A 56033-nucleotide genomic window follows, 5' to 3' on the forward strand; every position below is an offset into this window, starting at 1 on the left:
CCGTTGAAGAAGACGAGGGAAGGATCGCTGGAGGTCTTTCTGTTTTTCGTCAAAACCACGTTCAGTCTTCCTGGAAGGGGCTTTCCTATCTCCTCGAAAGTGATCCTTCCCATCACCACGTTTCCAATCTCTGTGGTGACCTCTCTGAAGTGCTTTCTGTCCTCAGGGGAGTTCCATCCGCTGAACGAAGATGCGATCTTTCCGGAAAGATCCATGGCAAAGATGAAGATCACTTTTGCCACGGATCCCATTCTCCCGACAGATAAGAATGGATGAACTGTGCTGCCCTTTTTCCGGCTCCCATGGCCTCTATCACCGTTGCGGCACCGGTCACTATGTCTCCACCTGCAAAGACACCCCTCACACTGGTGGCCCCCGTGTCTCTGTCTGTTTTTATATAACCACGCTCGTTCAGTTCAAGACCTGGAAACTCAGAAAGGAGCACCCTGTTTGGTCCCTGACCTATCGCTTCTATCACCATATCGATTTCGAGAACGAAGTTACTCCCTTCCACAGGAACAGGTTTTGGCCTTCCGGATCTGTCCACTCCCTTGAGTTCCATTCTCACGCATTCCATTGCCTCCACGTTTCCGTTGGCATCTCCAAGGTAGCGAACAGGAAGGGTCAGCCAGAGAAACTCTATTCCCTCCTCAAGGGCATGGTGGTACTCTTCCCTTCTTGCGGGCATTTCGTTTTCTGTTCTTCTGTAGACGATGTACACCTTTTCGGCTCCCAGTCTCAAAGCGCTTCTTGCTGCATCCATGGCGGTGTTTCCGGCACCGATAACGGCCACTCTCTTTCCGACACGAACCGGTGTGTCGTAATCTGGGAAGAGATAGGCTTTCATGAGGTTGACCCGGGTGAGAAACTCGTTCGCGGAGTAGACACCGTTCAGATTCGTTCCGGGAATTCCCATGAACTTTGGTGTTCCCGCACCGGTTCCTATGAAGATGGCATCGTACTCTTCCAGGAGATCTTTGACCTTTATGGTTTTTCCAACGACGGTGTTCAGAAAGATTCTCACACCGAGTTTTTCTATGTAGTTGACTTCCCTTTCAACGATCCTCTTTGGAAGACGAAACTCCGGTATCCCATAGACGAGAACGCCTCCTGGTTTGTGGAGTGCCTCGAAGACATCGACGTTGTATCCAATTTTTGCAAGGTCTGCCGCCGCTGTGAGTCCGGCGGGTCCAGAACCCACGATGGCAACCTTTTCCTTTCTCTGGCCAGCACTTTCTTCCACTTTCTCTTCGAGGTTTTCGGCTGCCCAGTCTGCCACGAACCTTTCCAGTCTTCCTATCGCAACAGGTTCGCTGTCCTTCATCTTTCCCACAACACAGCGGAACTCACACTGAACCTCCTGCGGACAGACCCTTCCACAGACAGCGGGGAGGTTGTTGTAACTCTTCAATATCCTGTAGGATTCTTCGAGCCTTCCTTCGCGAAGTTCTCTTATGAATCCTGGAATATCGATTCCCACCGGACAACCAGACACGCACGGATGTGTGGGACACTGAAGACACCTCTGCGCCTCCGCTACAGCCTCTTCAAGCGTGTAGCCGAGTGCGACTTCGTTGAAATTCCTCTTTCTCACATCGGGTGATTGTTCTCTCATTGGTGTTTTTTTGTTCATTTTGTTTCACCTGCCGTTTTCAGAAATCTTTCGTAGGATATCCTTTCCTGTTCTCTGTACTGGGCAAGCCTCTTCAAAAGTTCATCCCAATCCACTTCTTCTCCCCTGAACTCCGGTCCGTCCACGCAGGCAAACTTCATCTGCCCCGAAACTGTTACCCTGCAGGCACCACACATACCGGTGCCATCGACCATTATCGGGTTGAGAGAGACCCATATCGGAACGCCGTACTCCATCGCCTTCAGAGTGCAGAACTTCATCATGATGGTGGGGCCTATCGCCCAGCAGACGTCGAAGGATTTTTCTCTGAGCAGTCTGTCCATTGCATCGGTAACGACACCTTTCATGCCCACACTTCCGTCGTCCGTTACAAGGAAGACCTCGGAGATTTCTTTGAACTCATCCACCATGATCAGATAATCCTTCGTGCGGGCTCCAAGCACGGCCACTACCTCGTTTCCAGAGTTCTTCAAAGCCTTCGCTATCGGATAGAGTGTGGCTATTCCCACTCCACCGCCAACAAGAAGGACTCTGCCATAATTTCTGATCTCACTCGGGTTTCCAAGAGGGCCTACCACATCCAGGATGGTGTCCCCCTCTTTTCTCAAAGAGAGTTCGTGGGTGGTCTTTCCCACAACCTTCACGACCATTCTGAAGAGTCCTTCTTCAGGCTTTGTGTCGGCCACAGTCAGGGGAATCCTCTCTCCCTTCTCATGGAGTCTGATGATGACGAACTGTCCTGGTTTTGCCTCTTTCGATATCGAAGGAGAGTGAACCCAGAAGTCGAAAACATCGAACGCAAGACGCTTTTTTACCACGATCTCGTTCACAGTTTTCTCCCTCCATTGTTGATGAAGAATATCCTGTCACACACACTTTTTATGTCTTCCTCTATGTGTGAAGAAACGATTATCGTGATGCCTTCTTCTTTCAACCTTTTCAGCATCTCTCTCACAACGGTTGCAGATTCCACATCCAGTCCACTGGTGGGTTCATCGAGAATCACAAGTTCAGGTTCACCAAGAAGCGCCACCGCTATTGCCAGTCTCTGTTTTATCCCCTTCGAAGCGTTCTGGACAATCGTGTTCAAAAAGGGTTCCAGCATGAGATCTGATATCAACGAATCCTTCACTTTGGCACCCTTGAGTTGAGAAAAGAACATAAGGTTCTCATAAACGGAGAGTTCCTCCAGGAGGGAGGGAAACTCCGGAACGAAGGCTATCTTCTTGCGGACACTCTTGAGATCCTTGAGGGCATCTTTTCCAAAGAGGATCAGTCTTCCCTCGTCCGGTTTCAGGATGGTCGCCAGGATCTTTAAAAGAGTTGTCTTACCGGCCGAATTTTTCCCAACAACACCGAGGGACTCTCCTTTTTTCACGTGAAGGGAAACACCTTCCAGTATCTGTTTTTTACCGTAGGATTTTTTGATGTTCTCCGCAACGACAGGTTCGACTATAATCCCAGCTCCTTTCTTTCGTTTTCGTCTATGAGTGAGGCAAGTTCTGGCTTTTTGTACAGTATCATCTCCACTGCCTTTCTAAAGAACTCTTTTTGATCTTCAGAAAACTCGTTGCTTTTCAGGGACCTCAGGAGTATCTTCAAAGACCTCTCGTTCGGTATGTGTGCCAGGACCATGGCCACCTGTTCGCAGAGTTCTTTTCTGTAGGAATCTTCGAACATGAGGTACTCCAGTTCCGGCAGGAACACCTCTCCCTCACCTATCTTTGCCAGCGCTTCGTATATCACAAGCAGGGCCTCTTCTGAGTCGTATTTTTCCATGAGTTCGTAGAGGATGTTTTTCATTCTCTTTTCTCCTAGATCTCCAAGGATATCCACTATGTAGAGGTTCGTGATGTCGTTCTTCTCAAAGCCCTTTTCTCTTCTTTTCTGTATCTCGTTGAAGAGAAATTCCCTCGCTCTGTCTCCGAATCTGTAGAACACCTCCGCGACGATCTCTTTCACCTCTGGATCCTCGTCCTCCAGTAGTTCTATCAGTTTTGGAAAAGCCTCTTCACCCTTTTCTTTGATGATCCTCTCTATCAGTTCTTCTTTTTTTCTCCTTTCCTCATTCATTCGACACAACAACTCCTTCCTCTATTCTCAGTTTTCTTTCGAAGGCATTCGAAAATTCCCTGTCGTGCGTTATCAGAACGATCACCTTGTTTAGTTTCTTCAATTCTTTCAAAACGGAGGCAACTTTTGCTTTGTTTTCTGTGTCGAGGCTTGAAAAGCCTTCATCTATGAAAAATGCATCGAGTCTTCCGGAAGCAACTTCTGCCAGCGACATCGCAAGAGAGATCGCTATAAGGGAACTTTCCCCTCCAGAGAGTCCACTTGCCATTCTCTCTGTCCCTCTATCGTATATAACAAATCCTTTGCCAGAAACAAAATCTATTTCGAATCGACCGTTTGTCAGCACTTCCAGATAGGAATTTGTTCGCTTCAGAACAGCTTCGAGCACCTTTTCTGTGAAATACGAATAGAATTCATCTTTCCGGAAAAGAAGCCGCTTCAAAAGTCCGAAGTCTTCGAGCCTTTTTTTCAACTCGAGCAGTTTGCTTTCCAGTTCTTTTCTCTTTTCCTCTTTTGCTTTCACCTCTTCCAGTATGTGTCGTATGCTGCCCTCTTCTCTGTTCAACTCGGAGAGTTTTTCTTTTATTTTCTCAAGATGATCCAGAATCTTTTTGTGTTCTTCCAGTATTTCCGGGCTCAGATCCTTTTCTTTTTCGATGTCTTCTTCGAGAAGACGGATCTCCGTTTCAACGGCTTTCAGCCTGTCTTCTGCGTTCTTTGGTTCTTCGTTCACCAGTGTCCTGAACTCTTCAAAGTTTAGGCCTGCGTCTTCTAATCTTTTCATGAAATCTTCCTTCAGATGGGACAGTTCTGCCTTTGAATCTTCAAGTTCTCTTCTTTTTGCTTTCATCTCATCCATTATATTTCTGATCTGATCGTCAAACTGCTCGATCTTTGTTCTCTCTGAGATTATTTTCTCTGAAAGAATCCTGCACTCTTTTTCGAGTTCTTCGACAGCTCTTCTTCTTTCTTTGAGGGTTCTTTCCATTCCTTCTCTGTAACCAAGCCGGTTGAGATTTTCTTCCATCCTTTCTTTTTCTTTTTTCAGTGCACTCAGATCTTTTTCTCTGCTCATCAGAGATTCTTTTGTTTCCTCGATGGCCGATGAAAGACTTTTCTTTCTTTCTTCAAGGATCACAAGTTCGCTTTCCAGAGAAGACTTTCTCTTTTCCATCTCTTCAAACTGTTCACGATCGAAGTCAACTGCCTTTGCCTTACCGTGGTACTCTCCACCACATACCGGGCATGTGTCTCCATCATTCAGTTGTGAGGCTATTTGATACACCAGCCATGCAAGATGGTTCTTCTTCAACTCAGCAAGGCTCTTCTTTGTTTCTTCAAGAACAGTTTTTTTCTCTTCAACTATACCTTCAATGCGGAGAAGTTCTCTTTTCTTTTCTTCCAGATCTTTGTGAAGTTTTTCCACCTCTTCTTCTGCTTGCCTTATGGATTCAAGCGTTCTGATCATCTTTTCCAGAATCGGTCGTGATCTCTCCAATATTTCCTCAGCCTCTTCCAACCCACGGCGAAGTTTCTCGGCCTGTTCTTTCTTGCGCGAAAGATCCTCTTCGTACAGCAAAAGCCTTTTTGATGCGTTTTCTCTTTCTGTTTGAAGTTTTCTGAGGCGCTCTACATATCTGTTTATCTCATCGGAAATGCGTTTTAGATTGCTTTCTCTGATGCGCAACTCTTCAAAGATGGGCTTGAGTTCCTTTGCCTTCTTTATTTTCCTTTCCTGTTTCACTTCTTCTTCCAGCCGCGTCTTCTCCTGAAGAAGTTTTTTCAGCCTTTCTTTCTTTTCCACTATCTCCCGGTATCGTTCAACAAGATAAGACAGCCTTTTTTCTTCACCTCGAAGTTTTTCTTCTTCATCCAGAAGTCTTTTCTTTTCACTCAACAGATCTGAGAGTTTTTTCTTCAAATCTTCCAGTCTGTACCTGTCGAGGTAACTGATGATCTCTGAAAGAAGTCTTTCGTAACCTGAGGTTTCCTGGTTCAGTTCGTTCATCTTTTTGTTGAGGGTGTCTTCCAGCCTTTTCAGGATGTCCTCGTCCAGAAAGACATCCGATATGATTCTTGATATCTCACCGGGGGTTGATTTTAGAAGTTCGTCGATCTTTCCCTGTGGGAGAAAGATCGTTTTTGTAAAGGTTCTGGAGTCCACCCCCAGTATCTCTTCGATTTTTTTTCTTACATCATCCACCTTCACCGCCTGTCTTGCTTTCTTTCCTTCTTCGAGCACTTCAACGAGGACAGCAGAATGTTTCTTTCTCACACCAGATTCTATTTCTCTCAGGACTTCATATCTTTTGCCTCCACGTTCAAAACGGAAGATCAACTGTGCTCTTCTTTCTGGAGATTCTGTGTTCACATAATCATAAACGTTTCTTCCGTACCTTATACCCTCTCCAAACAGCGCAAAGGAAATGGCTTCGAATATCGAAGACTTTCCGGCTCCGTTTGGTCCCTCTATGATCGTGATACCCTTTTCGAAGTTTATATCCACGCTTTTCAAACCGAGAAAATTTTTGGCCACAAGCCTTTCAGGTCTCATTCCCTTTCACCTCTTCGAGTAATTCCTCAAAGAGCTTTATGAGATTCTCATGATCTTTCACGCGGGTCTTCACGTATTCTTTGAAGAGTTCAAAAAAGTCCAGTTTTGATATCTCCTCCCTCACGTCATCCACACCGCTTTGAAACACCTTTTCGATTCTTTTTTCCACCTTTACCACGTTGTCGATCTCACCCAGAAGTTCGTGGGCCATGTTGAGGAGATCTTCTTCGTAGGTGATCCTCACATAACCGGGAAAGGTCCGACAGAAATCCTTTATTTCTCTTCTGGCCGATGTGTCCAGTGTTCTGTAAAAGAGGGTTTTCAGAGGAAGCGGGTTGGTGTCAATTTTTCTGAAAACAGGCTCGCTGCCTTTTTTCACGACCACAAGCACGGCACCCTTTTCATCCTTTTCCTCACCGAAATCCAGTCTTATGGGAGACCCAGAGTAGATCATCAACGGTTGTTCCTGAACCACATGAAAGCCATGTAAATGCCCAAGAGCCACATAGTCAGCAAAGAACGGTATGAGGTTTCGATTTATCACGATTTCTCTTCCCTGTTCAGCGCCCGCGTAAGGCTCCAGTCCTTCCACCGTGAAATGACCCACAAACACGGCAAAATCCTCTTTGCCCGCCTCTTTGAGTTTTGCCAGTTTCTTCTCAAGCCACTGCCTGAAATCCCTTCCTCTGGAGATTTTCGCTTCGAGATCCTCCGATTCTTCTGGATATGGGAAGGGAAGGATCCTCACTTTCTGACCTCTTCCTGCAACAACATCCACGGGTTCTGGATATCTCAAAAAGACAAGGTCATCCGATAGAACCTGAAGCAGGTCTCCAAACGCCGTCAGGCCGCGCCAGTCGTGGTTGCCCAGAAGTACCACAACCGGTGCGATCTGCAGCATCTTCTTTAGGTACTCCATAACATCTTTCATCGCGGTGACACCGGGATTCGATCTGTTGTGAAGCAGATCCCCTGCCACCAGGAAAAGATCCACACCTTCTTTCCTTGCCTCTTCGATCACCCTATCCAGCGCTTCATTTATTTCGGCTCTACGGTCCCTGGGTTTTGAACTGCTCCAGGAAGTGAGACCAAAATGCCAGTCTGCGGTGTGGAGGATCTTCAGTTCTTCCAATTCAATCACCCGCCAGTTTTTTCTTGCACTCTTCTACGTAGAAATCTACTATTTTCTTGATCTCTTCGTTTTCTGTCAGATTCGATACCTTTTCGAACAGAACAAGGGCCTCTCCGTAATTGGCAAGTTTGTACAGATCCTTTGCCTCTGCAAGAAGAGATCGTGCTTTTTTCTCTTTTAGAAGGTCCATTCCCTCTATTTTAAGTCCTTCTTTTTCGACGTAATCAGCGAATTTTTCGTAATCGGAAAATATGTAGAGTTCGTAAGCCTTCACCAGTTTTTCGGTGTACTCAACCCTTTCGTTGAGTGTCCTGTAAGAAAAGTACGTGATGGTGAAAAGAAGTGCAAATACCGTCAAAACGACCACGTAGAACACGTCTTTTTTCACCCGAGCACTGCCTCCTTCAGAACATCCGTTATTTCCCTACAGAACACGATTTCCAGTCCGTTCAAATACTCCTTTGGTATTTTTTCAACGTCTGGTCTGTTGCGCTCTGGAAGGATCACCTTTTTTATCCCTGCTCTCTTTGCTGCGAGGAGTTTTTCTCTGATTCCTCCAACCGGAAGTATCTTTCCTCTTAAGGTGATCTCTCCCGTCATCGCCACGTCTTTTTTCACTTTTTTCCCTGTGACGGCAGAGTATAGAGCCACGGTGATGGTAATACCTGCTGAAGGTCCATCCTTTGGCACGGCACCTTCGGGAACATGTATGTGTATGTCGTTTTTTTCGAAAACATCCCTGCATTCTTCTCCGCACATTTTTCTCACCACACTGAGAGCGATTTTAGCGGATTCTTTCATGACGTCTCCCATGTAACCTGTCAGTATGAGGTTTCCTTTGCCCGGAACAAGAAGACTTTCCACGATCAAAACACTTCCACCTGCTGGTGTCCAGGCAAGCCCGGTGACAGCCCCAACCGTATCTTCTTCCAGCACGTCTTCCGCTCTGTAGACAGCCGGACCAAGTAGTTCCTCCACGTCCTTTGTTCCTATTTTCAGATGTTTCCTCTCTTTTTTTACAAGACTTTTTCTTACAACCTTTTCTATGATCCTTTCCAGATTTCTCACACCCGCTTCTTTTGTGTATTCCCTTATGATCTTCTTGATCGCACCGGGGGTGAATTCTATCCGTGACAGACCATACTGGTTTGCGATTCGTGGAACGATGTAATCCTTTGCGATGTGGTACTTTTCCGGATCAGAGTATCCCGGTATCTCTATGATCTCCATCCTGTCTCTGAGGGCCGGTGGGATCGTGTGGAGTACGTTCGCTGTTGTGATGAAGAGGACCTGAGAAAGGTCAAACGGTATCTCAAGGTAGTGATCCACAAAATCTTTGTTCTGCTCTGGATCGAGAACTTCGAGAAGTGCCGAGGCAGGATCTCCCTGGAAACTGATACCCATCTTGTCCACTTCGTCCAGCAGGATGACCGGGTTTTTCGTTCCAACTCTTCTGATTATCTGGATGATTCTTCCGGGCATGGCACCAACGTAGGTTCGGCGATGCCCCTTTATCTCGGCTTCATCCCTCAGCCCTCCAAGGGACATTCTTCCGAATCTTCTTCCCATGGCCTCGGCTATGGTTCTTCCAAGGGAAGTCTTTCCAACACCTGGAGGCCCGACAAGACACAGAATCGGTGCCTTGAGATTCTTTGAAAATTTCCTTGCAACGAGGTACTCCAGGATCCTCTCTTTCACCTCTTCCAGGCCGTAGTGATTCCTGTCCAGAATCTTTCTTGCCTCTTTCACGTCTATTCTGTCTTCCGTTGTAACGTTCCAGGGAAGGTTCAGCAACCAGTCCAGATAGGTCCTCACAACGGTGGCCTCAGCACTGTAGGGGGACATCTTCTCCAGTCTCTGGATTTCTTTCACTGCTTTCTCTTTCACGTACTCTGGATAGTCGCCCTTTTCAACTTTTTCGTAGAGTTCCCTGATCTCTACCTCTTCTTCCGCCCCCAGTTCCTCTTTTATGGCCCTGAGTTTTTCGCGCAGGACGTACTCTCTCTGTGTCTTTTCTATCCTGTCTTTTACCTTCTTTTCTATCTCCTCTTCTATTTCCAGTATCTCTATTTCCTTCACCAGAATGGAGAGGACCTTTTCGAGGCGATGCAAGGGATGGACCGTTTCAAGGAGTTCTTGCTTTGTCTCAAGGGGAACGGGTAGAATGGAGGCCACAAAATCAGCCAGCCTGTCTGGATCCTGCATTTCCTTCAACGTGACGAGGGTTTCCTGTGGAAACTTCCTGGTTAGGTTGAAGTACCTGATCGCCTTGTCCTTCACACTACGCATCAGTGCTTCCAATTTTTTCGTCTTCCGGTATTTCACCTTCAAAACCTCAAGTCTCACCAAAAAGAAAGGTTCTGTGGAGATGAAATCCTCCACGCGGGCTCGTTCCAGTCCCTCAACCAACACTTTGAAGGTGTCGTCGGGAAGTTTCATTATCTGAAGAACCTTGACGATCGTTCCAACTCTGTAGAGGTCTTCAGGGCCTGGATTTTCAACGGACGGATCGATCTGGTTGACAACAAAGAGAAGTCTATTGTATTTTTCCATCGCCTCTTCGAGTGCAATGAGAGATTTTTCCCTTCCAACGTAAAAGGGAACGACGGTGTTCGGAAAGACTCCCAGACCGTTTCTCAGAGGAATACAGGGAAGGCTGTCTGGAATCTCTATATCTCGCTCCTGCTGTCTGGCGTATTTTTCAAGAACCTTGAAGCTCTTTTCCACCTCTTTTGACTGCTTCGACAAGATAGTTCACCTCCTCAGGTATTGAGATTTCAACGTTCCTGGAAAGTTCATCCGCCACCTCGATCTTCACCTTTATCGCATCTTCTGGCCAGAAGTTTTCAAACAGGTCTCCCCATTCCACAACCAGCACTCCTTCTTCACTCTCCAGCACGTCTTCAACATCGAGAAGGAGAAACTCGGGATCCTTCACCCTGTAAAGATCAAGGTGGTATATCGTCTTCGCTCCGGGATAAACGTTCATGAGCGTGAAGGTAGGACTCCTCACGATGGATTCATCCAGTCCAATCGCCCTGACCATTCCCCTCACAAACGTCGTCTTTCCTGCGCCGAGTTCACCTGACAGTACAACTACCTCTCCTCCCTTCAATGCCCCTGTCATCACCTCAGCCAGTCTTTTGAGTTTTTCTTCATCGAGATGTTCAAACACGAGTTTTTTCATCTTTCATTCCTCCATGTGTGTTGTACAATACATATTGAAGTATTCTTCCAGAAGGGGAAAGAACGGATGGTTTATGTGGGAACGAGTGGTTTTTCCTTTGAAGATTGGAAAGGAGTAGTGTATCCTGAGCATCTGAAACCCTCTCAGTTTTTAAAATATTACTGGGCAGTACTCGGGTTTAGAATAGTCGAGTTGAACTTCACATATTATACACGACCATCGTGGCGCTCTTTTGTGCAAATGTTGAGAAAGACCCCTTCCGATTTCTATTTTACCGTAAAGCTTCCGGGAAACGTGACGCATGTGCTCTGGAAAGAGGGAAAAGATCCGAAAGACGAGATTGAAAGCTTCGCGGAGGAGTTGAAACCACTCATCGAAGAGGGAAGGTTGAAGATGACCCTTGCCCAGTTTCCGTTTTCGTTCAAATATTCTTCCGGCAATCTGGAGTATCTGAAGCGGTTGAATGAGAGATTTCCATATCATCTTGCGTGCGAATTTCGCCACAGTTCCTGGGACAGAGACGATGTGTATCACTTCTTGAAGGAACAGAAGATAACCTTTGTGATAGTGGACGCACCGAAGATTCCGGGTCTGTTTCCTTACAGACCCATCGTGACAACGGATTATGCTTACTTCAGATTCCATGGGAGGAACGAGCGCTGGTTTGAAGCGGAAGGTGAAGAACGGTACAATTATCTGTACAGCCGTGAAGAGTTGAGTTCTTTCTTGAACGATGTACTGAGTGTATCTCAGAAGGTGAAGGAAACGTATGTTTTTTTCAACAACTGCTATAGGGGGCAGGCGGCGATGAACGCGCTTGAGTTCAAAAAGATGCTGGAGGAGAGAGTGTGAGTGCTCTGGATGATATACTGAACGTCCTTGAGGAATCTCAGGAAGACATCTTCGATCTCATGGAAAAACACATTCACTATCTCAGAAAGAAATACTCAGATGAGGAAATTCACGAGGCGCTTCAGATGATACTGTTTGCCATGGAGATCTCACAAAAGCCGATTGTTCATCACGTTTTCGAGACTTTCCCCAGGGAAAAGAGGGTGTTCGTGGAGGACGAGATAACAAAAGAAGAGATCGAAGGATTCTTGAAGGGAGAACTGAACGAACTGGATATTGAAAAGAAAAACTGGTTTTGAGAGGTGAAACCATGAAGGCGCTCATCCTGGCTGCCGGAAAGGGAACAAGGATGAAGTCCAGAATACCGAAAGTTCTACACAGACTCTCCGGCAAATCCATGATAGAATGGGTGGTCGATACGGCGGGGAAGGTGGCCCAGGAAGTTGGTGTTGTTCTCGGTTTTGAAGCAGAAAAGGTCAGAAAACACCTTCCAGAATGGGTTAGGATTTTCATCCAGGAAGAGCAACTGGGAACAGCACACGCTGTGATGTGTGCAAGAAGTTTTTTAGAACCAGACGATGATGTTATCATCCTATACGGGGATGTCCCACTGATAAGTGAAAACACCCTCAAGAGGATGATCGAAGAACACAGAAAAGGAGCGGATGTCACGATCCTTGTGGCAGACGTGGAGGATCCTTCTGGATACGGTCGGGTTGTGGGGGACGGGGGAAGATACAGGATAATAGAGGAAGTGGATCTTCCGGAGAATCTGAAAGGAATCAAAACGATCAACACGGGTTTTTACGTCTTTTCTGGTGAGTTTCTCTTGGAAGTGCTTCCAAAGATCAAGAACGACAATGCGAAAGGAGAGTACTACCTCACAGATGCGGTGAACCTCGCTGAGAATGTTCGGGTTGTCAGAACAGCAGATCCTCTGGAGATCACAGGAGTGAACACAAGGAAAACCCTGGTCTGGCTTGAAGATCAGCTGAGAAGAAGAAAAATAGAAGAACTTCTCGAAAACGGTGTTACGATACTGGATCCGAACACCACATACATACATTATTCGGTGGAGATTGGGATGGACACGATTGTATATCCCATGACCTTCATAGAAGGGAAAACGAGAATAGGTGAAGGCTGCGAAATAGGCCCCTTGAGCCGCATCGTGGACTGCGAAGTGGGGAACAACGTAAAAATAATGCGCTCAGAGTGCTTCAAAAGCGTGATAGAGGACGATGTTTCCGTTGGACCTTTCGCAAGGCTGAGAGAGGGAACCGTTTTGAAGAAATCGTCAAAAATCGGAAATTTTGTTGAAATCAAAAAAAGTACAATTGGAGAGGGAACGAAGGCCCAGCATCTCAGTTACATAGGGGATGCTTATGTTGGAATGAACGTGAACATAGGAGCCGGCACCATCACGTGCAACTACGATGGAAAGAGGAAAAACCCCACTTTCATCGAAGACGAAACCTTCATAGGAAGCAACACATCACTGGTGGCACCTGTTCGTATAGGAAAGGGAGCCCTCATAGGAGCCGGATCTGTGATCACAGAAGACGTTCCTCCATACTCTCTGGGTCTGGGAAGAGCCCGCCAGATCGTGAAAGAAGGGTGGGTACTGAAGAGAAAGGAGGAATGATATGTCTTTTTCAAACGAGATGAAGGTTTTTGCTGGAAATTCTAACAAGCCTCTTGCAGAGAAGATAGCAAGGTACCTGAATCTTCAGCTCGGTGACTGCGAGGTTGGCAGGTTCGCTGATGGGGAGATAAACGTCCGAATAAACGAGACAGTGAGAGGCCATGACATATTCCTCATTCAATCCACATCTCCCCCGGTCAACGAAAACTTGATGGAACTTCTCATCATGATCGATGCGTTCAAGAGGGCTTCAGCCAACACGATAGCCGTCGTTATTCCTTACTATGGATACGCAAGGCAAGACAGAAAAGCAAAGGGAAGAGACCCGATAAGTGCCAAACTGGTGGCAAATTTGATCACGGTGGCTGGAGCAACGCGAGTTCTCACGGTCGATCTTCACGCAGAACAGATTCAGGGATTCTTCGACATACCGGTTGACAATCTGTGGAGTTATCCTGTGTTTGCAGAAGAACTGCAAAAAAGAGAGGAGATAGTCCCCGAAGAGACGGTGGTTGTGTCTCCAGATGTGGGTGGAGTGAGAAGGGCAAGAAGAATGGCAGAACGACTGAAAACATCCCTTGCCATACTTGACAAAAGAAGACCGAGTGACAACGTGGCGGAGGTTGTAAACATAATAGGAGAAGTGAAGGACAAGGTAGTTATCCTTTTTGATGATATAATAGATACTGCCCATTCGATAGTGAAGGGTGCTGAGGCTTTGAAGAAAGCCGGTGCGAAAAAGATCATCGCCTGTGCAACACACGGGGTGTTCTCGGAGAACGCCCTCGAGAGAATAGAGAATTCCCCGATAGACACCGTCTACATAACGGATACCATTTACCATGAAAGGCTGCCTGAAAAGGTTAAGGTTATCTCAGTGGCAAACCTGATAGGAGAAGCTATCATGAGGATCAGAAAGCATCTGTCGGTGAGCATACTCTTCAGATGAAGACCTACAGGAGGGAGAAAAGATGGTAAGTCTAGAGGTCAGATTGAGAACACCGAAGGGCAAAAGAGAAGCAAAGCGCCTCAGAAGAAGAGGAGAAGTACCAGCCGTTGTGTACGGACCCGCAACGGATCCTATTCCCGTGAAGATAAAAAGATCGCTGCTTGAAAAGGTCTTCCACACGATAACCGAAACCACTCCCATTCGTCTGGTTATCAAGGATGATGAGGAAAGGACCGTGTCTGAGAAGACCGTGTTCTTGAAGATGATCCAGAGAGACAAGGTCTCCGAAGCGATCGTCCACGTGGATTTTTATGAACCCGTCAAGGGTCACAGGATGAGGATCAACGTTCCTCTCAAAGTGGTAGGAAAACCCGTCGGTGTGGAAAAAGGTGGCTTCCTTGAAGTCTACCATGAAGAGATCCCCGTTGAAACAGACCCCGACAGGGTACCACAGGAGATAGAAGTGGATGTTTCTTCACTGGATCTTGGAGATGTGATCCACGCAAGGGATCTGAAGCTCCCAGAGGGTGTGAAATGTCTTCTGGAAGATGAAGAAGCAGTGGTATCCATCCTTGTTCCTAAAGAAGTATCCATCGAGGAAGAAGAAGTAGAAGAAGAAGTAGCAGAACCGGAAGTAATAAAGAGGAAGGAAGAAGAGGAAGAAGAGTAAATGGTCGTTGTGGGGCTGGGAAACCCAGGCCCACGTTATGCCTTCACGAGGCATAACGTGGGTTTCCTTTTTCTGGATTACTTGAAAAGCAAAGGCTGGAAGTCGGAAAAATTTTTCGAGTGGAACAAGACAGAACTGGATGGCCACGAAATTGTACTTGTGAAACCGCTGACTTACATGAATCTCAGCGGTGTTGCTATGCCTTATATAATGCGTTTCTTTCGAGTGAACGTGGATGATATAATAGTAGTGTACGACGATGTGAGTCTGAAGCTTGGAAAGATCAGGATCAGAAAGAAAGGTTCAGATGGTGGACACAACGGAATGAAGTCGATAATTCAGGCACTCGGAACACAGGAGATAAAGCGCATAAGAATCGGAATAGGAGAGAAACCAGAGGGAATGAATTTGGTGGACTTCGTTCTGGGAGAATTTTCAGAAGAGGAATTCAAAGTACTTCAGAAAGTCTTTGAGCTTTCCAGAAATGCACTGGTGACAATTCTTAACGAAGGAATAGACAAGGCAATGTCCGTTTACAACTCTTTAGAGGTGAGAGTATGAGATGCATGAAATGTGGTCAAAAAGCTTCCTATTTCTATCAAATAGATTTCGATGGTGTAGAGAAAAAGATCTCTTACTGCAAAAAATGTGTAGTCGAAGTTCTGAGAAACAGCGTGCCTCTCAGAAAGATTGCTGGTGTTCCGGACGAGACCCTCAAAAAAGGAAGACATGTTTTTGAAGATGAAATGGCTGTTTTCGTAGAGATTCCTGTCTATGTGATGGAGCAGATGTTTGGAAAATGGCATCCACAGGAAAGGGAAGTCCTTCTGAACGAAAGGAAGATAGCGTTTCTTGAGCGAAAATTGAAGGAAGCCATAAAGAACGAAGACTACAGGAAAGCGAGTCGATTGAAACAGCTGATCACTCAGATAAAGAGAAAGATGGATGTGAAATGAAAGCCCCTCAAGGGGGCTTTCATCTTTCTAGATAATCAAAAAGGGATTTCACATCGAAAAACCCACCTGGCTTTTTGAGAATGATCTTTTCTCCGGGCTCAAGGAACAGGAAGTCGTCTTCTGGCAGTTCCTCTGAGAGGATCTTGATACCGAAAGCAGGCCTTTCTGCTGTTATTTCGATTTCATTCTCTTTTTCAATCACCGAGATCCCCGGATCTGGAACGTCCATCTCTCTCCATTTCTTCAGGATCCTGTAGTTCTTGAAAGATCTGCCTTCTACCCTCACTTCTACAAAGAACACCAGATCATCCGAAGTGGAAACGGTATCCACCAGGGTTACTGAATCTGCTGGTAACGTGACATCGTAGAACTTTTCAAACACCAGATCTCCTGACACTCTGTAGGCTGCAAATCTGACACTGGCTTTTTTAAGCTCTCTGAGATCGCTCACAACAAAAAGACCCACCTTGCCATCGACTTTCTTCACAACCGGAAGCACGTCCGCGAAGAACCTTCTTGCGTAATAGTACAGTGCTTTTGGTCTTTTGAAGTAATCCACGGCAGACCAACTGAAAACAGGCCAGCTGTCGTTCAATTGCCAGAAGAGCGTTCCTGCCGTTTTGTATTTTCTGCTTCTCCAGTGTTCCACACCGAACTTGATCGCCTCTGCCTGATTGAGCTGAGACAGATAAACAAAACTTTCGAAGTCTCTGCAGCGGCCAAAGTTTCCGTAGATGAACCTGATGAGTCTTTCCTGCCCTTCGACCTGCTTGTTGTGTTTCAGCATTACCGGGTGAAATGGATCTCTTTCCTGTGGTTTTGAGAAGAATTCAATCGTCTTCATATGGGGGGCTCCCTGAAAACCGAACTCGCTTATGAACTTTCCGGTGTCTTTTTCGTAATGATCGTAGTTCATCCAGCCGCTCCATACGTTCCAGACGTGCCTGTCACCTTCTTTTTCACTGTTTGCCTTCTCTCCACCGTACGGGCTGGAAGGCCAGTACGGAGTTGCGGGATCTTCCTCTGCACATATTCTGGGAAAGTCGAAAAGGTAGAGTCTGTTTCCCAGATTGATACCGTCCACTTTTCTTGACATGTTACCCCATTCGTCAAATCCCCAGTTGTTCTCGTTGTTACCACACCACAAAACGATGGAAGGATGGTACCTGAGTTTTCTCACGATCTTTCTTGCCTCATCGTTTGCTAACTTTCTGAACCATGGCAGATGATCTGGATATTCCAGACACGCGTACATGAAGTCCTGCCATACCATGATCCCAAGTTCGTCACACAGTTTGTAGAAATCTTCGCTCTCGTAGATCCCGCCACCCCAGACCCTCAGCATGTTCATGTTGGCCTCTTTTGCCATCTTTACGAGTTTCTCGTAATCTTCTGTTTTCAACCATGTGAGGATGTTGTCCGCCGGTATCCAATTTGCTCCCTTTGCGAAGACTTTCTCACCGTTGATCTCGAAGATGAAAGTCTTTCCTTCACCATCTGGTTCCTGTAAAATCCTTACCTTTCTCAAACCGATTTTTTTCTCTTCCCTGTATACTTCTTTTTCCGATTCTTTCAGAATGAAGGTGAAATCGTAGAGGTACGGTTCTCCAACATTCCAAGGGTACCAGAGTTTCACGTTCTTCAGGCTGAAAACACCCTCGAAGAACTTTTCACCGTTTTTCTCCATCACCTGATAACTTCCCATCTTCTCGCCGTTTACAAAAACATCGACTGAAAGATCCCCTTCTCCATAAACGAACCCGTTCACTTTTACCACGGCATCCTTTCCCTTCAGATCAACGAGGTAAGCGGTGGAGTCCTGAAGACGGGCTTTTCTGTACGTTTCAATGTAAACGGGTCTCCAGATACCACTCGTTACAATTCGAGCACCCCAGTCCCATCCGTAGGAGTACTGAGCTTTTCGAATGTAACCCCTGATGCTGTCCTCTGGACCACCCAGCACCCCGTAATTTTGTTCAAGGGTCTTTGGAACTTTCACAGGAGACTTTATGAACACCCTGAGGTGATTCTTCTCTTTCAGCACACCTTTGATGTCGAACCGATACTCCAGGAACATGTCTTCTGTGCTTCCAAGATACACATCGTTCAGGTAAACGTCGGCCAGTGTATCTATTCCTTCGAAGACAAGGTCGACCCTATCTTCGTCTAAGAGATCTTCCCGAAAGTTGAACTCTCTCTCGTAGATCCACTCTCTATCTTCGATTTCTTTAAAAAGATCTTCGTTGGTTCCCACATAGGGATGGGGAAGCAATCCCTCCCTGACCAGATCAGCCTGAACGACTCCCGGGACAAGCCCCACAAGGGAGAATTCCCCCTTCGAATCTCTGATTTGCCATCTTCCGTTGAGATCGATTCGTCTCATAAACCTCCCTCCTTCCTTTTGAATGTATATCACAGAGAAGTTGAAAAAACGAAATGGTAAAATTCAAAAGTGAGGTTAATTTCTCCGGAGGTGATCTGTGAGTGTACAGACCCGACCTGATCAGGAACATCTGTATAATCGCCCACATTGATCATGGAAAGACAACTCTTGTGGACAGAATTCTCGAGATCACAAACACAGTGGATAAAAGGAAGATGAGAGACCAGTACCTGGATATGATGGACATAGAAAGAGAGCGTGGTATCACGATAAAGGCCCAGCCGGTGAAGGTTATGTACACAGCCGAAGACGGGAACACCTACGAGATAAACATAATCGATACACCGGGCCATGTGGATTTCTCTTACGAAGTGGGAAGAAGCATGGCAGCCTGTGAAGGAGCCGTGCTGCTTGTGGATGCAACTCAGGGAGTAGAAGCCCAGACCGTTGCGCACACCTATCTTGCCATAGAGCACGACCTGGAGATAATCCCTGTGATAAACAAGATAGATCTTCCAAACGCAAACATCGAAGAGACAGCCCTTGAGATAAAGGATCTTCTCGGTGTGAAAGACGAAGAAATACTGCTCGTCAGTGCCAAGGAAGGTACGGGTGTTAGAGAACTTCTTGAGGCCATAGTTAAAAGAGTTCCTCCACCTAAAGGGGACATCAACGGAAAACTCAAAGCACTCATATTCGACGCCAAATACGACAACTACAAAGGTGTTATTGTGCACATTCGTCTCTTCGATGGGCAGGTCAAGCCCGGCGATCGCATCATGACCTTTTCAAACAAAAAGGTCTACGAAGTGCAGGAAGTCGGAGTGTTCCTACCAGAGATGACACCAGTGGACGCACTCAGTGCGGGAGAAGTTGGATATGTGATAGCAGGTATAAAAGAAGTGGGAGACGCTCGGGTGGGAGACACCATAACATCCGCCGACGATCCGGTCGAAGAGCCGCTTCCAGGATACAGAGAGATAAAACCCATGGTATTCGCAGGGATGTTTCCAGGACTTCCAGAGTACTATGAGGAACTCAGAAAAGCCCTTGAAAAGTTGAAGCTCAACGATTCTGCCCTGTATTTTGAACCCACCATGTCTCCTGCTCTGGGATTCGGTTTCAGATGTGGTTTTCTCGGACCTCTTCATATGGACGTTGTGAGAGAAAGAATAGAGAGAGAATTCGATCTGGCAGTCATTTTGACGGCTCCGAACGTCAGGTACAAAGTTGTTTTGAGAAACGGAGAAGAACTGGAGATCACCGATCCTTCAAAATTTCCGGAAGAGGGAGAAATACTGGAAGTGTACGAGCCCTACGTTGATCTTTCGATAATAACGCCCACCGATTACATAGGACCACTCATCAACCTCGTTCAGAACGAAAAGAGAGGAGAACTCAGGGCAACAGAGAACGCCGGGAGAAATCGTGTGATACTGAGGTTTGATGCTCCACTTTCTGAGATAATCTACGACTTCTTTGATAAAATGAAGGCAGTGAGCAGAGGCTATGCATCGATGGACTACGAATTCAAAGAGTACAGAAAAAGCGACCTGGTGAAAGTGACGATTCTGGTCAACAAAGAACCTGTCGATGCACTCTCTTTCGTCGTTCATAGATCGAAGGCTTACCCGGTGGCAAAAAAGATGGTGGAAAAACTGAAAGAGTTGATCCCGAGACATCAATTTCAGATACCGATTCAGGCAAAAGCAGGAGGCAGGATAATAGCAAGAGCCGATATAAAAGCGCTCAGAAAGGACGTCCTCGCCAAGTGTTACGGTGGAGATGTGACAAGAAAGATGAAACTCCTGGAAAAACAAAAGGAGGGAAAGAAAAGACTCAGGGAAATAGGGCGTGTTACCATTCCCCAGGAGGCATTCCTGGCCCTTTTGAAGATAGGAGAAGGTGATGAAAAGTGAGATGGTTGCTTCTGATAGCGATCGTTTTTCTTCTCTCTGCCTGCTCGTTTTTTCAAATAGAGGTTCCACCTGATGCCTACTCTGTGGAGACCGCTCTTCAGATACTGGAGAATCAGGAGTACAGACTGGTAGACATCAAAGAGGTGGATCAATACAGGGATGTGGAAATGAAGGGAAAAGTGGCAATCTTCGAGTCGAAAACAGGAGATGTTTTGCTTCTTTATGCGTACAGGGGAGAAGATGCCAAGCAGGTGTGGAAGGCGGTAAAAAAGAAATCGGGGTTTCTCTCGGTGAGAAGCATCCTGGAACTGCCGAACATGGGAAAGTTTTCCACGATACTGGACGGAAAAAGGATCGTCTCTTGGTGGAAAAAAAGATGGTTTTTCACCGTGGAAGGTCGAAATGGGGTTGACAAGTTTGTGAAGCACGTTTTCAGAGTGTACGGGGTGTTGAAAGAATGATCGTGCTTGGTCACAGGGGCTACTCAGCGAAATACCTGGAAAACACTCTGGAAGCGTTCATCAAGGCCATCGAATACGGTGCGGATGGTGTGGAACTCGATGTGAGGCTTTCAAAGGATGGAAAAGTGGTGGTGTCACACGATGAGGATCTGAAAAGGCTATTTGGAAAGAATCTGAAGGTGAAAGATGCCACGCTCGATGAGTTGAAAGAGCTTTCAGATGGAAAGATAACTACTCTGGAAGAGGTGTACGAACACATCTCTGACGACAAGATTGTGAACGTTGAAATAAAAGAACGAGAAGCGGCAAGACCTGCCCTTGAGCTTTCGAAAGGCAGAAAAAACGAGATCTTTTCTTCTTTCGACCTGGACCTTCTGGACGAAGAATTCAAAGGGACAAGATACGGATATCTTATAGACGAGGAAAACTACGGAGACATCCAGAGCTTTGTTGATCGTGTTGAAAGAGAACGCCCTTATTCTCTACACATTCCGTACCAGGCGTTCGAAAGCGAGTTCGTGGTAGAGCTCTGTGATAGATTCAGAGAAAAGGGCATCAGGATCTTCGTCTGGACTCTGAACGATCCCGAGATTTTCCAGAGAATAAAGGCTCATATCGATGGTATCATAACAGACGAAGTGGAACTTTTCTCGAAAATGAGGTGAAAAGCATGGAATACAGAAAATTCGTCGAGACCAGGCGGAAACTGAACGAGAAGGTGCTTTCCAGGGGAACGTTGATCACCAAGCGATTCTTCAACCTGGATACGTCCGTGTACAGACCGGGAAAGCTCGATACGAAAACCAAAGAGTTGATGGGACTTGTTGCATCGATGGTCCTGAGGTGTGATGACTGTATAAGGTACCATCTTGTGAGGTGTGTACAGGAAGGTCTGAGCGACGAAGAGATATTCGAGGCCTTCGATGTAGCCCTTGTAGTGGGAGGATCAATCGTGATCCCACATCTGAGACGGGCGGTGGATTTTCTGGAGGAGCTCAGGGGGATGCAGGAAAATGGCGAGACTATTTCTCTTTGATGGCACAGCCCTGGCCTACAGGGCATATTACGCCCTCGACAGATCCCTTTCCACATCCACAGGAATTCCAACGAACGCCGTCTATGGCGTTGCCAGGATGCTCGTTAAATTCATAAAGGAACACATTATACCCGAAAAGGACTACGCGGCTGTGGCCTTCGACAAGAAGGCAGCGACGTTCAGACACAAACTGCTCGAAGCGTACAAGGCGCAAAGGCCAAAGACGCCGGATCTTCTAGTTCAGCAGCTACCTTACATCAAGCGGCTGATAGAAGCTCTTGGTTTCAAAGTGCTGGAGCTGGAAGGATACGAAGCAGACGATATCATCGCCACGCTTGCAGTCAAGGGCTGCACGTTTTTTGATGAGATTTTCATAATAACCGGTGACAAGGATATGCTTCAACTTGTAAACGAGAAGATAAAGGTCTGGAGAATCGTCAAGGGGATATCGGATCTTGAGCTTTACGATTCGAAAAAGGTGAAAGAAAGATACGGTGTGGAACCACATCAGATACCGGATCTTCTAGCACTGACGGGAGACGAGATAGACAACATTCCCGGTGTAACGGGAATAGGTGAAAAGACCGCTGTACAGCTTCTCGGCAAGTACAGAAATCTTGAAGACATTCTGGAGCATGCCCGTGAACTCCCCCAGAGAGTGAGAAAGGCTCTCTTGAGAGACAGGGAAGTTGCCATCCTCAGTAAAAAACTTGCAACTCTGGTGACGAACGCACCTGTTGAAGTGGACTGGGAAGAGATGAAATACAGAGGATACGACAAGAGAAAACTACTTCCGATATTGAAAGAACTGGAGTTTGCTTCCATCATGAAGGAACTTCAACTGTACGAAGAAGCAGAACCCACCGGATACGAAATCGTGAAGGATCATAAGACCTTCGAAGATCTCATCGAAAAGCTGAAGGAGGTTCCATCTTTTGCCCTGGACCTTGAAACGTCCTCCCTTGACCCGTTCAACTGTGAGATAGTCGGCATCTCCGTGTCGTTCAAACCGAAAACAGCTTATTACATTCCACTTCATCACAGAAACGCCCAGAATCTTGATGAAACACTGGTGCTGTCGAAGTTGAAAGAGATCCTCGAAGACCCGTCTTCGAAGATTGTGGGTCAGAACCTGAAGTACGACTACAAGGTTCTTATGGTAAAGGGTATATCGCCAGTTTATCCGCATTTTGACACGATGATAGCTGCATATTTGCTGGAGCCAAACGAGAAAAAATTCAATCTCGAAGATCTGTCTTTGAAATTTCTCGGATACAAAATGACGTCTTATCAGGAACTGATGTCGTTTTCCTCACCACTTTTTGGTTTCAGCTTTGCGGATGTTCCGGTAGACAAGGCTGCGAACTACTCCTGCGAGGATGCAGACATCACTTATAGGCTCTACAAGATACTCAGCATGAAGCTCCATGAAGCGGAACTTGAGAACGTCTTCTACAGGATAGAGATGCCGCTTGTGAACGTTCTTGCACGCATGGAATTGAACGGGGTGTATGTGGACACAGAATTCCTGAAAAAGCTCTCGGAGGAGTACGGCAAAAAGCTCGAGGAACTGGCCGAAAAAATCTACCAGATAGCAGGTGAGCCCTTCAACATCAATTCTCCAAAACAGGTTTCAAAGATCCTTTTTGAGAAGCTGGGAATAAAACCCCGTGGAAAAACGACAAAAACAGGAGAGTACTCTACCAGGATAGAGGTGTTGGAAGAGATAGCGAATGAGCACGAGATAGTACCCCTCATTCTCGAGTACAGAAAGATCCAGAAACTGAAATCGACCTACATAGACACCCTTCCGAAACTTGTGAACCCGAAAACCGGAAGAATTCATGCATCTTTCCACCAGACGGGTACCGCCACTGGCAGGTTGAGTAGCAGTGATCCAAATCTTCAGAATCTTCCGACAAAGAGCGAAGAGGGAAAAGAAATTAGAAAAGCGATTGTGCCCCAGGATCCAGACTGGTGGATCGTCAGTGCGGATTATTCCCAAATAGAACTCAGAATCCTCGCTCATCTCAGTGGTGATGAGAACCTTGTGAAGGCCTTCGAGGAGGGCATCGATGTGCACACCTTGACTGCCTCCAGGATCTACAACGTAAAGCCAGAAGAAGTGAACGAAGAAATGCGACGGGTTGGAAAGATGGTGAACTTCTCTATAATATACGGTGTCACACCGTACGGTCTTTCTGTGAGACTTGGAATACCGGTTAAAGAAGCAGAAAAGATGATTATCAGCTATTTCACACTGTATCCAAAGGTGCGAAGCTACATCCAGCAGGTTGTTGCAGAGGCAAAAGAGAAGGGCTACGTCAGGACTCTCTTTGGAAGAAAAAGAGATATTCCCCAGCTCATGGCAAGGGACAAGAACACCCAGTCCGAAGGCGAAAGAATCGCAATAAACACCCCCATTCAGGGAACGGCGGCAGATATAATAAAATTGGCTATGATAGATATAGACGAGGAGCTGAGAAAAAGAAACATGAAATCCAGAATGATCATTCAGGTTCATGACGAACTGGTCTTCGAGGTTCCCGATGAGGAAAAAGAAGAACTAGTTGATCTGGTGAAGAACAAAATGACAAATGTGGTGAAACTCTCTGTGCCTCTTGAGGTTGACATAAGCATCGGAAAAAGCTGGTCTTGAAGGAGGAATTGGTATGGATGCGAAGATAGTGAACGCCCTCATTGGATCTGTGTACGAGACCATAAAAAGTGTGTTGAGGGTGGAACCAAAACTGGGAAAGCCGTCTGCGGTGTCGCACATAGAGATTCCCCACTCGGTGGTTACCGTTATCGGTGTGACGGGTAGTATAGAAGGAAGCCTGATTTATTCTTTTTCTTCAGAAACGGCTCTGAAGGTCGTTTCTGCAATGATGGGCATGGAGTACGGTCAGCTTGACGAGCTTGCCATGAGCGCCATAGGAGAGCTTGGAAACATGACGGCTGGAAAACTCGCGATGAAACTTGAAACCCTTGGAAAACACGTTGATATCACACCTCCCACGGTGGTGAGTGGAAAAGACCTCAAGATAAAAAGCTTCGGAACTGTTTTGAAACTACCGATCTCTGTTTTCTCAAACGAGGACTTCGACCTTCATCTGTCTGTAAAAAGTGGAGGGTGATGCATATTTCAAAGAATCTTTTTAGGGACTTTGGGAAATACAACATGGTTGTCATGTTTACTACAACGTTGATATCGAACATAGTGGTAGGGGCTTTGCTGGGGTACTATCTGGACAAATGGACGTTCAAAAACGGAATTTTACTCTTTGTTTTTACAATTTTAGGGATCTTTTCTGGTTTGTATAACGGTTTCAAAATACTTTTGAAAGAATCCGAGAGGTATGATAAAAGTGAAAAGACTAACAAAAAAGATGACGGCAGTGATAACGATTCTGGGACTGGTTGAAGCGTTCATCTTCAGTTTGATCTTTGGGTTTGAAAAGGGATGGGGACCGATCCTTGGAAGTACTGGAGCGATAGCAAATCTCTTTTCTCTGAAGAGAGATATAGAGAGAATGGTAGCCAGAAAGACAACGAAAGGCTGGGTTCTGGGGTATCTGGGTAGGTACACGTTCAACGCCGCTCTTTTTCTGATAGGTGGACTGGTATCACTTGAAACACTCATCGGTGTCTTTGTTGGATTGATGAACCTGAAAATCGTTTCTTTCGTTGCCTGGAGGTGGCTGGATTGAAGATCACGTTCAGCAAAAAGGAGAAGATATTTCTCTCGATCTTCATTGCGGCTTACATAGTGGTTGCTATTTTGAACATCCAGCAGCTGAAAAAGACTCCGATGGAAGAAATCTTCGGAGGTCTTGGGAAAAGGTGGATAGTGGATATAAACGGTTTCAGGTTCAACCCGATGACGATAATGGTGGGAGCCGGTATAGCCGTTCTTCTCATCCTCATTGCGTACAGATTGAGAAGGTTTGAACTGGTACCGAACAGAAAACAGGCCCTCATAGAGTCCATCCTTGAGACGTTCTATGAGATCGTCGATGAGTCGATACCGGACAAGAGGTTTGTAAAACCCACCTTTGTGATCGCGACCACACTGTTTCTTTTCATAGCCTTCTCCAACGTGATCGGCGGGGCGGTACCTGGAATAAACGTTGTTGCTGCCGAAGATGGATCCATCCAGAAAATCACCCTCTTTTCCGACATCTGGCCCGCTCCTACGGGGGATCTGAATACGAATCTCACCTACGCCGTTCTTGTTTTGATCATCAGTCACGTGTTTGCGATAAGATCCAAGGGGTTCAAAGAGTGGCTGAAAACCTGGTTCTATCCGAATCCTGTGATGTTCCCGATAAACCTCATCGGTGAACTGGCAAAACCCATTTCTCATTCTTTGAGGTTGTTTGGTAACATAGGTGGTGGTGCCATACTCGTTTACATTCTCTCTTACATGACGAAGTACTTCTTTGCACCCATAGTCTTCTGGGGATTCTTTGGAATATTTGTGGGACTGGTGCAGGCTTTCGTGTTCAGTATGCTCGCTGTTGCATACATCAGTTCACAACTTTCGTGAGGAGGGATGAAGATGGAAAACCTGAGCGATCTCGCACAGGGACTGGCACTTCTTGGGAAATATCTTGGAGCGGGACTCTGCATGGGAATAGGTGCCATAGGACCGGGTATAGGAGAAGGTAACATAGGTGCCCATGCTATGGATGCCATGGCAAGACAGCCTGAGATGGTCGGTACCATCACTACAAGAATGCTCCTTGCTGACGCTGTGGCAGAGACAACCGGTATATACTCACTTCTCATAGCCTTTATGATCCTCCTCGTGGTGTGAGGAGGGATAACTTTGGGTTTTCTGGAGATAAACTGGACTTCAGCAGCAATGTTGATGCTCTTTGTACTGATGGTCTATTTTCTGAACAAGTTTCTCTACACTCCGTTCATAGAAATGGCTGAGAAGAGAAAAAAGAAGGTCGAAAGTGATCTAAAAAGTGCCGAAGAACTGAAAAAAGAAGCAGAAAAGATGAAAGAAGAAGCGGAAAAACAACTGCTGGAGGCTCGCCAGAGAGCCGACGAAATAGTTGAGAGCGCAAGAAGGGAAGCAGAAACAATCGTTGAAGATGCAAGAGAAAAGGCAAAAAAAGAGGCACAGAGCATCATAGACTCTGCAAAAGCCCAGATAGAGGTTGAGTACAAAAGAGCCCTGGAGCAGATTCAGGAACGTGCTGCGGAACTTTCCGTGGTTATGGCCACCAAATTGCTTCAGAGGGTTTTCCAGGATGAAAGGGCAAAGAGGGAATACCTCATCAAAATTCTCAAAGAGGAGATAGAAAAGTCATGAAGCTTTCCGCGGTAGCCGGAAGATACGCCAGGGCTTTCCTGAACATCGCCATCGAAAATGAAAAAGAAGATGAATATCTGAGATTTCTGGATTTCGTTTGCAATGTTTATGAGTCGAACAAGGATCTGTTCGACAATCCGGTTGTAAAACCGGAAAAGAAGGTGACGTTGATAAAGAGTGTCCTGGAAGAGTTCGGAGAAGAGATGGATGAATTTCAGGAAAGGTTTTTGATGCTTCTTTTCGAGAGAAAAAGGCAGAAACTTCTCAGAAACATTCGTGAGTTGTTCGAGTACGAAAAGATACTTTCAGAACAGAAGGTACCCGCAGATCTGAGAATAGCACACGTTCCGAAAGAAGAAGAGCTTACTCTTCTCAGGAAATTCATACGAAAATATGCACTCAAAGATCCTGTGTTCAAAACGACCGTAGACGAATCCTTGATAGCGGGAGCCGTTGTGGAATTCGAAGGATTCAGACTGGATACGACCGTTCAGGGCAGACTGAAAAGGCTCTCCCAGGAAACCCTCAAAAGGGGTGAGATGAGTTGAGGATAAATCCCGGTGAAATCACCAAAGTACTGGAAGAAAAGATAAAGAGTTTCGAAGAGAAGATAGACCTTGAGGACACCGGAAAGGTCATCCAGGTGGGAGACGGTATAGCCCGTGTGTATGGTTTGAACAAGGTGATGGTGAGTGAACTTGTGGAGTTTGTGGAGACAGGCGTCAAGGGTGTGGCCTTCAACCTGGAAGAAGACAACGTTGGTATCATCGTGCTCGGCGAATACAAGGACATAAAAGAAGGACACACCGTCAGAAGGCTCAAAAGGATCATAGAAGTGCCTGTTGGTGAAGAACTCCTTGGAAGAGTGGTGAATCCTCTCGGTGAACCCCTCGACGGTAAAGGACCTATAAATGCAAAAAATTTCAGACCGATAGAGATAAAAGCTCCTGGTGTCATCTACAGAAAACCCGTTGACACACCCCTCCAGACGGGTATAAAGGCCATAGACTCCATGATTCCTATTGGTAGAGGCCAGAGAGAGCTGATCATAGGCGACAGACAGACCGGAAAGACCGCCATAGCCATCGACACGATCATCAACCAGAAGGGACAGGGTGTTTACTGTATATACGTGGCAATCGGTCAGAAAAAATCTGCAATAGCAAGGATTATAGACAAACTCAGGCAGTACGGAGCCATGGAGTACACCACGGTGGTGGTGGCTTCCGCATCCGATCCCGCCACACTCCAGTACATAGCGCCCTACGCGGGATGTGCCATGGGAGAGTACTTTGCTTACTCTGGAAGAGATGCACTCGTGGTGTACGATGATCTCTCGAAACACGCCGTTGCCTACAGGCAACTCTCACTTCTCATGAGGAGGCCTCCTGGAAGAGAGGCATACCCCGGTGATATATTCTACCTGCACTCCAGGCTCCTTGAAAGAGCGGTTCGACTGAACGACAAACTCGGTGGTGGTTCTCTGACGGCACTCCCAATCGTTGAGACCCAGGCAAACGACATATCCGCTTACATACCAACGAACGTGATATCCATCACAGATGGACAGATCTACCTCGAACCCGGCCTGTTCTACGCAGGACAGAGGCCTGCTATAAACGTCGGTCTGTCCGTGTCCAGGGTGGGAGGAGCCGCACAGATAAAGGCCATGAAGCAGGTGGCTGGAATGTTGAGAATAGAACTTGCCCAGTACAGAGAACTAGAAACCTTCGCCCAGTTTGCAACGGAGCTGGATCCGGCCACAAGGGCTCAGATCGTAAGGGGTCAAAGACTCATGGAACTTCTGAAACAGGAACAATACAGTCCAATGCCCGTTGAAGAACAGGTTGTTGTTATATTTGCGGGAGTCAGGGGCTATCTGGACGATCTGCCTGTGGAGGCAGTCAGAAGGTTCGAAAAAGAGTTCCTCAGGTTCATGCATGAGAAGCACCAGGATATACTGGACGATATCAGAGAGAAGAAAGAACTTACCCCCGAGACAGAAGAAAAACTCAAGAAGGCTATCGAAGAGTTCAAAGCTGTGTTCAGGGTGTGATGGGACATGAGCAGAGGTCGAATGTTACAGATAAAACGGAAAATAAACGCCACACAATCTCTCATGAAGATCACACGTGCCATGGAAATGGTGGCACGTGCGAAATCGAGAAAGATGGAGGCAGAGTATCAGAAATTCAAACCCTTCTACGAAGAGGTAAAACGTCTTTGGTCACTGATACCGGATGAGAGTCTCGATCCAGTCTTCTTCGAAGAAGGAGACAGAGATCTGATCGTGGTGATAACGAGTGATATGGGACTCTGTGGTTCTTTCAACAGCGAAATCATAAGAGAAGCAGAGAAGGTGATCTCCGAGTCGAAAAATCCCCATCTTATACTCATAGGTCTCAAGGCAATAAACCATTTCAGAACGGGGAACATTTTGAAGATGTACGATAGATTCTATGAAATACCAGATTTCAGGAACGGTTCAACGATCGTGGAGGATATCTACGAATTCATGGACGGCAGACCTGTGAACGTCAAAGTGGTGTTCAGTCGATTCAAGAACATACTCATTCAAAGACCAGAGGTGTACGATCTCATTCCTCTCAAAAGAAAAGAGAAGAAGAGAGAAGATTTCGAATTCGAACCTCTTCCTGAGCAACTCGTTCCCGTCGTACTCCATTACTATCTGTCTACCACTTTGATGGAACTCATGTTCCAGACGAAGATAGGGGAGTTCTATGCCAGACAGAACGCCATGAAGAACGCAACCGACAACGCCCAGGAAGTGATCAGAGAGCTGACACTGGCTTACAACAAAGCACGTCAGGCTTCGATCACCCAGGAACTCATAGAGATAGTGACGGGTGCTGAAGCACTGAAGGAAATCGAAAAATGAGGTGATACGGTATGGCAAAGGGTTCAAAAGGATACATAGTGGGAGTGATGGGGCCCGTCGTGGATGTGAAGTTCCCCGAAGAAGAACTTCCAGACATATTCAACGCCCTTGAGGTCGTGAATCCTCAAACGGGGCAGAAGATTGTTCTTGAAGTAGAACAACTCATAGGAGACGGTGTCGTGAGAACGGTGGCGATGGACTCCACCGATGGGCTCATGAAGGGTCTGGAAGTGGTTGATACGGGTGAACCAATTACCGCTCCCGTGGGAAAAGAAGTACTCGGAAGAATACTGAACGTTATAGGAGAGCCCGTGGACGAAGCCGGCGAGATAAAGTCGAAGGAAAGGTGGCCGATCCACAGGCCTGCTCCTGAACTTATAGAACAGTCCACCGAGATCGAAATCCTCGAGACGGGGATAAAAGTTATCGATCTGCTTGCACCGTTTCCAAAGGGTGGAAAAATAGGTTTCTTCGGTGGTGCAGGTGTTGGTAAAACCGTGCTCGTTATGGAATTGATCAGAAACATCGCTATAGAGCATAAGGGATTTTCCGTGTTCGCGGGTGTTGGTGAGAGGACAAGAGAGGGAAACGAACTCTGGCTTGAAATGCAGGAAAGCGGCGTTCTTGGTAACACTGTCCTCGTCTTCGGACAGATGAACGAACCACCGGGAGCGAGGTTCAGGGTTGCCTTGACCGCGCTCACAATAGCCGAATACTTCAGGGACGTTGAAGGAAGAGACGTTCTTCTCTTCATAGACAACATATTCAGGTTCGTTCAGGCAGGAAGTGAGGTTTCTGCCCTTCTTGGAAGAATGCCATCCGCAGTCGGTTATCAGCCTACTCTTGCAACCGATATGGGAGAGCTCCAGGAGAGAATCACCTCGACCAGGAGAGGATCCATCACTTCCGTTCAGGCCATTTACGTACCCGCAGACGACATAACTGATCCTGCCCCCGCAACCACCTTCGCTCACCTGGATGCGACCGTCGTTCTGTCAAGAAGAATAGCAGAGCTCGGGCTTTACCCTGCTGTTGACCCACTCGATTCTTCTTCGAAGATACTCGATCCTGCCGTTGTCGGAAGAGAACACTACGAAGTGGCAAGAGGTGTTCAGGAAGTACTCCAGAGGTACAAGGACCTGCAGGATATCATAGCCATCCTCGGTGTAGAGGAGTTGTCTCCGGAGGACAAACTCGTTGTTCACCGCGCAAGGAGAATTCAGAGGTTCTTGAGTCAGCCTTTCCACGTTGCCGAAAGGTTCACCGGAAGACCCGGTAAATACGTTCCTCTCGAGGAAACGATCAGAGGCTTCAAAGAGATCCTCGATGGAAAGCTCGATGATGTGCCAGAGCAGGCGTTTCTCATGGCTGGGACCATCGACGAAGTCAAAGAGCGCGCCAAAGAGATGAGGAGTTGAAACCGTGAAAGTGAAGATCGTAACACCCTATGGAACGGTGTTCGACAGAGAAAGCGATTTCGTTTCTTTTCGTACTGTCGAAGGTGCGATGGGTATTTTGCCGAGAAGAGCTCCTATCATCACACAGCTTTCCGTGTGTGATGTAAAAATCAAATCTGGTGAAGAGGAGTTTCGTCTCAAAGTTGCAGGTGGTTTTCTCGTGTGTGATGGAAAAGAGGTGACCATAATAACTGAGGAGGCGGGAAGAGAAGAGGACATCTCCCCAGACAGGTTCATGGAAGCCAGGGAAAGGGTAGAAAGGGTGAGAAAATTCTTCCAGTCTTCGTAATCGACAGTGCCGTAACCGTTGGAGATTGGAAGCTCCCGTTTCCGTTGAAGACCGTGGGAATAAAGGTTTACATCGACGATAGAGAGTTCACCGATGGAGTGGATCTTGATTCGGAGACGTTTTACAGTTTTTTTGGGAAAGCAAAAGACTTCAGAACGGCCGTTCCTTCTCCAGTTGAAATGGAGAAGATTTTGCGTGATATAATTTCTGAAGGTTACACCAGGATCTTCTGTGTTCATCTGTCCTCGAAGTTGAGTGCTTTCTACAGTGTCATGAACGGCGTTGTAGAGCGCTTGAAGAAGGAATTTCCAGATGTAGAATTCAAGGTGATAGATACCAGGCAGGTCTCGATCGGAGCGGGATACGTGCTGCTGGAACTGATGAGAGCTGTCGAAAGAGGAGAGGAAGACCTGGAAACAGTCGTTGAAAACGTGAACAGGAGGATAAAAATAAGATTCTCTGTTCTTGAGTTCAACTACCTCATAAAGAGTGGAAGGGTCAGAGCAACAGTCGGCATACTGGGAAATCTGGCGAAGATATTCCCTATCATGAGTCTTGAAAACGGAGAACTGAAGGTCGTTGCAAAAAAACGTGGCTTGAAAAACGTCGTCGAAAAAATCGTGGAGGATCTGAAGACAGAAAAGCCTAGAATGCTTGGGTTGGCTTATGCCGGCGAAGAGATGAAGGAGATCGTCCTTGAACTGAAGGCAAGACTTCAGGATGATAAAGTGGAAAGAGTGGACATCGTCAGATTACCCCCTACCCTTGCCGTTCACTCAGGGCCCAAGATGTTTGGCGCAGGGATTCTGACACTCGAATGAGGAGGTGTTCTCATGGATTACAGAATAACGGGAAAAGGTGTAGAGATATCGGACGCCATAAAGAACTATCTCGAAAAGCGCCTCGATAAAGTTGACAGAGTGATCTACGATGACGAATTGGTTTCGTTCAACGTCAGAATAGAGAAAGACGGAAAGAACCAATATGTTGTGAAATTCAACATGAACCTGAAGGGGAACATCATAAACGTGGAAGAAAGGCATCCAGACATCTACACGGCGATAGATTTCGCATCCGACGCTCTGGAAAAACAGGTGAAGAAGCTGAAAGAAAAGATAAAGAACCACGATCACAGAAGGTCGGTCCCGGTGGAAAGGCCTCTGGAAGAACCCGGGGAATTTTCTCCTTCTGATAAGATCTCTTCTGTGAAGAGAGTCTCTCTGCTCAACATGGATCTCGATGAGGCGGTCATGCAGATGGAAGAATTGAACCACAAGTTCCTTGTTTTCAGGAACGTCAACACCGGAGAGATAAACATGCTCTACCGTGACGAAGACGGTGAAATTCACCTTCTCGAAATGGCAGAGTAAACCGGAGGTGTCGAAGATATAAGAGAGTTCCTCCTGAACGTACAACCAGACAGTTTATCTTACGCGATCCTGAACGAAGGTGATCTGGAAGAAATCTTCCTCGATGAAATAGAGACGATCACGGGAAAGATCTATCTTGGAAAGGTAGAAAGGATCGTACCTGGCCTCGAAGCAGCCTTTGTGAAGATCGGAAAGGGCAGAAACGCTTTCTTGAAGCTCAACGAGATAAACGAGTCCTACAGAGAGATTGTTCTGAAAGGACAGGAAGTAACAGAGGGAGCAAAGGTGCTTGTCCAGGTGAAGAAGGACGCTTCTGGAAAAAAGGGGCCACAGGTGACAGCACAGATCGGAATCGCTGACAGATTCGTGGTAGTCTTTCCCTTCAAGAAAGTAGTGGGAGTCTCCAGAAAGATCGAAAACAGGCTGGAAAGGCGAAGGTTAAGAAGTCTTGCCATCGACTTGAGAAAGAGATACGGCATCGGAGTTATCATAAGAACGGCCGCTGAAGGAGTTGAAGAGGAAGAAATCGTCAAAAACTTTCAGGAGGCCCTGAACAAGTGGAACGAAGTTCTTCAAAGGTTCAGAAGATCGAGAAAACCAAAACTCCTTTATGAAGAGGATCCCATCGAGCAGATAGTGAAAGAGAAAGTAAATTCAAAGATCGACAGGTTGATTTACAACGAAAAATCGATCCTGAGCACTCTGGAAAAGTACGTTCAAACGCTTCCGAAAAGACCAGAACTCGTGTATACAGAAGGCGATCTGTTTGAAAAGTACTTCATCTACGACAGACTGAAACAGCTTCTCTCTCGAACGGTGCCGTTGAAGAGTGGTGGAAACATAGTGATAGACAGGACAGAAGCCCTTACGGTGATAGACGTGAATTCAGAAAGCTACACAGACGCTGAAAATCAGGAAGAACTCGCTTTGAAAACCAACCTGGAGGCTATCGAGGAGATCATCAGACAGTTGATTCTCAGAAACATCGGTGGTATCGTTGTGGTGGATTTCATCAAACAGCGGGATCCAAAGAACTATGAAAAGATTCTGGAGCGCTTCAAGGAACTCGCAAAGAAGGATGGAACGAAAATAGAAGTCTTTGGTTTCACAAACCTGGGTCTTCTGGAAATGACAAGAAAAAGAACAACCAGACCACTGGATGCTTTTCTTTTCACCAGATGTCCCGTCTGTGGTGGTACCGGAAAGGTCATCTCGCAGAAGGTCCTTCTAAAGAGGATAAAGGAGGATTTGAAGAAGCTGAGAGAGTTCGACGAAGTCACTTTGAAACTTCATCCGAACATGTCCGGCTATTTTAAGAAAGAGGATGTGAAAAGACTGGAGAGAGAATTCAAGGTGAAAATTTCTCTGGATTACACCTGGAACGACCCAAATTCTTATGAACTCAGTGCAAAGACCAAGAAAGGAGGAAAGTGAAATGGAAGTATCCATGGATCTCATCAAAAAACTCAGAGAGATGACGGGTGCAGGAGTGCTCGATTGCAAGAAAGCACTCGAAGAGTCCGAAGGAGACATAGAAAAAGCAGTGGAAATTCTGAGGAAAAAGGGAGCAGCGACCGCAGAGAAGAAGGCAGGAAGAGCCACGAAGGAAGGCATAATAGTTGCCTACGTCCATTTCAACGGAAGAATAGGAGTTTTGCTCGAGATGAACTGTGAAACGGATTTTGTGGCAAGAACGGATGAATTCAAAGAGCTGGCTTACAACCTGGCAAAACAGGTTGCTGCAATGAAGCCGAGGTACGTCAGAAGAGAAGACGTTCCAGAGGAAGTCATAGAGAAAGAAAAGGAAATCTACAGAGCCCAGATAAAGGACAAACCAGAACATGTGATCGAGAAAATCGTCGAGGGAAAACTGGAAAAGTTCTTCGAACAGGCGTGTCTCTACGAACAGACTTACATATTCGATGACTCGAAGAAGGTGAAAGACCTCATCAACGAGCTCATAGCAAAAACTGGAGAAAACATAAGAGTTTCCAGGTTCACAAGATACGAAGTCGGAGAAGAAGGGTGAGCAGAAAGCTCACCCTTTTTTTGGAGGTAGAGTTATGAGAGTGCTGGTGAAACTGAGCGGAGAGGCACTGTCCGGTGAAGGACGAAAAGGTTTTGATCCAGAAAGGGTGTCGTATCTCACCTCGGAAATAAAAAAGGTGGTCGAAGAAGGTTACAGAGTGGGAATAGTGGTGGGAGCGGGAAATCTGTTCAGGGGAATCGAATTGAGAGGTCTTTCCAGAGAAAGGGCAGACCAAATTGGCCTTCTTGGAACCGTCATGAACGCGGTGTATCTGAAAGACCACTTTGAAAGGGAAGGTTTGAAAACAAAGATATTCTCTCAGATAGTGAACCTCCCCGATGTGGAAAGTGTGAGTTACGATTCGATCGAATCGGCCATTGAAAACGGTTTCGTTCTGATATTCGCGGGTGGAACGAGCAATCCATTTTTCACCACAGATACCGCCGCCGTTTTGCGTGCGAAAGAGATGAAAGCCCAGATCATCGTCAAGGCAACAAAGGTGGATGGAATCTACGACAAAGATCCCAAACGATTCTCAGATGCCAGAAAGATCGAGCGGCTGACCTTTTCCGAAGCGATGAAAATGAGAATCGAAGTCATGGACGCCGAGGCCTTTGCACTCTGTAAAAAGTTAGGCATAACCGTCAGGGTTATAAACTTTTTCGAGCCGGGTTCACTTTTGAGAGCCCTGAAGGGAGAAAACATAGGAAGCATCGTTTTGCCTGATTAATCGATATACCTTCCTTTTGTCTCTCTTCCGAAGATCAAAACAGCGATTCCTGCTGCCACGGCCATCGCAGAGATCCATGAAAGGGTTTCTGCGATGCTCTTTCCTCTTTCCATCATGAAACCCGTGTAGTACGGTGCTATCATTCCAGCTACCCTTGCCCATACACCGGCTGCTCCATTCCCGGTGCCCCTGAGTGGTGTGGGGTAGAGTTCGGGAGTGTAGGCATAGACCAGCCCCCATACTCCCAGACAGAAGAACGAAAGAACCATGGCAGAGACAAGAAGTGAAACGTCCCCACGCACGTTGGCCCAGAGCAGAGCGGCAGCTCCCGTTCCTATGAAGTAAACCCCCAGAGAAACCTTTCTTCCCCATTTTTCTATGAAGTAAGCCGCCGAAAGGTATCCAGGAAGCTGTGCCACCATCATATAAAAGGTGAACCATGAAGACTTGAGCACGCTTATTCCCTGAGAAGAGAAGATCCGTGGAGCCCATGTGAACAGTGCGTAGTACACGAAGCTAACCACAAACCACACAGACCAGATCAAGATGGTATCTTTCAGGTGTTCTTTCTTCAAAAGTGAAGCTATGGGTACCTTTTCTTTCTTCGGGGGAACTATCTCCTCTTCCACTTTTTTTCCAAGTACCTTCTCCAGAGCACTCTTTCCACCTCTCAAGAGGGCGTATTTTGGAGTTTCTGGCATTCTGGAAAACACGGGAACGAAGATGTATCCAAGGCCGAAGATCCAGAAGATCCATCTCCAGTTTGGAAGAACGAGAACCGAAAAAAGCCCGATCAGAATACTTCCAACCGCCCAGCTGGACTCCAGAAGAACAAGGTACCTTCCCCTGAGTCCAGTACTGGTGAACTCGGAAAGGTACGCGTTGAAAGACGGCATCAACCCGCCGTATCCAAAACCAGACAACGCCCTTAAAACCACAAGGGCACTGAACGACTTCGAGAATCCTGACAGGAACGTGAAGGTGATTGTGACAACAAAAAAGAGAAGGTTCGAGGTCTTCCTTCCAAGAAGGTCTGCCACAAATCCGACGGAGAGAGCACCGAGGAGCATCCCCAGGAAAGTGGCACTCGCTATTGCGGCTCCCTGAGTGGAGGTGAGTTTCCATTCCTCGATCACGTAGGGAAGAACGAACGAGAGAAGCATGACACCCGCCGCATCGAACATCCAAGCGATCGAGGTAAGCATCAGAAATTTTCTCTGAGTTTTCCTGTCAACGTACTTTTCGACGATTTCGTCTATTCTTTTCACGGCTTCATACCTCCTCTATCAGAAAGCCTTTCTCATTCAGTTCTTTCAGTATTTTTCTCATAGTTTCCTCGTCTGGAGCTTCTATGGTGTGAAGATGCACTCCTCCTGACAGTTTCAAAAGTGGTTCCGTCTTGGTCATCTCCATGAGGCTGATGAATTTTAGAACATCCTCTTCTGTGGAGACATCGATGATTCCCCTGATCTCACCGTAGACAGGATGTTCCACGATCACGTCCAAAACTCTTCCACCGTTTCTTACGATACAGAGCAGTTCCTCCTTTATATCTTCCGGTTCATGTTTTACGGCGACAAGCTTTGAGACCTTTGCTTTTCCTTCACTGAGAACGTAACCTCTGGGAGTTGCGATTATGCTGTATCCCTGACTTCTCAGATAGGCAATGTCCTGAACGATTATCTGTCTGCTCACACCGAGCTCTTCTGCCAGTTTAGAGCCACTGACAGGTTCTTTCGATCTTTCGAGAATCTTCAGAATAGACCTCAGACGCTCCTTCTTGAACTCTCTCATGTTCGTCACCCGTAAATATTTTACACCTGCTGTAAAGAAATGCCAATCTTCTTCAGCACTCTCATCGTTTCAGGGGGAACAATCTTTTCCAGTTCACTCCAGTTTCTGAACGGACGATTCAGGATGATCTTTCTCGCCAGTGCCTGGCCGATTCCGGGTATCGCGGTGAGTTCCTCGAGTGACATGCTGTTCAGGAAAGGAGGATAGGGGATGGCAGTGACGGACCGCTCTCCGTGCGATACGACCACGACGTCCATCACATTGGAGTGAACACCGGGGATTCCCACGAGAATGGGGTAGCTTCCGAGTTGTCTTCCAAAGGTGAATTTCCCTTCCACATACTCTGGTATCACTTTCCTCAGGATGGTTCCCACAGGAAAGACCCGTTTTAACATCTCGTGGTCGATCTCCTCACGGATCTTTCTTTTCCATTTTTCATGGAGGTGGCTTTTGATCTTGTGCTTTCTAGTTTTGAAATATTCGTAGACAGGAGTTCCCGGATAAACAAGAAGTTTTCTTATGTTGATCCTTCTTAAGAGATATCCATCGTCCAGAATTTTTTTCAAATAAAAGTAGTCTTTCTCGAGGGTCTGTTCGGTCTCACCGGGAAGACCGAAAATCAGGTTTACACCAGGAAGAAGTTTTGGGACTCCTTCCACACGTTTGCCACCTATTTCGTTCACTATGAAAACAGCCCTCAGGAATTCTTCGGGAGAGCCCTGTATGTTGTTTCTTTTCAGAACAGTTTCATCGAAAGATTCCACACCGAAGGAGAACACATCCCCGGGTGTGTTGTATCTAACGATGGTTTCCACGATCTTTCTACACGCTTTTTCGTGTCTGACAAGATAAACAGGGTTGGCGTTGTCGGTGTGAAGAACCTCAAGTGAAGGAGCAACTGTTCTGGTGCCAGAGTACAGCTCTTCAATTATCTCTGGAGAGGGTTTCCCAGCGTTCATGTCGGATCCGTAGGCCAGGATGTTCGCTGTTCTGCCAAAGCGAAACGCTTTGCATCCTGCCCTGTAGAGAGACTCTATCTCTTCAAGGACAGACCTGACCTTTCTTGAAGTTAATCTTCCATGGAGTATGGGTTCCGTACAGAAAGTACAGAAGGTCTCTCTTTCACATCCCCTTGAAAGTTCTATTTCGCAGATAATGTGTGGAAAATTGGGATGTTTTTTGAGAATAACCGCACCGTGTGGTGCTACCATGTCGATTATTTCGTAGTCGCTTTTTGCTGTTGGATCGGGCTCTCCTCGAAAATAAGAGAGGGCAAAGGCCTCCAGATCACCTGTCACCAGGTAATCTGCTGGTATTTCCGAAAGTTTGGCAACGGTCCCTCCTCTGAGGGAATAGCCCCTGACGATGGGACCTCCCACGACTTTCAGAGGCCTTCTGGCAAGGTTCAGTATCCTCTGAAGCTCTCCAAGGGTCAGAGGTGTTCCTCCCTTGTACCGTCCCGGAACGGTGATACCCGCCACCACGAAGAGATAATCGTATTCGTTGACGATCTCCCACAACTGTTCCTTTCTCATCCTGTCTATGGTGATGTAATCAACTTCCAGTCCCGCAAGAACAAGAGCACCCGCGAGGTACCTTACGTAGGGGCTTATGTAAGGTGGGACACCGAAAACGGCGGGCTCATCAACGTATCCATCGAGAATCAGAGTTTTCATTTTTTCAGAATCACCTTTATCTCTTCAAGTGTTTCCTTGTCGGCAACTATTGCTATCTCCAGACCGTTCACGTTGATCTTCATTGCACCGTCTGGAAGGTCACTCCCGATGAATATCTCCACCTTCTGCCCGTTCTTGTAGATACCCTCTATCTCAAGTCCGGAGGCACCTTCTCTGATGATGATGAACTTGAAGTTGTTCAAAACGTTCACGAGTTCTTTCGGAAACTCGATTTCTGTGTCCACAAGGGAGTAATTTTTCAGAACATCCTCTTTGGAAAGAGAAAGAGACCTGACTTCTTCATAAATCAATCGACTCTTCGTGTTCATGTAGTTTCTCTCTATTTCTTTTGGAAATCCTTCTTTTGTCAAAAGGATCCTGTAATTTCCGGTATCCTGCAGTGTGATCTCGTATCCATCGTCTGTTTCTCTGAGTGTAAGATTTCTTCCCTGCAAAATCTCCTTGAAAGCAAGATCTTCAAGATCCAGGATCAGCATCGGTGACCTTCTCAGTGTTGTATCGGACCCCATGTAACAACTCTGGCCCAGCCTGACCCAGTTCACCCTGATTGGTTCGTGAACGAGGACCATCTTGTCGGCTCCCCACTTGTAGACTTCCTCGTATCTGAAGCGCGTCTTGAGACCTATTTCGATCATGACTCTTTTGGCGTAGTAGTTCGAGTACAACCACCTTTCCACGATATCAGGTAGTGCGAAGATGGTGGCCGCTATTAAGAAGAGGAACATGAACGCCTGTTTTTTCACGTTCTCACCATCCGTCGTTCACCATTTCCACCGTTTTTATGTAATTTATGACCTCGTTGACCACGGGTTTCTGATTTTGAACCACTTCTGTTCTGGAGGGAGAGATCGGTAGAATATCGAGAACAAGAGAAATCAGAAGCAGCGAAGCGATCGCTCCCGTAAGAACGAAAGAAAGAATGAGCTTTTTACGCCTTCTTGTTTTCAAAATCTTTTCCATCAATCTGCCGCTGGGGATGTACTCACAGCGCATTCTGTATATCGACATCGCCTCTTTGTAAATCCGGTAATCTTCGAGCAATTCCCTTGGCAGATTTTCGAGGGGTTCTTCTCCATCGAGAATCCTGTTCAGCCTGTCATCTTTCAACCCTTTCACCCTCTTTCAAGAGTTTCCCCAGTCTTTTTCTGGCGTAATGAAGCCTGCTTTTGACAGTCCCAACAGGCTTTTGAAGAACGGACGCTATCTCTTCGTAACTCAATCCATCTATGTCTCGAAGTTTTATGAGCAATCGATCCTCCGGTGAAAGTTTCTCCAGGGCTTCCTGTACTTTTTCGGCCGTTATGGAACGCAGTACCTCTTCGAGTACATTCTCTCTGGCCTGTGGCTGGATGTAGATTTCGTCCTCGTTGTCGCTTTCCTGAAAATCCGTCAGAAATTCGTTTCTTTTTTTGTATTTCTGAAGGTAGTCCTTGCAAACGTTCACCGCTATTCTGTAGATCCACGTGGAAAGCTTCGAATCTCCCCTGAACTTTTTTATACCTTTGAAAATCCTCACAAAAACATCCTGCACCACATCGTCCACATCGTCCGTGTTCAGATAGCTTTTTGCTATGCTTCCTATTTTGGGTGCAAACTCTCTATACAAAAGCTCGTAAGCCCAGTTTTCTTTCTTCTTCAAGGCTTCCACGAGTTTTTTCTCGTTCAAAGCAGTTTCCTCCTCGTATTAAGACTCACCCCTCAAATCGACGGTTCATATCGCTTTTCCACGAAAGGAGAGGTCATCGCCTTCAGAAGACACGAGTACGTCATTCTGAACCTGAACACATCCCCCACTTTCACATCACCGTATTCTGTTACGTCCAGAACTATGTGGTCGCTGGAGGCGTGAAGTACCTCCACTCCCTTGTCCACCGGTATGAGTCCTCTGCTGTCTATGTCCTGCTCACCGAGAGCACAGATTGCCCTTCTTCTTATACCCCTATCAACGAACTCCACCTTTCTACCAAAAACATCCAGGCCTCTCCTCCCAACAGGGATCGAGGGTTTTTCTTTCACTTCGATCACTTCCGCTTCTACGATGAACGTATCCTGAGACAGCCAGTCTATCACACGGTTGTTTGTTATATCTCTTCCGAGTGCAATCGCTTCTCCTATTCTCAGTTGATTAACACCTTCTGGAATCTCACCGCTTTCCAGTGCAAGCAACGTGGGTGTGTTCCCACCAGACACTATCTCTATGTTGAAGCCGTGTTCTTTTTCCAGTTTTTCTTTTATGCTGAGAAGCATCTCGAACTTCTCCTTCGTGGGAATGATCCCTCCATAGCAGCCAAAGTTCGTACCTATTCCCGATATACTAGAAGGGTTGCACTGAGAGATCTCTTCCACTGCTTTTTCGTACCACACACCCTCTCTCAAATCTCCCACATCTATCATGTAGATGATCTTCACGTTCCTTCCTGTTTCCTTTGACAACTCTTCCACCATCCGGGCAACTTTTGGATCGGAGACCATTATGTAATCGAAATGCTTCACGTCTTCGACCAGCTCGCTCATCATGGGAAGCCTCAACAGCATAAAAGGTCCTTCTATCCCCGCTTTTTTCATCCTCAGAACGTTCTTCAGTCTTGAATCTCCCAAAATTTTTATTCCTGCTCTTTTCAAAGCCTCGGCGAACCTCGGATCTCCCAGTGTCACCTTGGTGACTCCCACTATCTCTATACCTCTTTTTTCTGCCATCTGGACAACTTTTCTGGCGTTCTCTTCGATCTCCTTCAGGTTTATCAGAACTCTTGGATACATGCTGAACACCTCTTTTTTGTAGTAGAATAGTATGGAGGTGGTAAGAATCATGATCACAGAGATCAAAGAAGCAAGTGAATACATAAAAGAAAGAACGAGTGTTTCACCTGAGATCCTCATCGTTCTTGGATCTGGCTTCAGCTCTTTTGTGGAAGCCATGGACAACTGTACTACTATAGATTATAAAGACATTCCACACTTTCCACAACCAACGGTGGAGGGTCACAGTGGAAAACTGGTCTTCGGGATTGTGAAAGATCGTCCTGTTATGGTGATGGCAGGAAGGTTTCATCTCTACGAAGGACATGCTCCCCAAAGGGTTGCTTTTCCCATCTATGTTGCGAAGTTCCTTGGAGTAAAGGGCGTGATCGTCACAAACGCCGCTGGTGCGATAAATCAGGAGTTCAAACCCGGAGAAGTGATTCTGGTGCGGGATGTTATAAACTTCATGTTCAGAAACCCTCTGAGGGGCCCGAACGATGAAAGGCTTGGTCCCAGATTTCCCGACATGTCGTCGGTGGTGGATCCAGAATGGGCCAAAAGAGTGAAAGAAAGAGTGGAATTGAAAGAAGGTGTTTACATAGGAGTGCTGGGACCAAGTTACGAAACACCAGCTGAAATAAGAGCTTTCGAAAAACTTGGGGCCGATCTTGTGGGAATGTCCACAGTTCCGGAACTGATAGCAGCCAGGCATTGTGGTTTGAAGACGATCGTGTTTTCCTGTGTGACCAATATGGCCTCGGGTGTCAGCCACGGAAGGCTTTCCCACGAGGAAGTGATAAGAACAACGAAAATGGCACAGGGCAGAATAGAAAAGGTGCTGAAGACGGCCGTGGAGGTGTTTTGAGTGAAGGAAATAGTAGATGCCATATCGCAATACAACAGAATACTCGTTGTGGGACACATTATGCCAGATGGTGACTGTGTAAGTTCCGTTTTGAGCCTGACACTGGGTCTGGAGAGGATAGGTAAAGAGGTGAGAGCCGCTATAGATTACAGGGTTCCCTACGTGTTCGAAAACTTCCCACACATCGAAAGAATTGAACAGAATGTTGACTTTGAACCCGAACTTGTGATAGTGGTGGATGCTTCGTCTCCGGACAGAATAGGAAAGTTTCAGGATCTTCTGAAAGAGGTTCCATCTGCTGTGATAGATCATCATTCGACGAACGTTCTCTTTGGAAAGTGGAACTGGGTGGATCCTTCGTTCGCCGCCACAGCACAGATGGTCTTCAGATTGAACAGAAAACTCGGTGTCGAGTACGATCCTGTCCTTGCCACCTTGAACTATCTTGGAATAGCAACGGACACAGGGTTTTTCAGGCATTCCAACACGGACGCCAGAGTCTTTGAAGATGCTTACGAACTGGTGAAAATGGGGGCGGATGCTCACTTCGTTGCAAAGGAGATTCTGGAAAACAAAAGGTTCGAACAGTTCAAACTCTTCGCAGAAGTTCTGGAAAGACTCCAGCTTCTGGAAAATGGAAGGATCGCTTACTCTTACATCGACTACGATACTTATTTGAGGCACAACTGCACTGACGAAGACAGCGCCGGGTTCGTTGGTGAACTTCGCTCCATAAGGGGTGTAGAAGTCGCCGTTTTGTTCATGGAGTTCCCGAAGGGAAAGATACACGTCAGCATGAGATCAAAGGACTGGTTCAACGTGAACGAGGTGGCCTTCGAACTTGGAGGAGGGGGACATCCCAGGGCAGCGGGTGTGACTTTCGAAGGGGAAAAACTGGAAAATGTGATTTCGAGAGTTATAGATCATCTCCTTGGAAGATTCAAAGAAGGTGTAAGCCGTGAGGGTGAAAAGACTTCTCAGAGAAGCGTACTGGGGAGATGAATTTCTCGTAGAAGAAGACGGCGAAGACAGAGTTCTCAGGATCGTGAACGTTCCTCTGGACAGATATTTCTTCTTCAACGAGTACTCAAAGCTGAAAAGACTGAGGGTTCCAAACGTCCTCATACCTGAAAAGATCAAAATCTCAGACGGAAAGCATCTATTCTTCTATCCTTACTATCAATCTCTCAAGCCGCTTGAAGTCTTGAGTGAAGAAGTTTCAGGGCAGATTTTAAGGCTCTTCGCGTTTCTTTCAAAAGCGGGAGTGATTGTTCCAGTTCTGGGACTGGACGATTTTTTGCTGGGCAGTGGTGTGGTATTCGTTCCCTCGTTCATCAGTGACTTTCCGGATAGGGCAAAAGAAGTGGTATTTTCCGTCGAAAAGACCCCTCAGGCAACCCGAAAGGTGTGCCATCAGTTCCTGAAAAAACATGGAATGGATCCGATTGAAATTGGAGACGATCTGCCAGCTACATTGACCACAGAGATCAGGTTTCCGTACATACACAGGGAAATCGAAGGAGAGATAAAAGAACGTATAGACCAGACCACCCGTTTTCCCCTTCTCATCTTGATAACTGGAGAACAGAGAGTTGGAAAGACGAAGATGGCATCTGTTCTGGCAGAGGATCTCAGAGAAAAAGGGTTTCTCGTGCACCAGGTTTTCTCCGTTCTGGATCTGAAAATGTGGTACGATGCTTCCGATGATCTGGATCTTCTGACCAGACTGGACGACGGTCAGAAAAAGGTGATCCTGATCGATGATCTTTCAGACGGGTCGGATCTCATCCCTCTCATGGAAAAGTTATCGATGATCTCTACCAGCACAGAAATTGTGGTTATAGCAACATCCACAAAGACCTACGACTTTTTCCACGAGATCTACAGGCTTTCCCCGTTCACCCTGAAAGAAACACAGGCTTTTCTGGAAAGATCCCTCGGGAAGATCCAGGATAGCACTGTGAGATTGATCCATCATCTCAGCAGAGGCCTTCCTGGATACATGGTGGAAATCCTCAAAGTCCTGAACGGAGCAGATCCTGGAAACGATGTTTCAAATGTTTTTGAACCTCTTCTTCAAAAACTTGACTCACCCGAGATCAGAGATCTGAGTGTTCTGGGTCAGAAGTTCACGGGAGATGAACTGCGTGCCCTTCAAAAGATCACTGGTGAAGATCTTTCCAGAATCATAGAGAAAGCGATGGACACTGGTGTCATGGTGGTGGAAGAGGGACACTACAGGTTCACGTTGAAAGAGTTCTGGGACTACTACTACAGAAAGGTGCCAAATGAGAGAAAAAGTTTTCTGCACGAACGGCTCTTTAAAGAACTCCCAGAAGATCTTGCTGTAAAACATGTTATGTCCATAGAAGACGTGAAAACCCGGGTCGTTCAGATTTTGAGGTACGTGAGGGGCCACTTCTGGGAGTACGAAAAAACGAGGTCGATGATCGAGTATCTGAAAAGTCTGGAAAAGTCTCTTGGAAGAACTCTCTATGCCATCGAAAGTCTCAAGACAAAGCTTCTTTTCAGAATAGACCCATCCATGATAGAAAAAGAGAACTTCAGATTTTCATGGTTTGTGAGGTTCAAAGAACTTGTCAGCAACCCAGAAAAGGTGTTCGAAAAAAGCAAACATCTTTCCTATCGTGATCTCTACGGTCTTGCTATCGCTTCACGTTCTTACAGAAGGGCTGGCAAAAGAGTGCCCCAGAAATTGCTGGAACTCATCGAAGAGGAACTCGAAAAGAAGAACTTCTCAACAAAAGAACAGCGCTATCTGAAAGCCGTTCTGCTTTACGAGAAATTTTCCGCAAGTGAAGATCGTGATCTTTTAAAAGAAGCCATGTACATCGCTACGCAGGAAAGGTTTCTGGATGTGGAAATATCTGGCTACAGGGCTCTTGGTTCTCTGTCAAGAACCAGGGCAATGAGTAACTATTATTTCAACCGCTCCCTTGAGATCTCAAAAAAGATTGATCCGTCCCTTGCCATCGTCGATGAAAGCAATCTGACGTGGAGCCTTCTCTACGAGGGAAAGATTTCAGCCTTTCTCACACAGCTTCACCGCCTCAGAAAACAATCTCAACTCTTTGGAAGTGTGACCATTCTCTCCTACACCTACTTTCTGGAGGGGCTTTACTATCTTCACAGAAAAGACTATCAGAACGCGGAGAAAATTTTCAGGATTGAACTCGATCTGGAAGAAAGAAACCATATCGAAAGACGGGCACTTCGGGGCCTTGTGATAAACCGTCTCTTCGCTGGAGATTTCGAAGGTGCAAGATCTCTTCTGAATAAAGAAGAACCGGAATTCGAAAGATTCGGTTTTGAACTGCTGAGAAAGATGGTACTCGCAGAAAGCGATGCGGAGTTTCTAAATGCGTGGAAAGAAGCAGTCGAACAACCAGGAAAGTTTTTCAACGAGGAGATCGCTTACATTTTTTCAGAAAGGCTTGCAAAGCTTGATCCAGAAGGTTTCGAAGAATTCGTTCTGGAACTGGAAAAAGAGAATGTGGAAAACACTTCCAATCTCACACTGGCACTGGTCTATGAGAGTCTTCACAGGTTCTACGCCGCTTTGGGTCAGAGTTTTAAGGCAAAGAGATTCCTGAAGAAGGCCATTTTAGTCTACAACACAATGGGATTGAAAGAGGTGTCGTCGAAGCTGGAAGCAAATCTGGGAACCTTTTCCTCGGAGAACAGAATACCTCATTACCTTTTCGTGAGTTTCATAGAACCAAACAAAGATTTCTTTGAAGTGATGGAACTCGTTGCTGCGAAACTTTCGGAGATATTACCGTATGAAGTTTTCTCTCTGAAGATAGTGGAAAGGCGAACTGGGAAGACGATAGAAGAATTCAGTACCTCTTTTTCGGGTGTTTCTGATGGAGAGGATTTCCTCGAGACATCTCCTTTCAGAACACGCATGTCCTTCAATCTGGACATGAGGCACGATATGTTGATTTACATAAGTACCAATCTGGAGTGCGATGAAGAATCGGCCTGGGATTTCGTGGAAACGCTCGAATGGTTCGGTCATACCCTCACAGCGGTGCTTAGAGAGCGTCTTTACAGGGATAGGAGTATAAAGGACTCGCTCACGGGGGTTCTTTCTAGGTGGTACTTCATAGAAAGACTCGAAGAAGAAGCGTACAAATCAACCAGGTACAGAATGCCTCTTTCTCTGATAATGTGTGATATTGATGATTTCAAGAAGATCAACGACCAGTTCGGCCATATGAGCGGGGATAGTGCTCTCAGATGGATTGGAAAGAAGTTGTTTTCAAGTCTGAGAAAGAGCGATCTTGTGGGAAGGTACGGGGGAGAAGAATTCGTGGTGGCCCTTCCCGGAACCTCCTTGAAAGAAGCCAGGCTGGTGGCTGAAAAACTGAGAAACTCCATAAAAACCGATCCTGAAAACCTCCATCATATCACCGTGAGCTTTGGAGTTGCAGAGTACATTCCGGGTGAATCCATATTTGAAACCATAAAGAGGGCCGATGAGGCCCTCTACATGGCGAAATCCCTTGGAAAAGACAGGGTGATCACAGAGCAAGAACTCTCTCAACGATCTTTCTGAATTCTTCTTCTATCACAGTTCCTCTCTTGTAAACCACAGCAGGTTTTCCATCATCTGAAAGTGCGGCCACCTCTGGATCCATGGGAATTCTTGCAAGGAGTGGAACGTTGAACTCCTCTGCTATCTTCTCTGTTTCACCCTTTCCAAAGAGGAATATCTTTTCTCCGCACTTTGGACAAACAAGATAAGACATGTTTTCCACAACTCCAAGGATCTTTCCGTTCAATCTCTTCACAAAATTCATGGTCCTTCTCACATCGTCTCCTGCCACTTTTTGAGGTGTAGAAACTATTATTACGGCATCGGGTTTTATTATCTGAAAAGTTGAAAGTGCTTCATCACCCGTTCCCGGCGGAAGATCACAGATCAGATAGTCAATTTCTCCCCAGTCCACATCTTTTGTGAGTTGTTCTATCGCCCGATGTTTCAACGGACCTCTCCAGATCACGGGAGCACCTTCCTGAAGGATCATGGCAAGAGAAAACACCTTGAGAGACTCTCCGTATTTTGCCGGAACGATCTTTTCTCCTTCAGAGGGGGGAAGGGACACACCGAGCATTCTCTGAACGTTGGGGCCATGAAGGTCAAGATCCAGAAGACCCACCTGATACCCTTCCGATGCCAGAGCAACGGCAAGGTTGACCGCAATGGTTGTTTTTCCGACCCCTCCTTTTCCACTCATGACAGCCAGCTTCTTTGTTTTCTCCAACGTCAACACCTCACGATGCGAGGGCTTCCTTGGCGATCCTCACGTACTCTTTGAACGCCTCTGGGTCGTTCACAGCGAGTTCGGAAAGCATTTTTCTGTTGATGGAAACACCTGCCAGTTTCAAACCGTGAATGAACTCACTGTATTTCAAACCTTCATTTCTTGCGGCTATGTTGATCCTGGTGATCCAGAGTTTCCTCATGTCTCTCTTCTTTATCTTTCTTCCAACGTAGGAGTACCACTTGGACCTTATGTACATCTGTTTTGCGAGTTTGTACCTTCTGCTGAGGGCTCCTCTGTATCCTTTTGCCTCTTTCAGGAACTTCTTTCTTTTTTTCTTTGCGTGCACAGCTCTTTTTACGCGCATAGTTCATCCCTCCTCACTTTTTCCCAAGAAGCCTGAGAACTCTGTTTTTGTCTGCACTTGACACGACGTCCTTCTTCCTCAACGCTCTCAGAACGTTCCTTCTCTTTTTCCTCGTCTTGTGGCTCTTGTAGGCATGATTTCTGATGATCTTTCCCTTTCTGGTGACCCTGAATCTTTTTGCTGCGCTCCTGTTCGTTTTCATCTTGGGCATTCTCGGGACCTCCCTTAAGAATTTTTGGGCTTCAGAACCATCCACATGTCTCTTCCTTCCACCTTCGGTGGACTTTCAACAACTGCAAGATCCTCTGTGTCTTTGATCACCCTTTCGAGAATTTCCTTGCCCTTGTCTGTGAACATCATTTCCCTACCGATAAACATAACAACCACCCGAACCTTGTGGCCTTCTTCGAGAAACCTTCTGATATGCCTTACCTTCGTTTGATAGTCGTGTTCGTCGATCTTCAACCGGAACTTCATCTGTTTCAGCTGAACAGCCTTCTTTTTGTTTTCTTTTTGTTTCTTGGTGAGCTGGTACTTGTACTTTCCATAGTCCATAATCCTAGCAACGGGGGGATCTGCGTTCGGGGCAACGAGTACAAGATCAAGCCCCTTCTCTCTTGCAAGATCCAGCGCCTTCCTGGTGGGCATGATGCCTATCTGTTTTCCGTTCTCGTCCACTACTCTGACCTTCGGAACCTTTATTTGTTCGTTCCTGGGAAGATCCACGTTTGCACCGATACCGATCGCCTCCTCCTTCACAAAAAATAGCGGGCAAAAAGCCCGCTTCCCTTTGAAGCTGATGTTCTCAGGGATATTTACCCTGGTAGCCTTCTGCTCCAGGGTGGGAAGCCGGGCTGGCCTCCACTTGCTTTTAAAAAATTCTGGTGGGCCGTGCAGGACTCGAACCTGCAACCCCCTGATTAAGAATCAGGTGCTCTACCTGTTGAGCTAACGGCCCACCTCACTGGTTTTCTCCGTGGTGCCCCCGGGAGGAATCGAACCTCCATCTGCGGATTAGGAATCCGCCGTTCTATCCGTTGAACTACGGGGGCCCCCGCTGGTGGAGCCGATGGGACTTGAACCCACGACCTCTACCGTGCCATGGTAGCGCTCTCCCAGCTGAGCTACGGCCCCACCTTCTGCTTTTATATTATAACATGACTTGTTTTCCTTGAAAAGACCTTTTTTGACACACCGGAGAGAATTATAACATGAAGATCTGGAATGTTCAATCCCTTCTTCCAAATTACTTGACACGACAGGTTGGAAAGTGTTATGATTAGTCAGTACCATCTTTTGTTAAGGAGGCATGTGGTATGAGAGGAAAGGTCAAGTGGTTTGATGCCAAGAAGGGCTACGGATTCATCACAAAGGACGAAGGAGGAGACGTGTTCGTACACTGGTCAGCCATCGAAATGGAAGGTTTCAAGACGTTGAAGGAAGGCCAGGTGGTTGAATTCGAAGTTCAAGAAGGTAAGAAAGGTCCTCAAGCAGCGCACGTAAGAGTAGTTGAGTGAAGAGACCAATCAGCCCCCATCCGGGGGCTTAAATTTTGCCTTCCTCTTGATTTTTGATCTCATGTGTGGTAGTATTTGGCATGTGAGAACATACAATGCTGGAGAGGTGAGGACCCGGTGAAAAAGGGAATACATCCAGAAATGAAACTTGTAACGGTCAAATGTGCGTGCGGTGCAGAGCATACTTTCTACACAACAGCCGATAATGTGAGAATCGATGTGTGTTCAAAGTGTCACCCCTTCTACACCTCCGGTGGAAAAGGTGGTGTCCTCATCGTCGACACGGAAGGTAGAGTGGAGAAGTTCAGGAGGAAGTACGGAGACAATTACTGATGGTAATACCACTTTTGTGAGGAGGGTTTTTTGTGAAAGTTGGTGAATTTGTGAAAGGGAAAGTTTCCAAGATCGTTAAGTACGGAGCTTTCGTGGATATCGAAGGGGGGGAAAGAGGTTTTATACACATCTCGAAGATCTCCAAAGACTACGTCAAAAGAATAGAGGACTACTTGAAAGAGGGACAGGAGATATCCGCGAAAGTGATCGGAAAAGCCAGAAATGGTGGCTGGGAACTTTCTTTGAAAGACGTGTCCGAAAACACGGAAGCGAAAACTGAGAAAAAAGATATGGATTTTGAGAGAAAACTCTCTAGATTTTTAAAGGAAAGCAGTCAAAAGTTCTCCGAGTACAAAAAGAGACTTGAGAAAAAAGGCAGAAGAAGCACGTGGTGAAAAAAGCGGGGGATTTCCCCCGCTTTATTTTTTTAGTAGAGCCTTTCTGGGAAATCTCCCTCTTCTTTTACAACGATCACTTCTGTTCCAACGCCGGCGAAGGCGTCCAGTTCTTCCACATCCCTGTTGAACATCCTTATACATCCGTGTGATATTCTCTTTCCTATTTCCCAGGGTTTTGAAGTACCGTGAATCGCATAGGTGGGATTCGAAAGTTGAAGGTACCTGGTCCCAAGACCGTTCAACGGTGTCCTGGGTGAGATGTACTCTCCGAACCAGTAAAGAGCGGGATCGATCTCTTTCCTCAGGATCCAGTATCTTCCTGGAGGTGTAGCGTCACTCCTTCCCAGCGCCACCGGATACACCTTCAACAGGACACCATCGTAGTAGAGCCCCAGTTTGGAAGAAAACAAGTTGACGACGATTGTAACCGGATTCTCGCGAAAAATAACACGACCTATCTTCAGAACCTGCCCTGTTATGATCCTGTTCGGATCCTCCAGGCGGTTTATCAAAACCAGATCTCCCACCCTCACACCGTACCGATTCGCTATGCTCCAGAGGGTCTCGCCTTTTTGAACAACGTGCTGAGAAAACACGGTGTAATCAAAGGCTCCGTCTTCTCCTCGCATGGGAACTGCAACCCGCTTTATAACGTAAATTTCTTTCTCAACGAAGAAGGCGTAGTCCAGTGGTCCTTCGAACTGAACTTTCACAACGTGGGAGCCGTCTTCAAGGAAAGACCTAAAAACGCTGATCCACTTTCCTTCGAGTTTGAAGAATCTGAAGGTCCTGCCCGCCAGTTCCAGAGAAACCGGTGTGAAATCATCTGCTTCGACAACCACGTAGATGTAAACATCGTCCTTTTTGATATCCGAGACGATTTTTATCTTCGGCTTTTCACGGGTTAGCCGCAAAAAGGTAGGTGATACGTGATGCATTCTTTTGCCGAAAACGTTGAGACCTTCAACCACTGGAATGACAGGGCCATCGCTTTTCAATTCAAAGGTGTATTCATCACCCTCTATCTTTTCTGGAAAAACGAATCCAGCAGGAGTGTAGAGGTAGAAACTTTTGATTTCACCGGTGTAGAGTTTTTTTACAGAAAGGGTTATCTCAGATTCATCCATGTGTTTCAACTCAACGAGATGATCCGCCAACGATATCTGAAACAACATCAAGAATACCGCCAGCCACCCGAGTCTTGTCATCCTCATCAATCCTTTTGATGAGACCTTCTCTGTTATAAATAAAAACCTCCACTCTCTCAGAGGCGAAGGCTTTCCTTGCGTCGTTTAAAACGATGAGGTCCAGGTTCTTTCTTTTCAGCTTTTCCAGGGCGTTCTTTTCAAAGTCTTCGACCTCGGCAGCAAAGCCAACGAGAAACTGATGTTTTTTCCTTTTGCCGAGTTCTTCCAGAATGTCTCTGGTTCTTTCAAGGTGAAGTGTTAGTTCTTTTTCTGTCTTCTTCAGTTTTCCACTGAACGTTTCTTTCGGTTTGTAATCACCGACAGCGGCGTTCATGATGACGATGTCCACGTCGTCGTATCTTTTCATCACTTCGTTGAACATCTCTTCTGAACTTTCCACCGAAACGAATTCGTCCACAAAATAGGGTGGTTTCAAATGTGTGGGGCCGGACACCAGATACACGGTTGCTCCCATTCTCTTTGCAACCGTTGCCAGAGCGTATCCCATCTTACCCGAACTCGCGTTGGTGATGAACCTCACAGCGTCTATTCTCTCGCGCGTCGGCCCTGCTGTTATCAGTACACGTTTTCCGAAGAGCTTTTTTTGGGTCGTGAGAAGGTAGATCGCTTCAACTATCTTCTCGTTCTCTGGGTACCTTCCCCTGCCGGTTTCTCCACAGGCGAGATGACCCTCTTCCGGTTCCACCACGAACCAGCCAATTTTTTTCAGCTTTTCGAGGTTTTCTTGAAAGACGGGATTCATGTACATTCTGTGGTTCATCGTCGGCACGAGAATCTTTGCTTTTTTGTTGAAACCCATCGCAACAAGGGTGAGTAGGTTGTCGGCGATCCCGTTTGCGATCTTCGAGATCGTGTTGGCCGTCGCAGGAGCTACGACGAACACGTCTGTTTCTCTTGAAAGCTCTGTGTGAGGAATCCAGCCGTTTTTCACTTCCATATGATCGATATACACCGGGCAATTTCCTACCGAGGAAAACACCGCCGGCGAAACCATTCTGGCTGCATCCGGCGTCATCACCACACAAAGATCGTGGTTTTCCTTTCGAAGTTTACTGACAAGATCAACTGCTTTATAGATCGCTATGCCACTGCTGACACCGACCAGGATCTTCATGTATCACTTCACCTTCGGAATGAGGGCTTTGAGAATATCTTCGTTCTTTATTCTGATGTAGTTCATACTCAGCTCCATGAAGGCGATGCTGACAGGATTTTCGTCTTCTGTGATCACAAAGGGCCTGGCGTACTCTCTTATGGCTTCCGCCCGCTTGGCCACAACGACCGGGATGGCGTACTTGTAAGGTATCTTTTCCAGAAGCTCGTCGTATTTCAGTTCGAACTTCACCATCTTTTCCATCCTTTCACCTCCATCTTGAACTGTTCTATCCTGTCCAAGTTTCTGGAAACCTTCGATCTTTCCGCCGTCAGAATCGCAAGCACCGTTTCTATTGCCCTCTGGAGATCATCGTTGATCACGATGTAGTCGAACTCATCCATGAACATGAGTTCCCATTTTGCGTTCTCCAGTCTCACGAGGATGTCCGCTTCCCTTTCTGTTCCCCTCGCAAGGATCCTCTCTTTAAGATCAGAATAAGACGGAGGAGCGATGTATACAAACACCGCGTTCGGATAGTTCTTTTTGACAGACAGCGCGCCCTGCACGTCGATATCCAGTATCACATCTTTGCCTTCGGCGATGTGCGTTTCAACGAAAGAGCGAGGTGTACCGTAAAGGTGTCCGTGCACACGTGCCCACTCCAGAAACTCACCTTTTTCAACACGCCTCAGGAATTCTTCCTCTGTGATGAAAAAGTAATCCTCTCCATCCACCTCGTGAGGGCGTTTTGGCCTGGTGGTGCAGGAGACGGAAAATACCACGTTGTCTATTCTTTTGAGAACTTCTTTGATGATACTGGTCTTTCCCGCTCCCGACGGTCCACAGATGACGAAGAGTTGACCTTTCATTGTTCACACTCCTACTTTTTTCCTTCCCGAAGAGTTTTTTCTATCTCGTAGAAGTTTTCCATGAACCTCTGTGCGATCGTTTCAGGCTGTATGGCACTCAGAATGATGTGATTGCTGTCGGTGATTATTATGGACCGTGTCTTTCTTCCGTAAGTGGCGTCGATCAGTTTTCCTTCTATTTTTGCCTCGTCTTTCATCCTTTTCAGAGGCGAGGACTCCGGATTCACGATGGCTATCACGCGGTCTCCCGCTATGACGTTCCCAAAACCGATGTTGATCAACCCGTACACACTCTCTCCCCCTCATTCAACATTTTGAACCTGTTCCCTGAATTGAGAAACAAGCACTTTTCCTTCAAGGGCAAGGTTAGATATATCAACAGAAATCGATTTCGATAGAATCGTATTCAGTTCCCGTAACATCTCCTGACCAAGAAAATCCAGATTCAATCCAACGGAAGAGTCACTTTCAATCAGTTCGAGAGCCCTTTTTATGTGACTTTTGAGGCGCGTTATCTCCTCTCTTATATCAGCCTTGGTCGATATGAAGGCTATGTGGTTCTCCAGCACATCCTCTCTCACCGATATGTCTTGAGGAAGGATCTTTTCAACCTCTTCTTTCAATTTTTCCCGGTAAAGGATGGGAATTTGATCTGAGTGCTTTTCAATCTTTTCGACTCCTGCCAACAGATCCTTCAGTATCTTTTTCAGATCGGCAGCGATTCTTTCCCCTTCTTTTCGTCTCTCTTCAACCAGTTTTTCCAGCGCCTCCCTGAAGATCGGCACGAAATGATTCCAGACATTTTCGATCTCTTCGTCTGAAAGCTCCATTCGGAAAACATCCCTGAACATGAGGAGGTCCGAGAGCTTCACCGGTTCGGGCAGAGAAAGTGTGTTGACAACGTCTTCGAGCATGGAATAATAGGCCTGCACGATGTTTTTGTCGATTTCGAGCACTTTCGGTGGTTCGAGGAACTTTATCTGAACCCTGAGGTGGACTTTCCCTCTCTTTACGTACTCTTGAAGGATGCTGTTCATCTCCAGTTCCTTCATAGAGAGATACCCGGGTATCTGGTTTGTGATGTTCAGCCCCTTCGAGTTGAGAGACTTCACCTCTACCCTGAAATGGTAGGGGCCAGACACTCTTTCAACCCTGCTGAAACCTGTCATGCTTTTTATCACCGAATATTCCTCCTTCTGATTGAAATTATACCATTATCGGCGATTATTTTCGTTTATGCCCAGAAAACTCAAGATTTCTCCTGTTTTCTCCAGGAAATAATTCACTTCCTCCTCGGTGTTGTATCTGCAAAGGCTGATTCTTATCGCACCCTGAGCAATTCTGCGATCGATTCCCATGGCTGTCAGAACGTGACTGAGGTTTTCATCTTTGCTCGTGCAGGCAGAAGAGGTGGAAACGAATATTCCATGGCTGGAAAGAAGGTTCTGAAGGGTTGATCCTCTCAGATTCGAGAAAGAAACGGAGAGAGTGTTGGGGAGTGATACGTCGAGCGGTGTTATGATGTGAGCCCCTAGTTTTCTCAGACCTTCAGCGAGTTTTCTTCTCAGCCTTTCCATGTGTTTCATGGTACTTTCAAGGTTTTCAACGGCAAGTTCCATCGCCTTCGCTGCACCGACTATACCCGGAACGTTTTGAGTGCCGGATCTGAGACCTCTTTCCTGTCCGCCTCCGTGTACAAAGGGGCGTATGGGGGCACCCTTTTTTATGAACGCTATACCGACACCCTTTGGACCGTGGAACTTGTGTGCGCTGAAACTCGCATAGTCCACGTTCAACCTTTCGAGAGAAAAGGGAATCTTCCCTATCACCTGAACGGCGTCCACATGTACCAGGATCTCTTTGTTTTTCTTTTTGACGATTTTTACGACTTCCTCTATGGGTTGAATGGTACCCACTTCGTTGTTCGCAGCCATTACGCTGACAAGGAACGTGTCTTCGTCTATCATCCGTTCCAGTTCCTCCAGTTTCACGACACCTCTGGAGTCGACGGGGATGTACTTCACCCTGAAACCCCTGAGGGAGAGATACTTCAGTGTTTCAAGAACTGCCTTGTGTTCTATGGGAGTTGTGATTATGGTTCTTTTCCTCTTCTCAAAGACTTCCGCAACCGCTTTGTGTATCCAGTTTATCGCCTCTGTTGCACACGAAGTGAAGAATATCTCTGAAGGCGATACACCGAGGATCTTCGCAATCTTTTCTCTTGCCTTTTCAAGATGAAGGTTTGCTTCTATTCCCATTCCGTGGGCGGAATTGGGATTGCCGAATTTTTCCCTGTAGAACGTGAT

General features: G+C 46.5%; 63 protein-coding genes and 3 tRNA genes (2 of these 66 running past the window's edge). 34 read left to right on the forward strand and 32 right to left on the reverse strand.

The features are described from left to right. The 10 genes from folA to tsaE all read right to left on the reverse strand — a co-directional run. Positions 1 to 251 carry the beginning of a dihydrofolate reductase gene (gene folA, locus TRQ7_RS05415; protein ID WP_144399096.1) on the reverse strand. It extends 268 nt beyond the left edge of the window, so only the first 251 of its 519 coding nucleotides appear in the window; it begins with the start codon at positions 249 to 251; its stop codon lies beyond the left edge, outside the window. Beyond that, positions 230 to 1633, reverse strand: coding sequence for an NADPH-dependent glutamate synthase (gltA, locus tag TRQ7_RS05420; RefSeq protein WP_041844192.1), 1404 nt, complete (start codon positions 1631 to 1633; stop codon positions 230 to 232). The genes folA and gltA overlap by 22 nt, the downstream gene beginning before the upstream one ends. Continuing rightward, on the reverse strand, positions 1630 to 2463 hold the full coding sequence (locus TRQ7_RS05425; protein WP_041844193.1) for a sulfide/dihydroorotate dehydrogenase-like FAD/NAD-binding protein: 834 nt from the start codon (positions 2461 to 2463) through the stop codon (positions 1630 to 1632). The genes gltA and TRQ7_RS05425 overlap by 4 nt, the downstream gene beginning before the upstream one ends. Further along, on the reverse strand, positions 2460 to 3011 hold the full coding sequence (locus tag TRQ7_RS05430; protein ID WP_015919313.1) for an ABC transporter ATP-binding protein: 552 nt from the start codon (positions 3009 to 3011) through the stop codon (positions 2460 to 2462). The genes TRQ7_RS05425 and TRQ7_RS05430 overlap by 4 nt, the downstream gene beginning before the upstream one ends. A gap of 74 nt (positions 3012 to 3085) precedes the next feature. Then, complete coding sequence (locus TRQ7_RS05435; RefSeq protein WP_041844194.1) at positions 3086 to 3706, reverse strand: hypothetical protein; 621 nt, start codon at positions 3704 to 3706, stop codon at positions 3086 to 3088. Next, complete coding sequence (locus TRQ7_RS05440) at positions 3699 to 6260, reverse strand: SMC family ATPase (protein ID WP_041844195.1); 2562 nt, start codon at positions 6258 to 6260, stop codon at positions 3699 to 3701. Before TRQ7_RS05440 ends, TRQ7_RS05435 begins: the two co-directional genes overlap by 8 nt. Continuing rightward, the gene (locus TRQ7_RS05445; RefSeq protein WP_144399097.1) at positions 6250 to 7401 is read right to left on the reverse strand and encodes an exonuclease SbcCD subunit D; all 1152 of its coding nucleotides are present in this window, start codon (positions 7399 to 7401) and stop codon (positions 6250 to 6252) included. Before TRQ7_RS05445 ends, TRQ7_RS05440 begins: the two co-directional genes overlap by 11 nt. Next, positions 7394 to 7780: a hypothetical protein gene (locus TRQ7_RS05450; RefSeq protein WP_015919317.1), complete on the reverse strand. Its 387-nt coding sequence runs from the start codon at positions 7778 to 7780 to the stop codon at positions 7394 to 7396. The genes TRQ7_RS05445 and TRQ7_RS05450 overlap by 8 nt, the downstream gene beginning before the upstream one ends. Further along, complete coding sequence (lon, locus tag TRQ7_RS05455) at positions 7777 to 10140, reverse strand: endopeptidase La (RefSeq protein ID WP_041844197.1); 2364 nt, start codon at positions 10138 to 10140, stop codon at positions 7777 to 7779. Before lon ends, TRQ7_RS05450 begins: the two co-directional genes overlap by 4 nt. Next, complete coding sequence (tsaE, locus tag TRQ7_RS05460; protein ID WP_015919320.1) at positions 10094 to 10579, reverse strand: tRNA (adenosine(37)-N6)-threonylcarbamoyltransferase complex ATPase subunit type 1 TsaE; 486 nt, start codon at positions 10577 to 10579, stop codon at positions 10094 to 10096. Before tsaE ends, lon begins: the two co-directional genes overlap by 47 nt. Before the next feature lie 66 nt (positions 10580 to 10645). Here tsaE and TRQ7_RS05465 point away from each other — a divergent pair, with 66 nt between their 5' ends. The 7 genes from TRQ7_RS05465 to TRQ7_RS05495 are packed head-to-tail and all read left to right on the forward strand — an operon-like array spanning position 10646 to position 15651. Further along, complete coding sequence (locus tag TRQ7_RS05465; RefSeq protein ID WP_038067203.1) at positions 10646 to 11431, forward strand: DUF72 domain-containing protein; 786 nt, start codon at positions 10646 to 10648, stop codon at positions 11429 to 11431. Beyond that, positions 11428 to 11730 carry a hypothetical protein gene (locus tag TRQ7_RS05470; RefSeq protein ID WP_015919321.1) on the forward strand — a complete coding sequence of 101 codons (303 nt, stop codon included), beginning with the start codon at positions 11428 to 11430 and terminating at the stop codon, positions 11728 to 11730. The genes TRQ7_RS05465 and TRQ7_RS05470 overlap by 4 nt, the downstream gene beginning before the upstream one ends. An 11-nt stretch (positions 11731 to 11741) precedes the next feature. Continuing rightward, on the forward strand, positions 11742 to 13076 hold the full coding sequence (gene glmU, locus TRQ7_RS05475) for a bifunctional UDP-N-acetylglucosamine diphosphorylase/glucosamine-1-phosphate N-acetyltransferase GlmU (protein ID WP_038067207.1): 1335 nt from the start codon (positions 11742 to 11744) through the stop codon (positions 13074 to 13076). 1 nt (position 13077) lies between these two features. Further along, the gene (locus TRQ7_RS05480; protein ID WP_015919323.1) at positions 13078 to 14025 is read left to right on the forward strand and encodes a ribose-phosphate pyrophosphokinase; all 948 of its coding nucleotides are present in this window, start codon (positions 13078 to 13080) and stop codon (positions 14023 to 14025) included. 22 nt (positions 14026 to 14047) lie between these two features. Further along, positions 14048 to 14695 carry a 50S ribosomal protein L25 gene (locus TRQ7_RS05485; RefSeq protein WP_015919324.1) on the forward strand — a complete coding sequence of 216 codons (648 nt, stop codon included), beginning with the start codon at positions 14048 to 14050 and terminating at the stop codon, positions 14693 to 14695. Further along, positions 14696 to 15256, forward strand: coding sequence for an aminoacyl-tRNA hydrolase (gene pth, locus TRQ7_RS05490; RefSeq protein ID WP_015919325.1), 561 nt, complete (start codon positions 14696 to 14698; stop codon positions 15254 to 15256). Beyond that, positions 15253 to 15651, forward strand: a complete 399-nt coding sequence (locus TRQ7_RS05495) for a UvrB/UvrC motif-containing protein (protein ID WP_015919326.1) — start codon at positions 15253 to 15255, stop codon at positions 15649 to 15651. Before pth ends, TRQ7_RS05495 begins: the two co-directional genes overlap by 4 nt. Positions 15652 to 15670: 19 nt before the next feature. Here the strand turns inward: TRQ7_RS05495 and TRQ7_RS05500 are convergent, their stop codons facing one another. Then, positions 15671 to 18034, reverse strand: coding sequence for a glycoside hydrolase family 2 protein (locus tag TRQ7_RS05500; protein ID WP_041437598.1), 2364 nt, complete (start codon positions 18032 to 18034; stop codon positions 15671 to 15673). Positions 18035 to 18135: 101 nt separating this feature from the next. Between TRQ7_RS05500 and lepA the strand changes: the two genes are divergently transcribed. The 21 genes from lepA (at position 18136) to pyrH (ending at position 35550) form a co-directional block, all read left to right on the forward strand. Next, positions 18136 to 19953 (forward strand): translation elongation factor 4, encoded by a 1818-nt coding sequence (gene lepA / locus TRQ7_RS05505; protein ID WP_015919328.1) that lies wholly within the window; start codon positions 18136 to 18138, stop codon positions 19951 to 19953. Then, positions 19950 to 20414: a DUF3242 domain-containing protein gene (locus TRQ7_RS05510; RefSeq protein WP_015919329.1), complete on the forward strand. Its 465-nt coding sequence runs from the start codon at positions 19950 to 19952 to the stop codon at positions 20412 to 20414. Before lepA ends, TRQ7_RS05510 begins: the two co-directional genes overlap by 4 nt. Then, entirely contained in the window at positions 20411 to 21079 is a 669-nt protein-coding gene (locus TRQ7_RS05515) for a glycerophosphodiester phosphodiesterase family protein (RefSeq protein ID WP_015919330.1), read from the forward strand. The genes TRQ7_RS05510 and TRQ7_RS05515 overlap by 4 nt, the downstream gene beginning before the upstream one ends. Positions 21080 to 21084: 5 nt before the next feature. Next, positions 21085 to 21450 carry a carboxymuconolactone decarboxylase family protein gene (locus tag TRQ7_RS05520; RefSeq protein ID WP_038067212.1) on the forward strand — a complete coding sequence of 122 codons (366 nt, stop codon included), beginning with the start codon at positions 21085 to 21087 and terminating at the stop codon, positions 21448 to 21450. Then, entirely contained in the window at positions 21428 to 24109 is a 2682-nt protein-coding gene (polA, locus tag TRQ7_RS05525) for a DNA polymerase I (RefSeq protein WP_015919332.1), read from the forward strand. Before TRQ7_RS05520 ends, polA begins: the two co-directional genes overlap by 23 nt. Positions 24110 to 24122: 13 nt before the next feature. Beyond that, entirely contained in the window at positions 24123 to 24587 is a 465-nt protein-coding gene (locus TRQ7_RS05530; RefSeq protein ID WP_015919333.1) for a chemotaxis protein CheX, read from the forward strand. Positions 24588 to 24640: 53 nt separating this feature from the next. Further along, positions 24641 to 24874, forward strand: coding sequence for an AtpZ/AtpI family protein (locus TRQ7_RS05535; protein WP_231556027.1), 234 nt, complete (start codon positions 24641 to 24643; stop codon positions 24872 to 24874). Then, positions 24810 to 25160 carry an ATP synthase subunit I gene (locus TRQ7_RS05540; RefSeq protein ID WP_015919334.1) on the forward strand — a complete coding sequence of 117 codons (351 nt, stop codon included), beginning with the start codon at positions 24810 to 24812 and terminating at the stop codon, positions 25158 to 25160. The genes TRQ7_RS05535 and TRQ7_RS05540 overlap by 65 nt, the downstream gene beginning before the upstream one ends. After that, complete coding sequence (gene atpB, locus TRQ7_RS05545) at positions 25157 to 25999, forward strand: F0F1 ATP synthase subunit A (protein ID WP_038067221.1); 843 nt, start codon at positions 25157 to 25159, stop codon at positions 25997 to 25999. The genes TRQ7_RS05540 and atpB overlap by 4 nt, the downstream gene beginning before the upstream one ends. Before the next feature lie 12 nt (positions 26000 to 26011). Next, entirely contained in the window at positions 26012 to 26269 is a 258-nt protein-coding gene (locus tag TRQ7_RS05550) for a F0F1 ATP synthase subunit C (protein ID WP_038067226.1), read from the forward strand. Between the two features lie 12 nt (positions 26270 to 26281). Further along, entirely contained in the window at positions 26282 to 26776 is a 495-nt protein-coding gene (gene atpF, locus TRQ7_RS05555; RefSeq protein WP_015919337.1) for a F0F1 ATP synthase subunit B, read from the forward strand. Beyond that, complete coding sequence (locus TRQ7_RS05560; RefSeq protein ID WP_041844198.1) at positions 26773 to 27324, forward strand: F0F1 ATP synthase subunit delta; 552 nt, start codon at positions 26773 to 26775, stop codon at positions 27322 to 27324. Before atpF ends, TRQ7_RS05560 begins: the two co-directional genes overlap by 4 nt. Then, on the forward strand, positions 27321 to 28832 hold the full coding sequence (gene atpA, locus TRQ7_RS05565; protein WP_041844199.1) for a F0F1 ATP synthase subunit alpha: 1512 nt from the start codon (positions 27321 to 27323) through the stop codon (positions 28830 to 28832). The genes TRQ7_RS05560 and atpA overlap by 4 nt, the downstream gene beginning before the upstream one ends. Before the next feature lie 21 nt (positions 28833 to 28853). Next, a complete protein-coding gene (gene atpG / locus TRQ7_RS05570; RefSeq protein WP_038067229.1) occupies positions 28854 to 29675 on the forward strand; it encodes an ATP synthase F1 subunit gamma in 822 nt (273 codons plus the stop codon). A gap of 11 nt (positions 29676 to 29686) precedes the next feature. Beyond that, on the forward strand, positions 29687 to 31093 hold the full coding sequence (gene atpD, locus TRQ7_RS05575) for a F0F1 ATP synthase subunit beta (RefSeq protein ID WP_015919341.1): 1407 nt from the start codon (positions 29687 to 29689) through the stop codon (positions 31091 to 31093). A 4-nt stretch (positions 31094 to 31097) separates the two neighbouring features. Beyond that, entirely contained in the window at positions 31098 to 31421 is a 324-nt protein-coding gene (locus tag TRQ7_RS05580) for a F0F1 ATP synthase subunit epsilon (protein WP_015919342.1), read from the forward strand. Further along, entirely contained in the window at positions 31421 to 32242 is an 822-nt protein-coding gene (locus TRQ7_RS05585) for a DegV family protein (RefSeq protein ID WP_255347890.1), read from the forward strand. The genes TRQ7_RS05580 and TRQ7_RS05585 overlap by 1 nt, the downstream gene beginning before the upstream one ends. Before the next feature lie 12 nt (positions 32243 to 32254). Continuing rightward, a complete protein-coding gene (gene raiA / locus TRQ7_RS05590; RefSeq protein WP_015919344.1) occupies positions 32255 to 32791 on the forward strand; it encodes a ribosome-associated translation inhibitor RaiA in 537 nt (178 codons plus the stop codon). Between the two features lie 69 nt (positions 32792 to 32860). Then, positions 32861 to 34225 carry a ribonuclease E/G gene (locus TRQ7_RS05595; protein WP_041844201.1) on the forward strand — a complete coding sequence of 455 codons (1365 nt, stop codon included), beginning with the start codon at positions 32861 to 32863 and terminating at the stop codon, positions 34223 to 34225. A 1-nt stretch (position 34226) separates the two neighbouring features. Next, the gene (gene tsf / locus TRQ7_RS05600) at positions 34227 to 34820 is read left to right on the forward strand and encodes a translation elongation factor Ts (RefSeq protein ID WP_015919346.1); all 594 of its coding nucleotides are present in this window, start codon (positions 34227 to 34229) and stop codon (positions 34818 to 34820) included. A 34-nt stretch (positions 34821 to 34854) separates the two neighbouring features. Next, a complete protein-coding gene (pyrH, locus tag TRQ7_RS05605) occupies positions 34855 to 35550 on the forward strand; it encodes a UMP kinase (RefSeq protein ID WP_015919347.1) in 696 nt (231 codons plus the stop codon). Here the strand turns inward: pyrH and TRQ7_RS05610 are convergent. From TRQ7_RS05610 to TRQ7_RS05640, 7 genes are all read right to left on the reverse strand, one after another. Beyond that, positions 35547 to 36755: an MFS transporter gene (locus TRQ7_RS05610; RefSeq protein ID WP_052472236.1), complete on the reverse strand. Its 1209-nt coding sequence runs from the start codon at positions 36753 to 36755 to the stop codon at positions 35547 to 35549. The two genes, pyrH and TRQ7_RS05610, sit on opposite strands and share 4 nt — an antisense overlap. A gap of 67 nt (positions 36756 to 36822) precedes the next feature. Continuing rightward, positions 36823 to 37344, reverse strand: coding sequence for a transcription repressor NadR (locus TRQ7_RS05615; RefSeq protein ID WP_038067236.1), 522 nt, complete (start codon positions 37342 to 37344; stop codon positions 36823 to 36825). Positions 37345 to 37364: 20 nt separating this feature from the next. Beyond that, the gene (locus TRQ7_RS05620) at positions 37365 to 39020 is read right to left on the reverse strand and encodes a radical SAM protein (protein WP_015919350.1); all 1656 of its coding nucleotides are present in this window, start codon (positions 39018 to 39020) and stop codon (positions 37365 to 37367) included. After that, positions 39017 to 39766: a hypothetical protein gene (locus TRQ7_RS05625; RefSeq protein ID WP_038067356.1), complete on the reverse strand. Its 750-nt coding sequence runs from the start codon at positions 39764 to 39766 to the stop codon at positions 39017 to 39019. Before TRQ7_RS05625 ends, TRQ7_RS05620 begins: the two co-directional genes overlap by 4 nt. A 22-nt stretch (positions 39767 to 39788) precedes the next feature. Continuing rightward, positions 39789 to 40157 carry a hypothetical protein gene (locus TRQ7_RS05630; protein ID WP_015919352.1) on the reverse strand — a complete coding sequence of 123 codons (369 nt, stop codon included), beginning with the start codon at positions 40155 to 40157 and terminating at the stop codon, positions 39789 to 39791. Further along, a complete protein-coding gene (locus TRQ7_RS05635) occupies positions 40138 to 40707 on the reverse strand; it encodes a sigma-70 family RNA polymerase sigma factor (protein WP_015919353.1) in 570 nt (189 codons plus the stop codon). Before TRQ7_RS05635 ends, TRQ7_RS05630 begins: the two co-directional genes overlap by 20 nt. Before the next feature lie 32 nt (positions 40708 to 40739). After that, positions 40740 to 41801: a lysine racemase gene (locus TRQ7_RS05640; RefSeq protein WP_041844203.1), complete on the reverse strand. Its 1062-nt coding sequence runs from the start codon at positions 41799 to 41801 to the stop codon at positions 40740 to 40742. A gap of 49 nt (positions 41802 to 41850) precedes the next feature. Between TRQ7_RS05640 and TRQ7_RS05645 the strand changes: the two genes are divergently transcribed. The 3 genes from TRQ7_RS05645 to TRQ7_RS05655 are packed head-to-tail and all read left to right on the forward strand — an operon-like array spanning position 41851 to position 47230. Continuing rightward, positions 41851 to 42648, forward strand: a complete 798-nt coding sequence (locus TRQ7_RS05645; protein ID WP_038067246.1) for a purine nucleoside phosphorylase I, inosine and guanosine-specific — start codon at positions 41851 to 41853, stop codon at positions 42646 to 42648. Then, the gene (locus tag TRQ7_RS05650) at positions 42649 to 43650 is read left to right on the forward strand and encodes a bifunctional oligoribonuclease/PAP phosphatase NrnA (RefSeq protein WP_041844204.1); all 1002 of its coding nucleotides are present in this window, start codon (positions 42649 to 42651) and stop codon (positions 43648 to 43650) included. After that, entirely contained in the window at positions 43613 to 47230 is a 3618-nt protein-coding gene (locus TRQ7_RS05655) for a diguanylate cyclase (protein WP_236681682.1), read from the forward strand. The genes TRQ7_RS05650 and TRQ7_RS05655 overlap by 38 nt, the downstream gene beginning before the upstream one ends. Here TRQ7_RS05655 and TRQ7_RS05660 read toward each other — a convergent pair. The 7 genes from TRQ7_RS05660 to TRQ7_RS05690 form a co-directional block, all read right to left on the reverse strand. After that, positions 47196 to 47939, reverse strand: a complete 744-nt coding sequence (locus tag TRQ7_RS05660) for an Mrp/NBP35 family ATP-binding protein (RefSeq protein ID WP_041844206.1) — start codon at positions 47937 to 47939, stop codon at positions 47196 to 47198. The two genes, TRQ7_RS05655 and TRQ7_RS05660, sit on opposite strands and share 35 nt — an antisense overlap. Positions 47940 to 47949: 10 nt before the next feature. Beyond that, the gene (gene rplT, locus TRQ7_RS05665) at positions 47950 to 48306 is read right to left on the reverse strand and encodes a 50S ribosomal protein L20 (RefSeq protein ID WP_015919360.1); all 357 of its coding nucleotides are present in this window, start codon (positions 48304 to 48306) and stop codon (positions 47950 to 47952) included. A 13-nt stretch (positions 48307 to 48319) separates the two neighbouring features. Then, positions 48320 to 48517 carry a 50S ribosomal protein L35 gene (rpmI, locus tag TRQ7_RS05670; protein ID WP_015919361.1) on the reverse strand — a complete coding sequence of 66 codons (198 nt, stop codon included), beginning with the start codon at positions 48515 to 48517 and terminating at the stop codon, positions 48320 to 48322. 14 nt (positions 48518 to 48531) lie between these two features. Then, positions 48532 to 49065: a translation initiation factor IF-3 gene (gene infC / locus TRQ7_RS05675; protein WP_015919362.1), complete on the reverse strand. Its 534-nt coding sequence runs from the start codon at positions 49063 to 49065 to the stop codon at positions 48532 to 48534. A 123-nt stretch (positions 49066 to 49188) separates the two neighbouring features. Further along, positions 49189 to 49264, reverse strand: a tRNA-Lys gene (locus TRQ7_RS05680). A 19-nt stretch (positions 49265 to 49283) separates the two neighbouring features. Beyond that, positions 49284 to 49358: transfer RNA gene (locus TRQ7_RS05685), tRNA-Arg, on the reverse strand. 6 nt (positions 49359 to 49364) lie between these two features. Next, positions 49365 to 49440 (reverse strand) — tRNA-Ala (locus TRQ7_RS05690). 182 nt (positions 49441 to 49622) lie between these two features. Between TRQ7_RS05690 and TRQ7_RS05695 the strand changes: the two genes are divergently transcribed. From TRQ7_RS05695 to TRQ7_RS05705, 3 genes are all read left to right on the forward strand, one after another. After that, on the forward strand, positions 49623 to 49823 hold the full coding sequence (locus TRQ7_RS05695; RefSeq protein ID WP_015919363.1) for a cold-shock protein: 201 nt from the start codon (positions 49623 to 49625) through the stop codon (positions 49821 to 49823). Positions 49824 to 49940: 117 nt separating this feature from the next. Continuing rightward, positions 49941 to 50156 carry a 50S ribosomal protein L31 gene (gene rpmE, locus TRQ7_RS05700; protein WP_038067253.1) on the forward strand — a complete coding sequence of 72 codons (216 nt, stop codon included), beginning with the start codon at positions 49941 to 49943 and terminating at the stop codon, positions 50154 to 50156. Between the two features lie 32 nt (positions 50157 to 50188). Beyond that, entirely contained in the window at positions 50189 to 50551 is a 363-nt protein-coding gene (locus tag TRQ7_RS05705; RefSeq protein ID WP_041844207.1) for a S1 RNA-binding domain-containing protein, read from the forward strand. A gap of 32 nt (positions 50552 to 50583) precedes the next feature. On the opposite strand, the gene TRQ7_RS05710 is transcribed toward TRQ7_RS05705, so the two are convergent. The 7 genes in view from TRQ7_RS05710 to TRQ7_RS05740 are tightly spaced (at most 33 nt apart) and all read right to left on the reverse strand, a layout consistent with a single transcriptional unit that may run on beyond the window. Further along, positions 50584 to 51711, reverse strand: coding sequence for a L,D-transpeptidase family protein (locus tag TRQ7_RS05710; protein WP_236681683.1), 1128 nt, complete (start codon positions 51709 to 51711; stop codon positions 50584 to 50586). Next, entirely contained in the window at positions 51692 to 52876 is a 1185-nt protein-coding gene (gene coaBC / locus TRQ7_RS05715) for a bifunctional phosphopantothenoylcysteine decarboxylase/phosphopantothenate--cysteine ligase CoaBC (protein WP_041844209.1), read from the reverse strand. Before coaBC ends, TRQ7_RS05710 begins: the two co-directional genes overlap by 20 nt. A 3-nt stretch (positions 52877 to 52879) precedes the next feature. Continuing rightward, entirely contained in the window at positions 52880 to 53119 is a 240-nt protein-coding gene (locus tag TRQ7_RS05720) for a DNA-directed RNA polymerase subunit omega (RefSeq protein ID WP_015919368.1), read from the reverse strand. Next, the gene (gene gmk / locus TRQ7_RS05725; RefSeq protein ID WP_015919369.1) at positions 53104 to 53727 is read right to left on the reverse strand and encodes a guanylate kinase; all 624 of its coding nucleotides are present in this window, start codon (positions 53725 to 53727) and stop codon (positions 53104 to 53106) included. The genes TRQ7_RS05720 and gmk overlap by 16 nt, the downstream gene beginning before the upstream one ends. An 11-nt stretch (positions 53728 to 53738) precedes the next feature. Continuing rightward, positions 53739 to 54017, reverse strand: coding sequence for a DUF370 domain-containing protein (locus tag TRQ7_RS05730; protein WP_015919370.1), 279 nt, complete (start codon positions 54015 to 54017; stop codon positions 53739 to 53741). A 12-nt stretch (positions 54018 to 54029) separates the two neighbouring features. After that, a complete protein-coding gene (locus TRQ7_RS05735) occupies positions 54030 to 54908 on the reverse strand; it encodes a YicC/YloC family endoribonuclease (RefSeq protein WP_015919371.1) in 879 nt (292 codons plus the stop codon). A 33-nt stretch (positions 54909 to 54941) separates the two neighbouring features. Beyond that, positions 54942 to 56033: the 3' portion of a cysteine desulfurase family protein gene (locus tag TRQ7_RS05740; RefSeq protein ID WP_038067258.1), read on the reverse strand. The gene runs 63 nt beyond the window's last position; 1092 of the gene's 1155 nt are visible here — the last part of the coding sequence; its start codon lies beyond the right edge, outside the window — the gene reads right to left on this strand; the stop codon is at positions 54942 to 54944.

Origin of the sequence: Thermotoga sp. RQ7, from assembly GCF_000832145.1 — a bacterium.
Lineage (GTDB): Bacteria > Thermotogota > Thermotogae > Thermotogales > Thermotogaceae > Thermotoga > Thermotoga neapolitana.

What these genes read in the sequence shown, in the direction of transcription:
- rplT (WP_015919360.1), bottom strand. Translation starts at nt 48,306, where the DNA reads ATGCGCGTAAAAAGAGCTGTGCACGCAAAGAAAAAAAGAAAGAAGTTC.
- TRQ7_RS05640 (WP_041844203.1), bottom strand. Translation starts at nt 41,801, where the DNA reads ATGTATCCAAGAGTTCTGATAAACCTGAAGGAGATCGAAGAGAACGCC.
- TRQ7_RS05465 (WP_038067203.1), top strand. Translation starts at nt 10,646, where the DNA reads ATGGTTTATGTGGGAACGAGTGGTTTTTCCTTTGAAGATTGGAAAGGA.
- pyrH (WP_015919347.1), top strand. Translation starts at nt 34,855, where the DNA reads ATGAGAGTGCTGGTGAAACTGAGCGGAGAGGCACTGTCCGGTGAAGGA.
- TRQ7_RS05625 (WP_038067356.1), bottom strand. Translation starts at nt 39,766, where the DNA reads ATGTTCCTCTTCTTAATAGCGGCCACCATCTTCGCACTACCTGATATC.
- TRQ7_RS05440 (WP_041844195.1), bottom strand. Translation starts at nt 6,260, where the DNA reads ATGAGACCTGAAAGGCTTGTGGCCAAAAATTTTCTCGGTTTGAAAAGC.
- coaBC (WP_041844209.1), bottom strand. Translation starts at nt 52,876, where the DNA reads ATGAAGATCCTGGTCGGTGTCAGCAGTGGCATAGCGATCTATAAAGCA.
- TRQ7_RS05485 (WP_015919324.1), top strand. Translation starts at nt 14,048, where the DNA reads ATGGTAAGTCTAGAGGTCAGATTGAGAACACCGAAGGGCAAAAGAGAA.
- TRQ7_RS05500 (WP_041437598.1), bottom strand. Translation starts at nt 18,034, where the DNA reads ATGAGACGAATCGATCTCAACGGAAGATGGCAAATCAGAGATTCGAAG.
- pth (WP_015919325.1), top strand. Translation starts at nt 14,696, where the DNA reads ATGGTCGTTGTGGGGCTGGGAAACCCAGGCCCACGTTATGCCTTCACG.
- TRQ7_RS05620 (WP_015919350.1), bottom strand. Translation starts at nt 39,020, where the DNA reads ATGAAAACTCTGATTCTCGATGGATACGTTGATGAGCCCGCCGTTTTC.
- TRQ7_RS05435 (WP_041844194.1), bottom strand. Translation starts at nt 3,706, where the DNA reads ATGAATGAGGAAAGGAGAAAAAAAGAAGAACTGATAGAGAGGATCATC.
- polA (WP_015919332.1), top strand. Translation starts at nt 21,428, where the DNA reads ATGGCGAGACTATTTCTCTTTGATGGCACAGCCCTGGCCTACAGGGCA.
- TRQ7_RS05540 (WP_015919334.1), top strand. Translation starts at nt 24,810, where the DNA reads ATGATAAAAGTGAAAAGACTAACAAAAAAGATGACGGCAGTGATAACG.
- TRQ7_RS05615 (WP_038067236.1), bottom strand. Translation starts at nt 37,344, where the DNA reads ATGAGAGAGTTCAAGAAGGAGCGTCTGAGGTCTATTCTGAAGATTCTC.
- TRQ7_RS05560 (WP_041844198.1), top strand. Translation starts at nt 26,773, where the DNA reads ATGAAGCTTTCCGCGGTAGCCGGAAGATACGCCAGGGCTTTCCTGAAC.
- TRQ7_RS05695 (WP_015919363.1), top strand. Translation starts at nt 49,623, where the DNA reads ATGAGAGGAAAGGTCAAGTGGTTTGATGCCAAGAAGGGCTACGGATTC.
- rpmI (WP_015919361.1), bottom strand. Translation starts at nt 48,517, where the DNA reads ATGCCCAAGATGAAAACGAACAGGAGCGCAGCAAAAAGATTCAGGGTC.
- tsf (WP_015919346.1), top strand. Translation starts at nt 34,227, where the DNA reads ATGGAAGTATCCATGGATCTCATCAAAAAACTCAGAGAGATGACGGGT.
- TRQ7_RS05645 (WP_038067246.1), top strand. Translation starts at nt 41,851, where the DNA reads ATGATCACAGAGATCAAAGAAGCAAGTGAATACATAAAAGAAAGAACG.
- gltA (WP_041844192.1), bottom strand. Translation starts at nt 1,633, where the DNA reads ATGAACAAAAAAACACCAATGAGAGAACAATCACCCGATGTGAGAAAG.
- tsaE (WP_015919320.1), bottom strand. Translation starts at nt 10,579, where the DNA reads ATGAAAAAACTCGTGTTTGAACATCTCGATGAAGAAAAACTCAAAAGA.
- TRQ7_RS05495 (WP_015919326.1), top strand. Translation starts at nt 15,253, where the DNA reads ATGAGATGCATGAAATGTGGTCAAAAAGCTTCCTATTTCTATCAAATA.
- TRQ7_RS05530 (WP_015919333.1), top strand. Translation starts at nt 24,123, where the DNA reads ATGGATGCGAAGATAGTGAACGCCCTCATTGGATCTGTGTACGAGACC.
- gmk (WP_015919369.1), bottom strand. Translation starts at nt 53,727, where the DNA reads ATGAAAGGTCAACTCTTCGTCATCTGTGGACCGTCGGGAGCGGGAAAG.
- TRQ7_RS05520 (WP_038067212.1), top strand. Translation starts at nt 21,085, where the DNA reads ATGGAATACAGAAAATTCGTCGAGACCAGGCGGAAACTGAACGAGAAG.
- TRQ7_RS05720 (WP_015919368.1), bottom strand. Translation starts at nt 53,119, where the DNA reads ATGGAAAAGATGGTGAAGTTCGAACTGAAATACGACGAGCTTCTGGAA.
- TRQ7_RS05550 (WP_038067226.1), top strand. Translation starts at nt 26,012, where the DNA reads ATGGAAAACCTGAGCGATCTCGCACAGGGACTGGCACTTCTTGGGAAA.
- atpD (WP_015919341.1), top strand. Translation starts at nt 29,687, where the DNA reads ATGGCAAAGGGTTCAAAAGGATACATAGTGGGAGTGATGGGGCCCGTC.
- TRQ7_RS05515 (WP_015919330.1), top strand. Translation starts at nt 20,411, where the DNA reads ATGATCGTGCTTGGTCACAGGGGCTACTCAGCGAAATACCTGGAAAAC.
- TRQ7_RS05610 (WP_052472236.1), bottom strand. Translation starts at nt 36,755, where the DNA reads ATGCTTACCTCGATCGCTTGGATGTTCGATGCGGCGGGTGTCATGCTT.
- TRQ7_RS05535 (WP_231556027.1), top strand. Translation starts at nt 24,641, where the DNA reads ATGTTTACTACAACGTTGATATCGAACATAGTGGTAGGGGCTTTGCTG.
- atpG (WP_038067229.1), top strand. Translation starts at nt 28,854, where the DNA reads ATGTTACAGATAAAACGGAAAATAAACGCCACACAATCTCTCATGAAG.
- raiA (WP_015919344.1), top strand. Translation starts at nt 32,255, where the DNA reads ATGGATTACAGAATAACGGGAAAAGGTGTAGAGATATCGGACGCCATA.
- glmU (WP_038067207.1), top strand. Translation starts at nt 11,742, where the DNA reads ATGAAGGCGCTCATCCTGGCTGCCGGAAAGGGAACAAGGATGAAGTCC.
- TRQ7_RS05480 (WP_015919323.1), top strand. Translation starts at nt 13,078, where the DNA reads ATGTCTTTTTCAAACGAGATGAAGGTTTTTGCTGGAAATTCTAACAAG.